Annotated in this window: 54 protein-coding genes and 2 pseudogenes (2 of these 56 only partly in view); 19 read left to right on the plus strand and 37 right to left on the minus strand. The window is 61.9% G+C overall.

The features are described 5' to 3' along the window. From GGI60_RS05935 to GGI60_RS05950, 4 genes are all read right to left on the minus strand, one after another. A protein-coding gene (locus GGI60_RS05935; RefSeq protein WP_064681440.1) for a septal ring lytic transglycosylase RlpA family protein crosses the window boundary here: on the minus strand, positions 1–47 show its 5' portion. It extends 316 nt beyond the left edge of the window; the window shows 47 of its 363 coding nt (coding positions 1–47); its start codon is at positions 45–47; its stop codon lies off the left edge, out of view. 713 nt (positions 48–760) lie between these two features. Next, positions 761–1,630, minus strand: coding sequence for an SDR family oxidoreductase (locus GGI60_RS05940; RefSeq protein ID WP_183914030.1), 870 nt, complete (start codon positions 1,628–1,630; stop codon positions 761–763). Continuing rightward, a complete protein-coding gene (queG, locus tag GGI60_RS05945) occupies positions 1,621–2,781 on the minus strand; it encodes a tRNA epoxyqueuosine(34) reductase QueG (RefSeq protein ID WP_183914032.1) in 1,161 nt (386 codons plus the stop codon). The genes GGI60_RS05940 and queG overlap by 10 nt, the downstream gene beginning before the upstream one ends. Positions 2,782–2,793: 12 nt before the next feature. After that, on the minus strand, positions 2,794–3,486 hold the full coding sequence (locus GGI60_RS05950) for a glutathione S-transferase family protein (protein ID WP_183914034.1): 693 nt from the start codon (positions 3,484–3,486) through the stop codon (positions 2,794–2,796). Positions 3,487–3,722: 236 nt separating this feature from the next. Between GGI60_RS05950 and GGI60_RS05955 the strand changes: the two genes are divergently transcribed. After that, on the plus strand, positions 3,723–4,520 hold the full coding sequence (locus GGI60_RS05955; RefSeq protein ID WP_183914036.1) for an undecaprenyl-diphosphate phosphatase: 798 nt from the start codon (positions 3,723–3,725) through the stop codon (positions 4,518–4,520). A 235-nt stretch (positions 4,521–4,755) separates the two neighbouring features. Here GGI60_RS05955 and GGI60_RS05960 read toward each other — a convergent pair whose 3' ends face one another. The 8 genes from GGI60_RS05960 to dnaN form a co-directional block, all read right to left on the minus strand. Continuing rightward, complete coding sequence (locus GGI60_RS05960) at positions 4,756–4,908, minus strand: hypothetical protein (protein WP_096771293.1); 153 nt, start codon at positions 4,906–4,908, stop codon at positions 4,756–4,758. Positions 4,909–5,190: 282 nt separating this feature from the next. Then, on the minus strand, positions 5,191–6,171 hold the full coding sequence (locus GGI60_RS05965; RefSeq protein WP_183914038.1) for a complex I NDUFA9 subunit family protein: 981 nt from the start codon (positions 6,169–6,171) through the stop codon (positions 5,191–5,193). Positions 6,172–6,282: 111 nt separating this feature from the next. After that, positions 6,283–6,570: a DUF1330 domain-containing protein gene (locus GGI60_RS05970; protein WP_097666992.1), complete on the minus strand. Its 288-nt coding sequence runs from the start codon at positions 6,568–6,570 to the stop codon at positions 6,283–6,285. A gap of 22 nt (positions 6,571–6,592) precedes the next feature. Further along, on the minus strand, positions 6,593–7,300 hold the full coding sequence (gene pyrF, locus GGI60_RS05975) for an orotidine-5'-phosphate decarboxylase (RefSeq protein WP_183914040.1): 708 nt from the start codon (positions 7,298–7,300) through the stop codon (positions 6,593–6,595). A 1-nt stretch (position 7,301) separates the two neighbouring features. Beyond that, entirely contained in the window at positions 7,302–7,889 is a 588-nt protein-coding gene (locus GGI60_RS05980) for a histidine phosphatase family protein (RefSeq protein WP_183914042.1), read from the minus strand. Between the two features lies 1 nt (position 7,890). After that, complete coding sequence (pmtA, locus tag GGI60_RS05985) at positions 7,891–8,490, minus strand: phospholipid N-methyltransferase PmtA (protein WP_183914044.1); 600 nt, start codon at positions 8,488–8,490, stop codon at positions 7,891–7,893. 95 nt (positions 8,491–8,585) lie between these two features. Then, positions 8,586–9,494, minus strand: a complete 909-nt coding sequence (locus GGI60_RS05990; protein ID WP_183914046.1) for a DUF72 domain-containing protein — start codon at positions 9,492–9,494, stop codon at positions 8,586–8,588. Positions 9,495–9,551: 57 nt separating this feature from the next. Further along, a complete protein-coding gene (gene dnaN / locus GGI60_RS05995) occupies positions 9,552–10,670 on the minus strand; it encodes a DNA polymerase III subunit beta (RefSeq protein WP_012482366.1) in 1,119 nt (372 codons plus the stop codon). 260 nt (positions 10,671–10,930) lie between these two features. Here dnaN and rsmI point away from each other — a divergent pair, with 260 nt between their 5' ends. The 5 genes and pseudogenes from rsmI to GGI60_RS06020 all read left to right on the plus strand — a co-directional run. Further along, positions 10,931–11,848, plus strand: a complete 918-nt coding sequence (gene rsmI, locus GGI60_RS06000; RefSeq protein WP_183914048.1) for a 16S rRNA (cytidine(1402)-2'-O)-methyltransferase — start codon at positions 10,931–10,933, stop codon at positions 11,846–11,848. Next, positions 11,838–12,206, plus strand: coding sequence for a YraN family protein (locus GGI60_RS06005; protein WP_097579465.1), 369 nt, complete (start codon positions 11,838–11,840; stop codon positions 12,204–12,206). The genes rsmI and GGI60_RS06005 overlap by 11 nt, the downstream gene beginning before the upstream one ends. Before the next feature lie 116 nt (positions 12,207–12,322). Beyond that, positions 12,323–12,826 carry a cupin domain-containing protein gene (locus tag GGI60_RS06010; protein ID WP_183914050.1) on the plus strand — a complete coding sequence of 168 codons (504 nt, stop codon included), beginning with the start codon at positions 12,323–12,325 and terminating at the stop codon, positions 12,824–12,826. 88 nt (positions 12,827–12,914) lie between these two features. Next, a complete protein-coding gene (gene gshB / locus GGI60_RS06015; protein ID WP_183914051.1) occupies positions 12,915–13,862 on the plus strand; it encodes a glutathione synthase in 948 nt (315 codons plus the stop codon). A gap of 76 nt (positions 13,863–13,938) precedes the next feature. After that, positions 13,939–14,063, plus strand: a pseudogene (locus GGI60_RS06020) (integrase core domain-containing protein); the annotation flags it as partial. A gap of 42 nt (positions 14,064–14,105) precedes the next feature. On the opposite strand, the gene GGI60_RS06025 reads toward GGI60_RS06020, so the two are convergent. Further along, on the minus strand, positions 14,106–17,099 hold the full coding sequence (locus GGI60_RS06025) for an NACHT domain-containing protein (RefSeq protein WP_183914053.1): 2,994 nt from the start codon (positions 17,097–17,099) through the stop codon (positions 14,106–14,108). Positions 17,100–17,447: 348 nt separating this feature from the next. On the opposite strand from GGI60_RS06025, the pseudogene GGI60_RS06030 reads away from it, so the two are divergent. Both GGI60_RS06030 and GGI60_RS06035 read left to right on the plus strand, forming a co-directional pair. Beyond that, positions 17,448–17,657, plus strand: a pseudogene (locus GGI60_RS06030) (glutathione synthase); the annotation flags it as partial. Between the two features lie 171 nt (positions 17,658–17,828). Next, positions 17,829–19,361 (plus strand): YifB family Mg chelatase-like AAA ATPase, encoded by a 1,533-nt coding sequence (locus tag GGI60_RS06035; RefSeq protein ID WP_183914055.1) that lies wholly within the window; start codon positions 17,829–17,831, stop codon positions 19,359–19,361. 137 nt (positions 19,362–19,498) lie between these two features. Here GGI60_RS06035 and cysK read toward each other — a convergent pair whose 3' ends face one another. The 3 genes from cysK to GGI60_RS06050 all read right to left on the minus strand — a co-directional run bounded on the left by cysK (position 19,499) and on the right by GGI60_RS06050 (position 22,226). Then, positions 19,499–20,461 carry a cysteine synthase A gene (gene cysK, locus GGI60_RS06040; RefSeq protein WP_064681423.1) on the minus strand — a complete coding sequence of 321 codons (963 nt, stop codon included), beginning with the start codon at positions 20,459–20,461 and terminating at the stop codon, positions 19,499–19,501. Between the two features lie 131 nt (positions 20,462–20,592). After that, positions 20,593–21,210, minus strand: a complete 618-nt coding sequence (locus GGI60_RS06045) for a LysE family translocator (protein WP_097606805.1) — start codon at positions 21,208–21,210, stop codon at positions 20,593–20,595. Between the two features lie 116 nt (positions 21,211–21,326). Beyond that, positions 21,327–22,226, minus strand: coding sequence for a DMT family transporter (locus GGI60_RS06050; protein ID WP_183914057.1), 900 nt, complete (start codon positions 22,224–22,226; stop codon positions 21,327–21,329). A gap of 111 nt (positions 22,227–22,337) precedes the next feature. On the opposite strand from GGI60_RS06050, the gene GGI60_RS06055 reads away from it, so the two are divergent. Beyond that, entirely contained in the window at positions 22,338–22,802 is a 465-nt protein-coding gene (locus tag GGI60_RS06055) for an Lrp/AsnC family transcriptional regulator (protein ID WP_183914059.1), read from the plus strand. Positions 22,803–22,888: 86 nt separating this feature from the next. Here the strand turns inward: GGI60_RS06055 and GGI60_RS06060 are convergent, their stop codons facing one another. From GGI60_RS06060 to dut, 3 genes are all read right to left on the minus strand, one after another. Then, positions 22,889–23,659 (minus strand): hypothetical protein, encoded by a 771-nt coding sequence (locus tag GGI60_RS06060; protein WP_183914060.1) that lies wholly within the window; start codon positions 23,657–23,659, stop codon positions 22,889–22,891. A gap of 114 nt (positions 23,660–23,773) precedes the next feature. Beyond that, positions 23,774–24,580 carry a hypothetical protein gene (locus tag GGI60_RS06065; RefSeq protein ID WP_246720326.1) on the minus strand — a complete coding sequence of 269 codons (807 nt, stop codon included), beginning with the start codon at positions 24,578–24,580 and terminating at the stop codon, positions 23,774–23,776. 35 nt (positions 24,581–24,615) lie between these two features. Continuing rightward, the gene (gene dut, locus GGI60_RS06070) at positions 24,616–25,086 is read right to left on the minus strand and encodes a dUTP diphosphatase (RefSeq protein WP_183914062.1); all 471 of its coding nucleotides are present in this window, start codon (positions 25,084–25,086) and stop codon (positions 24,616–24,618) included. A 90-nt stretch (positions 25,087–25,176) separates the two neighbouring features. On the opposite strand from dut, the gene GGI60_RS06075 reads away from it, so the two are divergent. Then, positions 25,177–26,760 carry a peptide chain release factor 3 gene (locus GGI60_RS06075; RefSeq protein WP_183914064.1) on the plus strand — a complete coding sequence of 528 codons (1,584 nt, stop codon included), beginning with the start codon at positions 25,177–25,179 and terminating at the stop codon, positions 26,758–26,760. 17 nt (positions 26,761–26,777) lie between these two features. On the opposite strand, the gene GGI60_RS06080 is transcribed toward GGI60_RS06075, so the two are convergent. The 4 genes from GGI60_RS06080 to GGI60_RS06095 form a co-directional block, all read right to left on the minus strand. Beyond that, positions 26,778–27,179: a GFA family protein gene (locus GGI60_RS06080; protein WP_183914066.1), complete on the minus strand. Its 402-nt coding sequence runs from the start codon at positions 27,177–27,179 to the stop codon at positions 26,778–26,780. A 10-nt stretch (positions 27,180–27,189) separates the two neighbouring features. Then, entirely contained in the window at positions 27,190–28,722 is a 1,533-nt protein-coding gene (locus tag GGI60_RS06085) for a S10 family peptidase (protein ID WP_183914068.1), read from the minus strand. Between the two features lie 100 nt (positions 28,723–28,822). Continuing rightward, positions 28,823–30,115: a CynX/NimT family MFS transporter gene (locus tag GGI60_RS06090; RefSeq protein ID WP_183914070.1), complete on the minus strand. Its 1,293-nt coding sequence runs from the start codon at positions 30,113–30,115 to the stop codon at positions 28,823–28,825. Next, positions 30,112–30,789 (minus strand): FadR/GntR family transcriptional regulator, encoded by a 678-nt coding sequence (locus GGI60_RS06095; RefSeq protein ID WP_183914072.1) that lies wholly within the window; start codon positions 30,787–30,789, stop codon positions 30,112–30,114. The genes GGI60_RS06090 and GGI60_RS06095 overlap by 4 nt, the downstream gene beginning before the upstream one ends. A gap of 504 nt (positions 30,790–31,293) precedes the next feature. On the opposite strand from GGI60_RS06095, the gene GGI60_RS06100 reads away from it, so the two are divergent. After that, entirely contained in the window at positions 31,294–32,106 is an 813-nt protein-coding gene (locus GGI60_RS06100) for a class II glutamine amidotransferase (protein ID WP_183914073.1), read from the plus strand. 123 nt (positions 32,107–32,229) lie between these two features. Here GGI60_RS06100 and coaBC read toward each other — a convergent pair whose 3' ends face one another. Both coaBC and GGI60_RS06110 read right to left on the minus strand, forming a co-directional pair. After that, entirely contained in the window at positions 32,230–33,438 is a 1,209-nt protein-coding gene (gene coaBC / locus GGI60_RS06105; RefSeq protein WP_183914074.1) for a bifunctional phosphopantothenoylcysteine decarboxylase/phosphopantothenate--cysteine ligase CoaBC, read from the minus strand. A 122-nt stretch (positions 33,439–33,560) separates the two neighbouring features. Then, a complete protein-coding gene (locus GGI60_RS06110) occupies positions 33,561–34,325 on the minus strand; it encodes an SDR family oxidoreductase (RefSeq protein ID WP_183914075.1) in 765 nt (254 codons plus the stop codon). A gap of 125 nt (positions 34,326–34,450) precedes the next feature. Here GGI60_RS06110 and GGI60_RS06115 point away from each other — a divergent pair, with 125 nt between their 5' ends. Genes GGI60_RS06115 through GGI60_RS06125 form a run of 3 tightly spaced genes read left to right on the plus strand, consistent with a single transcriptional unit; the run spans position 34,451 to position 37,010 of the window. Then, complete coding sequence (locus tag GGI60_RS06115) at positions 34,451–35,362, plus strand: LysR family transcriptional regulator (protein ID WP_183914076.1); 912 nt, start codon at positions 34,451–34,453, stop codon at positions 35,360–35,362. A gap of 26 nt (positions 35,363–35,388) precedes the next feature. Next, on the plus strand, positions 35,389–36,627 hold the full coding sequence (locus tag GGI60_RS06120; RefSeq protein ID WP_183914668.1) for an MFS transporter: 1,239 nt from the start codon (positions 35,389–35,391) through the stop codon (positions 36,625–36,627). After that, complete coding sequence (locus GGI60_RS06125; RefSeq protein ID WP_183914077.1) at positions 36,624–37,010, plus strand: VOC family protein; 387 nt, start codon at positions 36,624–36,626, stop codon at positions 37,008–37,010. The genes GGI60_RS06120 and GGI60_RS06125 overlap by 4 nt, the downstream gene beginning before the upstream one ends. A 30-nt stretch (positions 37,011–37,040) precedes the next feature. Here GGI60_RS06125 and GGI60_RS06130 read toward each other — a convergent pair whose 3' ends face one another. The 8 genes from GGI60_RS06130 to ubiE form a co-directional block, all read right to left on the minus strand. Further along, positions 37,041–38,702 carry a urocanate hydratase gene (locus GGI60_RS06130; protein ID WP_183914078.1) on the minus strand — a complete coding sequence of 554 codons (1,662 nt, stop codon included), beginning with the start codon at positions 38,700–38,702 and terminating at the stop codon, positions 37,041–37,043. A 68-nt stretch (positions 38,703–38,770) separates the two neighbouring features. Next, positions 38,771–39,100 carry a TfoX/Sxy family protein gene (locus GGI60_RS06135; protein ID WP_183914080.1) on the minus strand — a complete coding sequence of 110 codons (330 nt, stop codon included), beginning with the start codon at positions 39,098–39,100 and terminating at the stop codon, positions 38,771–38,773. A gap of 3 nt (positions 39,101–39,103) precedes the next feature. Continuing rightward, positions 39,104–40,201, minus strand: a complete 1,098-nt coding sequence (locus GGI60_RS06140) for a DUF917 domain-containing protein (protein WP_183914082.1) — start codon at positions 40,199–40,201, stop codon at positions 39,104–39,106. After that, positions 40,182–41,462: a Zn-dependent hydrolase gene (locus GGI60_RS06145; RefSeq protein ID WP_183914084.1), complete on the minus strand. Its 1,281-nt coding sequence runs from the start codon at positions 41,460–41,462 to the stop codon at positions 40,182–40,184. The genes GGI60_RS06140 and GGI60_RS06145 overlap by 20 nt, the downstream gene beginning before the upstream one ends. After that, complete coding sequence (locus GGI60_RS06150) at positions 41,459–42,838, minus strand: dihydroorotase family protein (RefSeq protein ID WP_183914086.1); 1,380 nt, start codon at positions 42,836–42,838, stop codon at positions 41,459–41,461. Before GGI60_RS06150 ends, GGI60_RS06145 begins: the two co-directional genes overlap by 4 nt. A gap of 133 nt (positions 42,839–42,971) precedes the next feature. Continuing rightward, positions 42,972–44,549 (minus strand): aromatic amino acid lyase, encoded by a 1,578-nt coding sequence (locus GGI60_RS06155; RefSeq protein WP_183914087.1) that lies wholly within the window; start codon positions 44,547–44,549, stop codon positions 42,972–42,974. A gap of 202 nt (positions 44,550–44,751) precedes the next feature. Then, on the minus strand, positions 44,752–46,326 hold the full coding sequence (ubiB, locus tag GGI60_RS06160) for a 2-polyprenylphenol 6-hydroxylase (protein ID WP_183914089.1): 1,575 nt from the start codon (positions 46,324–46,326) through the stop codon (positions 44,752–44,754). A 48-nt stretch (positions 46,327–46,374) separates the two neighbouring features. Next, complete coding sequence (gene ubiE / locus GGI60_RS06165; RefSeq protein ID WP_183914091.1) at positions 46,375–47,151, minus strand: bifunctional demethylmenaquinone methyltransferase/2-methoxy-6-polyprenyl-1,4-benzoquinol methylase UbiE; 777 nt, start codon at positions 47,149–47,151, stop codon at positions 46,375–46,377. A gap of 150 nt (positions 47,152–47,301) precedes the next feature. Between ubiE and mutM the strand changes: the two genes are divergently transcribed. The 5 genes from mutM (at position 47,302) to GGI60_RS06190 (ending at position 53,094) form a co-directional block, all read left to right on the plus strand. Next, a complete protein-coding gene (gene mutM, locus GGI60_RS06170; protein WP_183914093.1) occupies positions 47,302–48,192 on the plus strand; it encodes a bifunctional DNA-formamidopyrimidine glycosylase/DNA-(apurinic or apyrimidinic site) lyase in 891 nt (296 codons plus the stop codon). Between the two features lie 20 nt (positions 48,193–48,212). Continuing rightward, positions 48,213–48,986, plus strand: coding sequence for an enoyl-CoA hydratase (locus GGI60_RS06175; protein WP_183914095.1), 774 nt, complete (start codon positions 48,213–48,215; stop codon positions 48,984–48,986). Positions 48,987–49,177: 191 nt separating this feature from the next. Beyond that, positions 49,178–49,456 carry a 30S ribosomal protein S20 gene (gene rpsT / locus GGI60_RS06180; RefSeq protein WP_183914097.1) on the plus strand — a complete coding sequence of 93 codons (279 nt, stop codon included), beginning with the start codon at positions 49,178–49,180 and terminating at the stop codon, positions 49,454–49,456. Positions 49,457–50,299: 843 nt separating this feature from the next. Next, positions 50,300–51,850, plus strand: coding sequence for a chromosomal replication initiator protein DnaA (dnaA, locus tag GGI60_RS06185; RefSeq protein ID WP_183914670.1), 1,551 nt, complete (start codon positions 50,300–50,302; stop codon positions 51,848–51,850). Between the two features lie 161 nt (positions 51,851–52,011). Continuing rightward, on the plus strand, positions 52,012–53,094 hold the full coding sequence (locus tag GGI60_RS06190) for a saccharopine dehydrogenase family protein (RefSeq protein WP_183914099.1): 1,083 nt from the start codon (positions 52,012–52,014) through the stop codon (positions 53,092–53,094). A gap of 61 nt (positions 53,095–53,155) precedes the next feature. Here GGI60_RS06190 and hemW read toward each other — a convergent pair whose 3' ends face one another. The 4 genes in view from hemW to rph are tightly spaced (at most 9 nt apart) and all read right to left on the minus strand, a layout consistent with a single transcriptional unit that may run on beyond the window. Beyond that, positions 53,156–54,358, minus strand: a complete 1,203-nt coding sequence (gene hemW, locus GGI60_RS06195; protein ID WP_183914101.1) for a radical SAM family heme chaperone HemW — start codon at positions 54,356–54,358, stop codon at positions 53,156–53,158. A 9-nt stretch (positions 54,359–54,367) separates the two neighbouring features. Further along, positions 54,368–55,012, minus strand: a complete 645-nt coding sequence (gene rdgB, locus GGI60_RS06200; RefSeq protein WP_183914103.1) for an RdgB/HAM1 family non-canonical purine NTP pyrophosphatase — start codon at positions 55,010–55,012, stop codon at positions 54,368–54,370. Continuing rightward, entirely contained in the window at positions 55,013–55,438 is a 426-nt protein-coding gene (locus GGI60_RS06205) for a VOC family protein (RefSeq protein WP_183914105.1), read from the minus strand. Further along, positions 55,435–55,593, minus strand: partial view of a ribonuclease PH gene (gene rph / locus GGI60_RS06210; RefSeq protein ID WP_183914106.1) — the 3' end only. The gene runs 561 nt beyond the window's last position; 159 of the gene's 720 nt are visible here — the last part of the coding sequence; its start codon lies off the right edge, out of view — the gene reads right to left on this strand; its stop codon occupies positions 55,435–55,437. Before rph ends, GGI60_RS06205 begins: the two co-directional genes overlap by 4 nt.

The raw sequence follows: 55,593 nt of genomic DNA on the forward strand, positions 1-55,593 counted from the left end.
GCTGCAATAGTTACGGCAGCGATAATAGAACGACGTATGTTCTTCAAAACAGAGTATCCCTCAACTATTGAACTCACGCCCTTGCAGGCGGCGGGGCTTAAATCTGTTAAAAAGTGGCGAAAAAGTGCCGCTTCAATTCACGGAATGTTGCAGACCGTAATATTTGTGAGGGCATTGATATGATGACGGAAATCGGTGACGGCCGTAATGTGTGGAAAAAACATAATGAAATCAGTTAAAATCCGAATGAATTTTCCGGAGCAGCGGTCGCCGTTCCGCCGTTCACAAAAATCGCGAAAATTTTTTTCTGGCTTTGCCATATTTATTGCCACATTTGGGCAAATTCAAAGGCCGTTAACCATAATATAGGGCGAAATTTTCCCGTCCGCTGACGGAAAGTAGGAATTTCCTACTCCTTTTGGGTGAGCGCACGAGCCGCCGGCGCTAGAGCCTATCCTGGTTAGATTGAAGCATTCTGCCGGAGCAGGTTTTCGTCAGGGCAGAGGCGATTGGCGATGGGCATACCTCATGGTACGTCAGCGCCGATCGCCTCCGATCCTGGCTAGAGATGCCCGGCCCACCAGCCGCACCGCTTCGCCTTGGCGAAGATTTGCCAGGCAAACCTGCGGCAGGGTTGGCTGAAACGGGCCGTCTGTCGACTGGCCGGCTTGGCCGTAGAGCTAGGCTACGACGCGCCGGCCGGTCGACCATCCGACTCCGTTTGAGCCGACAGAATGCTTCAATCTAACCAGGAAAGGCTCTAACCGCGCCAGTGTCCGTCCTGCCACAATTGCGCAAGCGACATCGGATAGGTCGGGAAAGAGAATTCGAAGCCCGCCTTCTTGAGTTTCGCGTTCGAAACGCGCTTGTTCTCACCGTAGAAGGTGCGTGCCATCGGCGTCAGTTCTGCGGTTTCGAAAGCCTGTTCCGGCGGCGGTTCAACGCCCATCAGCCGCGCTGCCTCGACGATCACATCCTGCGGCGGGCCGGGCCGGTCGTCGGTGACATTATAGATGCCATCAAGGCCGCGTGCCGACAGGAAGCGGGTCGCCGCACCGATATCTTCGACGCGGATGCGGTTGAAAACCTGGTCCTTCTTGATCAGGCGCCGCGCCGTGCCCTTGTCCAGATTGCAGAAGGCGTTGCGCCCTGGCCCGTAAATGCCGGAAAGACGCAGCACCGCCGCCGGAACACCGCGCTCCCGGCCCATCGCCAGCCAGCCCTGTTCGGCCTCGAGCCGCTCCCTTGATCGTCCGGAAACGGGCACGCAGGGCGTTTCCTCGCTCACCCACGCGCCCTTGTGATCGCCATAGACGCCGACCGTCGAGAGATAGCCGATCCATTCGAGCCGAGGCAGGAGGCGGGCGCTGTCTTCGCCCAACAGTCGCAGCAGCGGGTCGGCCTTTCCGGGCGCGATCGACTGCACGAGATGGGTGACGCTCTCCAGCGCGCGGCGTAAGTCGTCGTCCATGGTCTCGCCGTCGAACAGGAACGCGTCGATGCCGTTGGCTCGCAGCGCCTCCATCTTGTCGGCCGAGCGCGTGGTGCCGGATAGGCGCACGTTTTCGCCCACGAAGGCCTTTGCGATCGCCGTGCCGGAATAGCCGCAGCCAAAGATCATCACATGCATCGGTCCACTCCTGCCAGCCGCCATTCGGTCAATACGTCGTTGTCGCGCTCATCGACCCTTTGTGCGGCAAAGGCCGAGAATTCGCCAGCCTCCATCAGCCGGGAAAGGGCCCAGACCGCCATGCCGCGCACCACCGGCGAGGGATCGCCGGCGAGAAGGCGGCATTGCGCAATGAGCGCCCGATCGCCGGAATTGCCGGCGGCGATCAGCACGTTGCGGATGAAGCGGTCGCGGCCGATCCGCTTCACCGGCGAACCGCTGAAGAAGGCGCGGAAGGTGGCATCGTCGAGCGTCAGCAGAAAGGCGAGAGGCGGCTCCTTCAGATCTTCCCGGGTCTTGAGCTTCATTTCAGAGGCCGAGATCGCGAACTTGTTCCAGGGACAGGCGGCAAGACAGTCGTCGCAGCCATAGATGCGATTGCCGATCAGCGGCCTGAGATCGGGGTCGATCGGCCCCTTATGCTCGATGGTGAGATAGGAGATGCAGCGCCGCGCGTCGATCTGATAGGGCGCCGGGAAGGCAGCCGTCGGGCAGACGTCGAGGCAGGCGCGGCAGGAGCCGCAATGGTCGGCCTCCGGCGCGTCGACTGCAAGATCGGCCGTGGTGAACATGCTGCCGAGAAACAGCCAGGACCCATGCGTGCGGCTGACGAGATTGGTATGTTTGCCCTGCCAGCCTAGGCCGGCGGCCGCCGCCAGTGGCTTTTCCATGACCGGCGCGGTATCGACGAACACTTTCACGTCGGCGCCGGCCCGCGCCGCAAAACGCGTGGCGATCTCCTTCAGCCGGCCCTTGATGATGTCGTGATAATCGCGGTTGCGGGCATAGACTGAAATCGCCGCCTTGTCCGGCTTGCTGAGGATGCCGCGCGGATCTTCCTCCGGCGTGTAGTTGAGGCCGAAGACGACGATGGACCGCACCTCGCTCCAGAGCGTCAGCGGATCGCCGCGCCGCTCGCGCGTCTCCGCCATCCACTCCATCGTCCCGTGGTGCCCGGCATCGATGAACTGGCCAAGGCGCTCTTTCGCTTCAGGGATGGCGTCCGGCCGGGTGATGCGGCAGAGATCGAAGCCCTTGGCGGCGGATTCCGCCCGGACGAACTCGGTCAAATTGTCGCGGCGGCGGCGCTCTTTGTCATCATTTTCGGGCATGAAAAGCCCTCGTCAGAAATCCAGATCGGCATAGTGCGAAACCGGGGTCAGGCCGCGCACGCGTTCGGTCAGCATCGGCCGGAAGGAGGGGCGCGACTTCAGCCGCTGATACCATTCCTTGACGACAGGGGCGTCGGCCCAGTCGATTTCGCCGAGATAATCGAGGATCGAGATCGAGGCGGCAGCGGCAAGATCGGCATAGCTCATCCGCTCGCCAGCCAGCCACTGACGCGAGCCGGCAAGCCAGGTAAGATAACGCATATGCTGGCGGATATTCGCGCGGGCCGTGCGCAAAATCTTCGAATCCGGTGCTCCGCCACCCTGATCGGCGGTCATCTGCAACTTATAGACACGCTCGCGCGCGAGCGGCTTGGTCACGTCATTTTCCATTTTCTGCATGAACCATTCGGTCAGCCGGCGAATTTCAGCCCGCTGGAATGGGTCCTCTGCGAGCAGCCGCCGGTCGCGCTTCAACACGCCGTGCGTCTCGTCCAGATATTCGGAAATGACGCTCGCGCCGCAGAGCGCGCGCATGCTGTCGTCGACATAGACCGGCAGCGTGCCGGCCGGATTGAGCGCCAGGAAATCTCGGCGCTTTTCCCATGTCTGTTCCTCGATCAGATCCGCCTGATAGCCGTATTCCGCCAGGATCAGCCGGACGAAGCGAGATGCGGATGACATGGGATGATGATAAAGCGTGGGCATCGATACTCGGGCTTTATGATTGCTGTTACAGGACTGTGCGGCAGCTCGTTTATAGCGCCCTAGTCATGACTCATTGGTTGAAGCTATAGGAGCTTGGCCGGGCCAATACAAGCGAATCGGATTTCACGCCATCAGACAAGGGGCAAAGCACGCGTCTTACGCACAAGGATAGAGGCCGCGCCTGATCGGCTCAAGCGCTGTTGAAGTCCGACTGACCTTTAAACCGGAGACAATTTATGGACTATATCAATGCCGCCCTTCTCGGTGTCATCGAGGGGATCACCGAGTTTCTGCCGATCTCGAGCACCGGCCATCTCATCATTGCGGAGCAGTGGCTCGGCCATCGGTCGGACATGTTCAACATCGTCATTCAGGCGGGCGCCATCCTTGCCGTCACGATAATCTATTGGCGTCGCCTGCTGGACCTGGTGCTCGGCTGGCGGGAACCTGCAAATCGAGACTATGCCGCCAAGCTGATAGTCGCCTTCCTCATCACCGCCATTCTGGGCCTCGTCGTCAAGAAGCTGGGGTACGAATTGCCGGAGACCGCGACGCCGATCGCCTGGGCGCTAATCATCGGCGGCATCTGGATGATCTTTGCCGAGTGGGCGGCAGCACGCAGGCCGCCCCATAAGCAGATCACCTGGCTTGTCGCTATCCTGGTCGGCATCGCTCAGATCGTTGCCGGCGTCTTCCCGGGAACGTCACGCTCCGGTGCCACGATTTTCGTCGCCATGCTGGCCGGCACCGGCAATCGCGCCGCAGCGACGGAATTCGCCTTTCTCGTCGGCATCCCGACCATGTATGCGGCGAGCGGCTATGAGTTGCTGAAGACCTTCAAGGACGGCGGTGCGGCAGGCGAAGACTGGACGGCGCTGGCCATCGCCTTCGTTGTTTCCACGATCGTCGCCTTCATCGCCGTCAAATGGCTGCTCGCCTATATCAGGAGCAATCGTTTCACACTGTTTGCTATCTACCGCATCATACTAGGCGTGCTGCTGCTCGGCATGGCCGCCACCGGCCTGATCGGCTGAGCCCTCTCTACCGCATTGCATTCGCGCATCTCCCAGGCGCGAATGCAACCGCCTGCCCGATGTCGCGAACCGAATTGAGGTCGGCAGGCGCAAACCTTCTGCTGGCAATATCTGAGAGAGTCGCGTCCACTGCTTTTCAAGCGGGTAAGACGGGGCGGTCATTGGAAGCGTCCTGATTCAGACGCTCCGGCCGCTGTTTGTCTCTATGAGACCGGCGCCGAGGCCCGGCCGTTCGTCAATGGTTGATCGAAGCCGTCGAGCAAGGATCGACGCCGTAGGCCGGCGAGCAGCCGCCCTTTACCGCCGCGACCGAACCGGACGCAACGAACGAGCCTGCAAGGATAACCAGCGCCGCACACGCAAACAGGAGCGCGATTGACTTGCCCATCGAGTATTGCCTTTCACAGTGATTGCCGCACGCTTTTCGCAGGCGTTGAGTCCTTCGAAGACGCGCGGGGTTTGGTAGTCAGTGGAATGGCAAATAGCAATAAACGTTCCTGCTAAATTTGGCGTTAATTCCACAAAATTTCCGCTGCGTCTTTTATGCAACTGCACTTGATATGACCGGCACAACAACAGTTGAAACTCGCGCCGGCTTTGCTTCCGGCGAATACGCAAAACGCCGTCCGCGCTATGCGCGACCGGCGCTGTGTCGAAGGCAAAAAGTTGTTCAGGCAGCCTTGCCGGAGCCGGTGTATTGGCCGTGCGGACGATACTGCACCAGGTAGGATTCGAGCACCGATGCGGCCATGGTTGGCGCAATGCCGAGACCCTTCAGCGTGCGGCCTTCCGCTTCGGCTTCTGCGGAAACGATGTTGTCGCGCTTGAGCAGACGCACCTGGTCCGGGGTGATCGGCGGCGTCACGAACGGGATCAGCGAGGCGATGCTGCCGATCATCGACGCGATGCCGAAGGGCAGGGACACCAACCGGTTTTTCCGGCACGTCACCTTCAGCATCGTCTCGAGACATTCGCGGAAGCTCAGCACCTCGGGCCCGCCCAGTTCATAGACCTTGCCGGCGGCGACCTTGCCGTCGACGGCGCGGGCGACGGCCTCGGCGACATCCTCGACATAGACCGGTTGGAATTTCGTCTTGCCGCCGCCGACCAGCGGCAGGACCGGCGACATGCGCGCCATATCGGCAAATTTGTTGAAGAAGCTGTCTTCCGGCCCGAAGACGATCGACGGGCGGAAGATCACCGCATCCGGTTTGATGGAAAGGATGGCGGTTTCGGCGCGGCCCTTGGTGCGGCCATAGTCCGAATCGGAATTGGCGTTGGCGCCGATCGCCGAAATATGGGCAAGCGTCGCGCCGGTATTGCGCGCCGCCTCGGCGACCGCGCGGGCGCCGAATTCCTGCACGGCATCGAAGGTGTTGCGGCCGGTCTCCTGCAGAATGCCGACGCAGTTGACGACGTGACTGGCACCGTCGACAGCGCGATCGATCGAGTTGCGATAACGCAGGTTCGCCTGCACTAGGGAAATCTGGCCGACATTGCCGAGCGGCTGCAGGAAGCCGGCGAGATCAGGACGGCGCACGGCAACACGGATGCGATAACCGCGCTTGGCGAGCGCCCGAACCACGTGCCTGCCCACGAAGCCGGACCCTCCGAACACAGTGACGAGCGGGGGCAGGTTGGCAAGGGTCATGGCAGGCTCCTCGAAAGGCTGTGCGGGATGCGGTATCGGCACCCGTCTTAGCCCAATCCCGGCGCGACGGGAAGGCCCATCGCGCCGTGAGTTTTGCGGGTGCGAAGTCGTTCAGACGCCTTCGACGACGACCATTTCCGCATCGGCCGCTTCCTGGCGGATTTTGGCGGCGATCTGGTATTCCGGCGAATTATAGCAGTCGACGGCATGCTGCATTGAGGGGAATTCGATCACGACGTTGCGAGCGCGCGCCTTGCCTTCGAGCTCCGTGATCGCGCCGCCGCGCGCCAGGAAATTGGCGCCGTATTTTTCGAAGGCGGGTTTGGCCGCCGCCACATAATCCTTGTAGCGCTCGGCATCACGAACATCGACGCGGGCGATCCAATATCCCTTGGCCATGGTCTTCTCCCTTTGGTTCTCGTCAGCGGTTTGCCGGCCAGAGCGCGCCGACCATTTCGTTGAGGACGGCGCGGGCGGCCTCTCTGGGATCGGGCGCCTTGACGATCGGACGGGCAACGACGAGGTGGGTCGCCCCCGCCTTCAATGCGTCGAAAGGCGTCATCACCCGCTTCTGGTCGCCATGGTCGCTGCCGGTCGGACGAATTCCGGGGGTTACGACTGCCATGTCAGGGCCGACGATTGCGCGCACTTCGGCCGCCTCCGCCGCCGAACAGACGATGCCGCCCATGCCGGCGGCGCGCGCCTGTTCGGCGCGGCGCAGCACCAGGCTGTGCGGATCCTGGCTGTAGCCGGCCTCGGCAAGATCCTCGGCATCCATCGACGTCAGCACCGTCACCCCGAGCAGGCAGAGGCCGGAGCCGGCCGCAGCCTCCACCGCCGCCCGCATCGCTTTGGGATAAGCATGCAGCGTCAGCATCGACATGCCCATCCTGGCGATGTTTTCGACGCCCGAGGCGACAGTGTTGTCGATGTCGAGCAGCTTCATGTCGAGAAAGATCTTCTTGCCGCTTGCGGCAAGGTCACGGGCGAATTCGAGGCCGCCGGCAAAAACCAGCTGATAGCCGATCTTGTAGAAGAGAATGTCGTCGCCGAGCGTGGAAACCAGTTTTTCCGCGTCGCCGATCGTTGGAACATCCAGGCCGACGATCAATCGCTCGCGTGCGTCCATTTCAACTCACCCCCCGCCAGTCTTCGATGGGTGTCCAGTGGCATGATAAGCGGCGATCCGCAAGGCTGAAAGCATAGAGATTGCCGCCGCCGCCCGGCTGGTCGCGGTCGCGGGAAATCGGTCCGCCGGCCAGATGGCATTTGAGCAGCGTGCCGACGCCGCCATGGCCGACGAAGCCGATCGGCGCTGTCGCATCATGGGCGGCGAGAACGGCGTCGACCGCCTCGACGATGCGGGCCTGCGCGTCGACCGCGCGCTCCCAGCCCCTGAAGCTTTCTTCCGGATGGGCGAAGAACCAGTTGGCCGCTTCTTCGAATTGCGGCGGCGGCAGGAAGCCGGTGGCCGAACGGTCGTTCTCATGCATGCCGTGGACGATCTCGATCGTCAGGTTGGAGGCTTGCGCCAGAATTTCGGCCGTCTCGATCGCCTTGGTCTCGTCGCTGGAGATGATGCGCCGCAATTGCCTCGCCCAGCCGCTCTCGGCGGCCTTTCGGGCACGCGCCGCGCCGACATCGGAAAGCCCCCATTTCGGCACCGGCACATTGGCATCGATTCTGACTTGCGGGTGGGTGATATAGATCCCGAACATCTCAGCCGCGTCTGTAGATCCAGAGCTGCGCCGGCGGAATGTTGCGCATGACGAAGTCGAAATGCTGAATATGGTAGCGATCGGGATTGGCGGCGATCGGCGAGATCGCGCCATAGGAGATCTGCACCACCGGCCGGCCGGCCGGCAGGCGGTCGAGCAGGCTTTCCAGCAGGGCGACGCGCATTGCCATCGGGAAGTTCAAGAGCGGAATGCAGGAGATGACGCAATCAAAGGTCTGGTCGGCAAAGGCGCCAAGCGTCGTCTGGAGATCGAAGGCGTCGCCGTTGATGAAGTGCACGCCGGGATAGGTTCGCAGCAGATGCTGGTGGAAGTCCGTCGAATATTCGATCGCCACCAGATTGTCCGGCTTCACGCCGCGGCCAAGGATCGCTTTGGTGATGGCGCCCGTGCCGGGGCCGAGTTCGAGGACCGGCAGCCCCGAATGCATATCGATGACGCTGGCCATGCGCTTGGCGGTGATCGACGAGGTCGGCACGATCGAGCCCACCGTCTTCGGCCCCTGCATCATGCCGCGGAAGAAGCGGATTTCCTCATCGAATTTCTTCCCGAAATGTTCCTTCACCTTGACCCGTAAACGCATTCTCCACCCATCCGCATGTTGATCGACTGTGTTAATATGCTGCTTGTCGCTCCCGCGACAAGGATTTTCGCAACGAGGACATCGGCATCAACAGCTCATGCCGCCTTTCGGTCGGAACGAGGCATGAGATCGGCAAGCCTTTCGCTGAGGTGAGCGGCGTCGACGGGCGCGCGCAGCTTCTTGTCGGTATTGTCGAAATAGAGATAGACGTCGCGGCCCTTCTTGCGCGACGGCAGGGGCGCAAGCACCCGCGTCGCATTCTCAGGTTCTCCGCCCCGTGCCCAGACGCGGACACGCTCCGCCCACAGATCGAGCGCTTCATCCTCATAGCCGCTGACATAGAGTTGCTCGGAACCATGCAGGCGGCAATAGAGGAAGTCGGCGGTGATGTCCATCAACAGCGGCCATTCCACCGTGTCGGCGCAGACAAGCGCGACGTTGTGACGCCTCAGCATCTCGATGAAGGCTGGCGAGCGGAAGCTGTCATGGCGGATCTCGAAAGCATGGCGGATCGGCTGATCGGCGTCACTTTTAAGCCAGGCGCGCCCTTTGAGACGGCCGTCATGGCGTTTCGCCAGCGCGATCGCGGCATCGCAGTCATGCGGCAGCAGCGACAAGAAGGTTTCGAAAAGCGCAGGGTCGAAGGCCGTGTTCGGCGGAAACTGCCAGAGGATAGGCCCAAGCTTGGGGCCGAGCCGCAGCAGGCCGGAGGCGAAGAAATTGGCAAGCGGCGTCTCGATCTCCCGCAATCGCTTCATATGAGTGATGAAGCGCGAGCCCTTGACGGCGAAGACGAAATCCTCGGGCGTTTCCTCCCGCCAGCGGCCGAAGCTTTCAGGCCGCTGCAATCCGTAGAAGGTGCCGTTGATCTCGATCGAACGGAAGTGCCGGGCGGCGTAGGAAAGCTCGTGCTTCTGCGGCAGACCCTTGGGATAGAATTGACCGCGCCAGGGAGCATAGGTCCAGCCGGATAAGCCGATGCGCACAGTCCCGGTCTTTTTCATGAGGAGATCCTCCCGTTTTGACAGGAGGAAAACAATGGCAGGCGGCCTTCGTTCCCGTCAGACGCGCATCGGCATCAAGACGTAGAGCGCGTCATCACCGGCGGTGTCGCGGATCAGCGTCGGCGAGCCGGCATCGGCTAGCAGGAAGATCGCTTCCTCGCCGGAAAGCTGCGCGGTGATGTCGAGCAGATACTTGGCATTGAAGCCGATTTCCATCGCATCCGTATCGTAGCCGACGGCGACTTCTTCCGTGGCGCTGCCGGAATCGGGATTGTTGACGGTGAGCATCAGCTGTCCCTCGGACAGCGCCAGCTTCACGGCGCGGCCGCGCTCGGAAGAGATGGTCGAGACGCGGTCGACGGCTTGGGCGAAGCTCGTGCAGTCGACGCGCATTTCCTTGTCGTTGCCGGTCGGGATGACGCGCTGATAGTCAGGGAAGGTGCCGTCGATCAGCTTCGAGGTCAGCACGATCGAGCCGATCGTCATGCGGATCTTGGCGTCGGAAACTTCGACCGTGACGATCGCTTCCGGATTGTCGACCAGCTTCTGCAGTTCGCCGACGGTCTTGCGCGGAATGATGATGCCCGGCATGCCCTCGGAACCGGAGGGCGCGTCGACATCGGCGCGGGCCAGCCGGTGGCCGTCAGTCGCGACCGCCCGAAGCTTCAACTCGCCCTTGCTCTCGATCGTGTGGAAGAAGATGCCGTTCAGGTAATACCGTGTCTCCTCCGTCGAGATCGCAAACTGGGTGCGGTCGATCAGCATCTTCAGATCGGTCGCTTTCAGCTTGAAGGAATGGGTGAAGGTGCCGGCGGTCAGATCCGGGAAATCGGATTCCGGCAGGCACTGCAGCGAGAATTTCGAGCGGCCGGACTGCACGGTCATCGAGCCGCCGTCGGTGCTGGTCGCCAGCAGCACTTCCGAGCCGTCGGAAAGCTTGCGCACGATATCGTAGAGAAGATGGGCCGGCACGGTCGTGGCGCCCGCCTGTTCGACGCTCGCCGGCGTCGCCTCGGTTATCTCGAGGTCGAGGTCGGTCGCCTTCATGTCGAGGTTCTGGCCGTCGGCCTTGAGCAGTACGTTGGACAGGATCGGGATCGTATTGCGACGTTCGACCACGCGGTGGACGTGGTTCAGCGATTTCAACAGGTTTGACCGCTCAATAGTAATACGCATGGGATGCTACCGCTTTCGACCGTGACTGTCCGGGCGCATCGAGCACCCGAAGAATGCTGTCCCGGCCTGACACCGGGGGAGTGGACGGGCAAAATGGCAGACTTCAGCATCGCTTTGCAAGAGGCATGGGCGGTGGGAGGCCCGCATTTCAGGTTTTCCGAAGCAATCCTCACAGAAATCCGAACCCTTGCCGAAGCGGTGCGGCTCGCCCATAAAGGCCGATGAACCGGCAAGGCGCCGGCGGGACGAAAGCAAACGGCATGAATGAGGAAACGACAGCGGAAACCGCCAGCCGGAAAAGCTTCCGCCTGCACAATATGGCGGTGCCGGCGCGGCCGCTGGAGCCGGCGCTGTATCTGGTGGCGACCCCGATCGGCAATCTCGGCGACATCACGCTGCGCGCATTGGAAACGCTGGCCGGTGCCGACGTGCTCGCCTGCGAGGATACGCGCGTCACCCGCGTCCTGCTCGATCGCTACGGCATACAGAACCGCCCCTTCGCCTATCACGAACATAATGCCGACGAGGCCGGGCCGCGGCTGCTGCAGGCGCTGGAGGCGGGCCGCTCGGTGGCGCTGGTTTCCGATGCCGGCACGCCGCTCGTCTCCGATCCCGGCTATCGGCTGGCGCAGCAGGCGATTGCGGCGGGCTATCGTGTCGTCCCCATCCCCGGCGCCTCGGCGCCGCTCGCTGCCCTTGTCGGCTCCGGCCTGCCGAACGACGCCTTCCTCTTCGCCGGTTTTCTACCGGCCAAGGACAAGGCCCGCCGAGACCGTCTCGGTGAATTCGCCACCGCCCCCGCGACACTGATCTTCTTTGAATCGCCCCATCGCATCGGCGCCACGCTCCTCGCTGCCGCCGATGTGCTGGGCGCCACGCGGCCGGCCTCCGTCTGCCGCGAGCTGACCAAGACCTATGAGGAGTTCCGCCGCAGCACGCTGGCCGAACTCGCCGCCCATTACCGGGAGGTGGACAACGTCAAGGGCGAGATCGTTCTCGTCGTCGCTCCGCCGCAGCCGGTGGAAACGCCGCAGGCCGATGTCGAGGCCGTGCTTGCCGATCTCGTAAAGTCGATGCCGACCGCAAAGGCCGCCACCGAGGCGGCCCGTATCACCGGCCTGCCGCGCAAGGTGCTCTATCAGCGCCTCTTGGAGATGAAGGGCGCCGATGGGCGATAACGACCTCACCGCCATCAGAAGAAAGGCGCTGCGCCGCGGCCTGATGTCGGAATATGTCGCCGCCGTCTTCCTGATGTTGAAAGGCTATCGCATCCTGGCGCTGCGCCACCGCACCCGGCTCGGCGAGATCGATATCGTCGCCCGCAAGGGCGATCTTGCCGTCTTCGTCGAGGTCAAGGCCCGCCATGGCGAGGCTGCGGCCGTCGACGCCGTTTCCGCCGCCGCGCAGAAGCGGATACGGGCGGCAAGCGATCTCTGGCTCGCCCGCCAGGCCGATCAGGCCCGTCTTTCCCAGCGCTATGATATCGTTGCGGTTACGCCCGGCCGCCTGCCGCGCCACTTTCCGGATGCGTTTTAGCGGTTCCCGGTTCAGCAGGCTTTCGGATCGTTAAAATTTTAGCGCCGGTTTGAACCAGCTTCTTACGACTCTCTGCTATCGCAATCCCTGTTGGGGTAACAATTGGGGGTTGTTTCATGGCCTGGAAGCTGATGCTGGCAAGTGCGGTCGCCATGGCCGCGCGTTCGGTGCCTTATGCCGTGGCGAAGCCGGCCGGCAAATCCTTCGTCGCCCATGCAAGCGACCGGCTGCCGCTGAAATCGACGCCGATCAATCCCGACTGGATCATCAGCGGCAACCCGCAAGCGCGCACCGCCGAACATTCGCGCGGCCATGACGAGGCTTCGCTGACGGCGATCTGGGACTGCACATCAGGCGAATTCCGCTGGTATTTCGGCTGGGACGAGACGGTGATGATCCTAGAAGGCGAGGTCCATATCACCGCCGAGGACGGTACCGAACGAACCCTGCGCGCCGGCGACGTCGCCTTTTTCGCCGGCGGAACCTGGGCAAGCTGGCGGGTCGATAATTATGTCCGCAAGGTCGCCTTCCTGCGCAAGCCCTTCCCGAAGCCCTTGGCGATCGCCTATCGCCTGCGCAACCTGCTGCGCAACAACGGCAACCAGGGCATTGCTGCCTGAACATCGGCGGGGGCCGCAAGCCTTGATTGACCGTTGCGTTTGATACCGGGCCGACCTACATCTGTCCGGCATTCAGCGAGGGACGGAAATGGCCAAGATCACCAATGTAGCGGTCCAGATGGATCATGTCGCCGGCATCAATATCGCAGGTGATTCCACCTTCGCCATGAGCCTGGAAGCCCAGGCGCGCGGCTACCGGCTCTTTCATTACACCCCCGAACGCCTGAGTTTCCGCGACGGCAAGCTCTTTGCCAGCGTCGAGCCGATGCTGCTGCGCGACGTCAAGGGCGATCATTTTGAGCTCGGCGCGCCCGAACGGGTCGATCTCTCCACCATGGATGTCGTGCTGCTGCGCCAGGACCCGCCCTTCGACATGGCCTATATCACCTCGACGCATCTGCTCGAGCGCATCCACCCGAAGACGCTCGTCGTCAACGATCCGGCCTGGGTGCGCAATTCGCCGGAGAAGATATTCGTCACCGAATTCGCCGACCTGATGCCGAAGACGCTGATCACCAAGGACCCGTCGGAAATCCGCCGCTTCCGCGACGAGATGGGCGATATCATCCTGAAGCCGCTCTACGGCAATGGCGGCGCCGGCGTCTTCCATTCCACCCGCGACGACCGCAATCTCTCCTCGCTGCTCGAAATGTTCGGCCAGATGTTCCGCGAACCCTTCATCGCCCAGCAATATCTGCCCGACGTGCGCAAGGGCGACAAGCGCATCATTCTGGTCGACGGCGAGTTCGCCGGCGCGATCAACCGCGTGCCGGCCGAGCATGACAGCCGCTCCAACATGCATGTCGGCGGCCGCGCCGAGGCGACCGAGCTGACGCCGCGCGAAAAGGAAATCTGCGAGCGCATCGGCCCGGCGCTGAGGGAACGCGGCTTCCTGCTCGTCGGCATCGACGTGATCGGCGATTACATGACCGAGATCAACGTCACCTCGCCGACAGGCATCCGCGAGGTCAGGAAGTTCGGCGGCGCCGATATCGCGAGCCTGCTCTGGGATGCGATCGAGCGCAAGCGCGGCTGAGGCTGCGGCTCCAGCCCCACGCCGGCTGTGACCGGGTACAACCCCGGTAAAGCCTACACGGCAAAAGAAACCACCGCTGCAGGACGGCCACACCGCGCTCCGGCAGATCGAAGGATGGATCGAGGATTACAACGAAATCCATCCCCATTGCGCGCTCAAGATGGCCTCCCCTCGAAGTTCATCAGGGCTAGATCAAACTAGCCGACTGTTCGGTGAAACGGGGAGCGCTCCATGGATGTAGGTTCACCCTGAGGCTGGCGCCTCAAACAATGGCCCTGCCAGTCCGGACCTAATTTGTGCGATAGCTCGAGAAAACTTATCGTCAAAAAGCTCAGGTAATGAAGCAAATTGTACGTTCTGTGTTTTCTTGGTCCGCCTAGATCTAAAGACCCGCTCAAAGTGCTCACGGTTTCTATGGCCGTCAGCAAGGACGATGTAAAGAAATGCCGCCCGAGAGATGGTGGTGCGCAACGAAGCGGGCATTCGACGCCCGGAAATATAGGATATGTAGTGCGCGAATTCGTCCAATACGGGAAACTTTATGTTCTCCGCAGATGCAGGGATAACCTCGTCAATAGTACCCTGTTGCCAGCGATCATACATGAGGTCGGATAGCGTCGTTAACGCAAAACGTGCGTCAGCCTGGGAAAGCTCTAAATCATGAAAGCGCGGTCCGCCAATTTTAGACTGGAGTCGAACTGCTTCGTGTATGATCAAGTACCCCAGATGTGACACCTCAAAGGGGATAAGCTCAGAGGACACCGAGAATAGCAGTGCTACCCCATGTATAGAAAATAACTCTCTGAATTTGTCTCCATAAACGTAATAATAAGTGCGAGCTTCGGCAGCATTATCTACTGCTCGGTTAAATTGCTCAGCTTGCCAATCTTGCCTAATTTGTCGAAACGATTGCCAGACTAGGTCAGTGTAAAAGACGTTACGCCTATAAATTCTATGTCCTGAAAAGCGCATTCCCAATATATAAAGAAGATATGTGCGCTCGGCGCTCCCTGGTCCTGCTAGCAATGGCCCCGCGATATCTCGCATTACTTCTTGACTAATCATCCCGCGTTTTTGGGTAGCGGAAAGCACTTCGCTAACTATAGAGCCGACTGTGAGGCTAAAGTTCCCCCCGAGTTGAATACAACGCCGGAATATGTGGTCAATCGCTTGAATAAGTCGTGTTTCTGGTACCAAGAGATAATCGAGCGCCCGTCCAAAAAATGTGAGGAAATTTGCCTCCTCAGACGGAGCGAAATGCTCTTCGGTGCCGATTTTGAGCAGAGTTTCGATCGCTTGAGTGGATTTTGGACCACTACGAAATGTAGCAATCTGCAGGGCAAGGTGGTTGACCACATCCCATTGAGACTTGATGATCTTGTCTAACAAATTGCCGCGTATCAGCCCGGTTACGCTACCGGCTTCCTCTTCAATTCGCTTAGCAAAAAAATACTCTAAGAAAGTACGGTGAGTGAATTTGAAAACGCCTGGGCCAATTTCGCACATCACCCAGGCCCTACCGGTGATAAAATTCACCAAAACCTTAGCAGCGGCAAACGACCGTGCTTTATCTTGATACCAAATGTTGAAGTAAGCTTTGAGACGATCTAATAGCCATTCTTCGTCAACACCATCTTCAGTGTCGGCGCTGCCAAATATTTGGCTCGCAAGATAGCCAAATAGGTCGAGCAGATCGAAATCGTTCGGGAATTCGAATTTGATATCTCGTCTCTGGTCCCATTTTTCGAACATCAGAACCGAGCATTCTTTGTATATCTCCGGTCGACTATTCGGAACTTCGCCCCTCGAATTGAATATGTATACCATTAAACCCAGAAGGAGAGGGTTTTCCCGCAGATCTCGTGCCGTAGCCTCTGTTTGTGCCAGGAAATCTACAGCCTTTTCTTTTGCGATATCTGCTTTTTCGTTGGATATCGCTTTTAACAGTTGTTCCGTGAACTTCCTAACTTCATCAATATTGAATCGGGCCAGTGTAAAGAGCTGGTAATCGTCACCTACGGGAGCGTCGCCGTAACCAACTATTCGTGAGGTTACCAGCGCGGGGCAAGTGGCATAAGCTGACGTAAATTGCTCTATTTGCGATGCCATGGAGCGTCTTGCTCCAACATCCAAAACTTCGTCAAGTCCGTCAAAAAGCAAAACGGCTTGGCCAAATATAAGTAATTGTTGAAGAAGTTTCTTCGCGGTAAATTCATCATTATCGCAATAAACCCGTATCTCGTCGATTAAATAATCGAAAATCTGGTATGAGGGATTTTGCTGCTGTCTTTTCTCAAATGTTCGTAGAATTATTCGAAGCGGCAACTTCATGTCGCGACTATCAAAGCCGCTGTACTTCGGGTTTGCCGCAGCGAGAGTAATTTGTCGAGCTAGATCGAAGCACACAAGCTGCGTAAGCGTCGATTTCCCACCACCCGGATCACCCAAGATGACCGCGCGATTGAAGGAACGTCGGAAATTTAAGTATGCGTAACTGGGTGTCTCATTCGGGGGAGCCTCCCTATGAGGTGCCGGTATTTGCCCCTTATCCGATAGTGGTTGCAGGCGCGCTGCGATAACGAGCTTTTTTACATTGACTTTACGGGTACCTTGAGTGGTTTCCACGTTAATCTGTCGGTTCGCTGCCTCTATTCCCCGAGCGATTTTTTCGCGCAGCTCTTCAAATCGCTCCGACGATATAGGCTCTTGGATTGACGCAGCGTTCCTCAAACATGAAGACAAAGCCGTAATCCTCGTAGCCAGATCCTCGTGTTGCGTTTTTAATGCCTCAAACAGTACCTTCTCTTCGATTGATTGGTCGATACGAATTTTAATTGACGCATCTAACGCTTTGAAGAGTGCTTCACATGCAAAGGGGAGGGGCTCGTGCGTTTTATAGAGGAGTTCAAATGCGGGAAATGCGTCGTCTGGAGTATGTCCGCAAAAGGCGAAATGCTTTAAGGCATCTGGAATTACGCTTCGCTCAACGTCTTGTAGGAAGTTGGCAACGTTGTCAGTAAACTCGCCATGATCGTTGCCCAAAACACGTATGACGTCATTAACAGCGCGATTAGCCTCAGACTTGTCTGGTAGGTCTGCGGTTGAGGGATTTGAGAGTGCGCGGTTTATTGCGCGCCTTCTCCCGGTTATTTCTGTAATGCCCTTGAACGGCCTTTTTAAGCCATCATACACAATTGAACTTAATACACCGACGATGATATCTGTTCCAACCGGCATCAACGAATTCCTGCAGCATCGATAAGTCAGAGAAGTCGCTAGCCAGGGTTGTCGTCAAGAGGTCATACCCTTCGTTTTTCACACAACTAACAGAATTTAAGACCTGAGCCGGATTTACACTAAGATAACCGAACAGTTTCTCGTATTTTTGATCGTCATGGAGCTCTAATTCGCGTAGCTCAACCTGCTGCGATCAATTCAAAACCGGGAGATTGGAGCAGCCGTTTCGTTGCGAATTGTGAAGGTTGAATGGAATAGCGGTTAGTTAATCGCTGAAGCTCACTTAGCGGATAGCATTCTTGACGCTTTGCGGATGAAAGATGCCACCTCTCGTCGATTTAATTCCAGCAGCTGACGCCGCGCGAAAAGGAAATCTGCGAGCGCATCGGCCCGGCATTGCGTGAGCGCGGCTTCCTACTCGTCGGCATCGACGTGATCGGCGATTACATGACCGAGATTAACGTCACCTCGCCGACCGGCATCTGCGAAGTCAGGAAGTTCGGCGTTGCCGATATCGCAGCCCTGCTCTGGGATGCGATCGAGCGCAAGCGCGGCTGAGGCTGCGCTCCAGCCCGACGCCGGCTGTGACCGGGTACAACCCCGGTCACCATTCATATCCGAGAATGTTCCTTGATCGTTCTTGTTTTATTCATGTTCCCGTGCCAGATTGCAACCGCTGGCCCTGAAGGGTTGCGGGCGGTATAAGAGTTTGGGGCAGGGGATGGGCATATGGTTGCGCGTGTCAGTACGGTGGCATTCCAGGGCATAGAAGGCGTGCCGGTCGAGGTCCAGGTCATGATCGCGCCCGGCAAGATCGGCATGCAGATCGTCGGACTGCCCGACAAGGCGGTGGCCGAAAGCCGTGAGCGGGTGCAGGCCGCCCTTCACGCCTCCGGCCTGGCGCTGCCGGCCAAGCGGGTGACCGTCAATCTGGCGCCGGCCGACCTCCCGAAAGAAGGCTCGCATTTCGATCTGCCGATAGCGCTCGCGTTGATGGCGGCACTTGGCGCCATTCCCGCCGATGCGCTGTCGGATTATGTCGTCGTCGGCGAGCTCAATCTCGACGGCACGATTGCCGCCATCGCAGGTGCGCTGCCGGCCGCGATCGGCGCCAATGCGCTCGGCAAGGGGCTGATCTGCCCGGCCGAAAGCGGCGCCGAGGCCGCCTGGGCCGGCGCCTACGTCAATATCCTCGCTCCCCGCAGCCTGATCGCGCTTGCCAATCATTTCCGCGGCACCCAGGTGCTGTCGCGGCCGGAGGCGTCGATCCGCGCCAATGCCGCCAACCTGCCGGATCTTGCCGAGATCAAGGGCCAGGAAAGCGCCAAGCGTGCGCTCGAAGTGGCGGCCGCAGGCGGCCATAATCTGTTGATGGTCGGCCCTCCCGGCTCCGGCAAGTCGATGCTGGCGGCCCGGCTGCCGTCGATCCTGCCGCCGCTTTCGGCCGCCGAACTGCTTGAGGTGTCGATGGTCCATTCCATCGCGGGCCAGCTCACCGGCGGCAAGCTGTCCGATCGCCGGCCCTTCCGCACCCCGCATCATTCCGCCACCATGGCGGCCCTCGTCGGCGGCGGCCTGCGCGCCCGGCCGGGCGAAGCCTCGCTCGCTCATCACGGCGTACTTTTCCTCGACGAATTTCCCGAATTCACGCCGCAGGCGCTCGATGCGCTGCGCCAGCCGCTCGAAGGCGGCGAATGCGTCATTGCCCGGGCCAATCACCGCGTCTCCTATCCGGCGATATTCCAGCTGATCGCCGCAATGAACCCCTGCCGCTGCGGCATGGCCGGCGAGCCCGGCCACACCTGCGCCCGCGGCCCGCGCTGCATGAGCGATTACCAGGCCCGCATCTCCGGCCCGCTGATGGACCGCATCGATATCCGCATCGACGTGCCGGCCGTCTCCGCCGCCGATCTCATCCGCCCGATGGCGGCTGAGGCGAGCGCCGACGTCGCCCGCCGCGTTGCCCGCGCCCGCGAACTCCAGCAGCAGCGCTTCGAGGCCGCCGGCGCCAAGGGCATCGGCACCAATGCCCGCTGCTCCACCGCCATGATCGAAAAACTCGCCGAACCCGACGCCGGCGGCCTGCAGCTCCTGCGCGACGCCGCCGAAAAAATGAAATTCTCCGCTCGCGGCTACCACCGCGTCCTCAAGGTCGCCCGCACGCTCGCCGATCTCGACGGCAAACCGACGGTCGGCCGCCTGCATCTGGCTGAGGCGATTTCCTACAGGATTGCCGGGGAGAGGTTGACGGCGGCGGCGTGAGATATAGGCGAATGGCGAGTAGCGAGTAGCGAATAGTTATGGACTGGCCTGACACCAAACATGCCGCTCCCAATTCCCAATTCCCAATTCCCAATTCCCTATTCGCTATTTCCTATTCGCTATTCACTGTTCGCGCCTCAGCTCCCCAACCCTTCAAACAACGCCGTCGAAAGATAACGCTCCGCAAAGGACGGAATGATCACGACGATGTTCTTGCCGGCATTCTCCGGACGGCTGCCGACCTTGATCGCTGCGGTCAGTGCCGCACCCGAGGAGATGCCGACCGGCACACCTTCCAGCCTTGCGACCAAGCGGGCTTGTTCGAAGGCCTCGTCGTTGGTCACGGTGACGACTTCGTCATAGATGCCGGTGTCGAGGATCTTCGGGGCGAAGCCGGCGCCGATGCCCTGGATTTTGTGCGGGCCGGGATTGCCGCCGGAGAGAATGGGGGAATCGGCGGGCTCGACAGCGATCATCTGGATTTCGGGCTTATGGCTTTTCAGCACCTGGCCGACGCCGGTGATCGTGCCGCCGGTGCCGATCCCGGAGACGACGATGTCGACCGTGCCGTCGGTGTCGTTCCAGATTTCCTCGGCCGTCGTCTTGCGATGGATTTCAGGATTGGCGGGGTTTTCGAACTGCTGCGGAATGATGGCGTCGGGAAGCGATTCCGCCAGCTCTTCGGCCTTGGCGATCGCGCCTTTCATGCCCTTGGCGCCCTCGGTCAGCACCAGCTCGGCGCCGAGCAGCGCCAGCATCTTGCGGCGCTCGACCGACATGGTTTCCGGCATGGTGAGGATCAGCCGGTAGCCCTTGGCGGCAGCGGCAAAGGCGAGCGCGATGCCGGTGTTGCCGGAGGTCGGCTCGATCAGCACGGACTTGCCGGGGGTGATTCTGCCCTGCGCCTCCAGGCTTTCGATCATCGCCACGCCGATGCGGTCCTTGACCGAGGCGATCGGATTGAAGAATTCGAGCTTGCCGATCAGGTTGGCCACCACGCCCTTTTCCCGCGCCAGCTTGTCGAAGCGCACGAGCGGCGTGTTGCCGATGGTCTCGGTGATCGAGGAATAGATGCGGCCGCGGCCGGGCTTGTGCGACATGGGTGCCTCCCTTTGGAAATCGAAAAGGAGAATAGGGGCAAAGGTCGAATGAGGCCAGCCCGCGTTGATGCCGGGAGAGCCGGACGTGAAGAAAAAAAGCTTTGAAAACCGTTTCTTGGCGGATGTTTATTTCAGGCCGCACGCGTGGCGATGAAGGCGGCCGTGCCGGCGAGGATGCCGGCCGCAACCCGGTTCAGCGTCTGCAGGGCGCGCGGCTGTTTCAGCATCGTTCGGGCCCGCGAGGCGAGCAGCATATAGGGCACCAGCACGGCAATCAGCACGACGAAGGTGACGGCAAGCAGCATCGCATAGTCGCTGAGGCTGATATTGCCGATATCGATCAGCGTCGGCGCCAGCGCGACATAGAATAGCATGGTCTTCGGATTGCCGAGCGTCACCAGCAGGCCGGAGAGGAAGGACAGGCCGATATTGCTGGATTTCTTCGCCGCGATGTCCTGCGGCAGCAGCCCCGCCGTCCAGAGTTTCCAGGCGATATAGGCGAGATAGAGGGCACCGGCGATCTTGATGACGAGGAAGACCTCGGTAAAGGTCTGCGCCACGAAGGCAAGGCCGAGAATGACCGCGGTGAGGTAGGTCATGTCGCCGAGCACCAGGCCGAGACCCATGAAGAAGGTCTCGCGGAAATTCGAGCCGAGCGCGCGGGCGACGATGGCGGTAATCCCGGGTCCGGGAATGGCGGCTGCAATGAAAAGCGCTCCGGCATAGGCAAGCAAGGCGGCAAGGCTCATGTGTGGCTCCTCTTTCCCACTGTTCTATATCCGCCAACCCTTCCCATCAATCGGCCGGGGTTGATGGGTCCATCACCAGAAGAAATGCCTGCCGCCGTGTACCTGCCCGCCTTTCGTCAGCCCTGAAGCGCTCGTGGCCGCAGCCAGCGCGGCGTCCAGCCGAGGTTCATGCCGGCCGCGGCAAGCAGGATGATGGCGGCGCCCGCGATCTGCATCGGCTGCAGCGCGTGGCCGAAGGCCAGCCGGTCGACGAGGATCGCGGCGATCGGATAGAGGAAGGACAAGGCCCCGGTCAGATGGGTCGGCAGCCGCTGGATGGCGCCGTAGAGCAGCACATACATCAGCCCGGTATGGATTACGCCAATGGAAACGAGGATTGCCCAGCTTCCGGCATCCTGAGGCGGCTGCGAAAAATCTGTCATTGGCGCCAGCATCAGCATGCCGGTTGCCACCTGGATCAGCGCGATCAGATGCGGCGGCGTGCCTTTCAGCCACTTCGCGGCAAGCGCTGCCAGCGCGTAGAAGAAGGCGGCGCCCAGCGCCATCAGTATGCCGAGGCCGTAGCCATCCGATGTGCCGCTCGCCTGAGGCTTCGCCTCGACGATCGCAGCCATGCCGGCAAAGGCGAGCGTCAGCCAGAAAAGCTTGGCGGCGGTGATCTTCTCGCCGAGAAACAGCGCGCCGAGCACAAGCAGCATGAAGGGTTGGGTGTTGTAGACGGTGGTGGCGATTGAGATCGTCGCATGCGAGTAGGAGGCAAACAGCAGCAGCCAGTTGACGACGATGGCGATGCCGCCGAAGACGGCGATGGCGAAGGTGCGCAGCGTGAGGATGCCTGGCCGCAGCAGCCCGAGGGCGCCGCAGATGACAAGCAGGGTGAGCGCGCCGAACAGGCAGCGCCAGAAAACCACGCCGCTGACCGGCTGGCCCGACATGACGACGAACCAGCCGATCGTCCCCGAGATCAGCATCGCTGCCGTCATTTCCGCCGTGCCTCTTTTGATATCGCCGCTCATGATCGCCTCCGTTTTGCTGAGATGATAATATTGCGGCGACAAGCGAAATTATATAAGGATAAAGATGAAGTTCCTCGCTGCGGCCTAATAATAAAAGGGAAAGAAGCGGTCATGCCTAACGATGCCCAGGCGCTTGATGAGATCGATCAGGCCATTCTCGAAGCGCTGGCCGGCAATGCCCGGATCTCGCTGAAGGAGCTGGCACAGCAGGTGAGGCTCTCCTCGCCGAGCGCTGCCGAGCGTCTGCGCCGGCTGGAGGAGCGCGGCGTCATCAAGGCCTTCACCATCGATCTCGATCCTGCCGCCGTCGGCTATCCCCTGCAGGCCATCGTCCGCGTGCGTCCGCTGCCGGGGCAGTTGCACATCGTCGAGCGCCTCATCCAGGAAATTCCCGAAATCGTCGAATGCGACAAGGTGACCGGCGAGGATTGTTTTATCGCCCGCCTGGTCATCCGCTCGATGGCGGAACTTGACGGCCTCCTGGACAGGGTCGCCGAACGTGCGGAGACCAACACGGCGATGATCAAAGCCTCCCCCGTCAAGCGCCGGCTGCCGCCGCTGTCACGGAAAAGGTAGGTCTTGGCTGAACAGGAGCTCTAGAAATTCGCCATCGAAGGCGGCTCGCGCGGGAACCCGAGGCGGCATCGGCCAATCCGCGGTCCTTAGTTCCCTTCCTTGATAACTCCTCTCAGGCATTTCTCAAGCTGATCCTTTATATCGACGACAGACCGGCACTCACGAATGGCATATGCTGCCGCCATTTCGGCATTGCGTCTGAAGCCGGGAACGTCCCCGGCGCGATATGTTGCTGCAACCCCGCCGAAGGGTCCCTTAATCCCGACCGACTGTAGCAGGACTGTGTATAGGCAGCCTACCGGATTGATATCGCGGTCGATGACGACATTGACAACCGGGTATCCTTTTCGGCGCTCATGGTAGCATTCTAATGTGTCCGGCTTGCTTCGAAGCGTGTCTATATCGTGCACTGCTATCTGGCCCAATTTTGCCAGCTTGAGCGCATCACGATCAACGAACACTTCGACGGTCTGGGCGTTTGACGACTGGTTCTGATCACCGAAAGGGGCATATGGCGCTCCAACTGAGTAATCTATCGACTGGCTGGCGTTGAAATTGAGACGAACGTCTGCGTAAGCCATCAGCCCAAAAAACACGCGGAAAAACTCTAGCTGCAAAGCTTGAATATCGCTCCTCTCCATGCCCTTCACATTGATAATTATGTTCACGTCGATTGGATTGTCGATGTCGAGAATCGGCGCTGTCGATTTCGAAACGGCAAACGCGACGACCTCTTCCAATGACAATGATGAGCGAATCGACTGAAGCTTTGTTGAATCGATCGCAAGCGTCGGTGTCGCAATCAGCGCTGTGGCTAGTCCCGCAATCACGCGCCATGGCGCTTTCCTAAATGACATAAGCGCCTCCAACAAACACCGCTCCCGCCGCTGATCAACCCATTATTAGCTTGAATGTTTGAACTGCTGATCACACGTCGGTCAAGCGCCGCCTGCCGCCGCTGACGGCGTTGGTCAACGCGGTACCGACTTACCATCATCGAGAACTTGTCTCAGGCACTTTTCGAACTGAACTTTTTTGTCGATGAGAGATCGGCATTCGCGAATGGCATATGCTGCCGCCATTTCAGCGTTAATTCTGAAACCGGGAATTCTTCCGGGATTGAAAGTCGCAGCATCTCGGCGAAAAGCATCCGTAACTCCGACCGATTGTAGTAGAACACCATAAAGACAGCCCACCGGATTGATGTCGCGGTCCACGAGCACATTGATAACCGGGTTTCCGATTCCGCTCTCGTGATAGCATGTCGATGTATCCGGCTTGCTTCGGAGCGTGGCTACATCGTGAACTGCTATTTGGCCCAATTTTGCCAGTTCCAGCGCATCACGATCGATGAATGCGTCGAGTGTCTGAGTATTCGGCGGCTGGTTTTGATCACCGAAAGGCACATATGGCACAGCAGACGAGTAATCTATGGATCGACTGGCATTGAGATTGATGCTGATCTCCGCGTAAGCGCTGATCGCAGAGAAAACGCGCAAAAGCTCAATCTGAAAGGATTGAATATCGCTCTTCTCCATGCCTTTCGCATTGAGGACGACGTTCATCTCGATGGTTTTGTCGATGTCGAGAATCGGCACTGTCGATTTCGCCATGGCAAATGCGACGATCTGTTCCGCAGATAAAGATGAGCGAATCGACTGGAGCTTTGTTGAATCGATCGCAAGCGCCGGCGCCGCAATCAGCGCTGCCGCCAGACCCATAACCACGCCCCATGGCGCTCTCTTGAATAGCATAAGCGTCCCCACAACGCTGCTCATCAATCGTTCGGTTGCTTCACTGTTCGAGCCGTCGATCACACGCCGGTGGAGCCGAAGCCGCCGGCGCCGCGCGCGGTTTCGCTCGCCTCGGCGATCTCGGCAATCCGCGCCTGCGTTACCGGCGCGATCACCATCTGGGCGATGCGCATGCCGCGCTCGACGATGAAGGTCTCTTCGCCGAGATTGACGAGCAGCACCTTCACCTCGCCGCGATAGTCGCTGTCGACAGTGCCGGGCGAATTGAGGCAGGTCATGCCGTACTTGAAGGCGAGGCCGGAGCGCGGCCGCACCTGGCCTTCGAAACCCTCGGGGATTTCGAAGATGAAGCCGGTCGGCACCAGCGCCCGTTTGCCGGGCAGAAGCGTCAGCGGCGCATCCGCGTCGACGGCGGCGCGCAGGTCCATGCCGGCCGCTCCCTTGCTTTCATAGGCGGGCAGGTCAAGGCCTTCGCCGTTGGCTAGGCGGATGACGTTCAGCGTCGGGCGCGTGTCGTGATGAATGGTCATAGCCCATTACTTTGCGCCCGCAGCGTCGAGGTCAATTGCAAAGCCGGGCTTTAATCGTTAGATACGCGGCAATTCCACAGGATTCATAGTATGGCCGAAAGTCTCGCCGAGGCGGTCTCCCGCCGCCGCACATTCGCTATTATCGCCCACCCGGACGCGGGCAAGACGACGCTTACCGAAAAGCTGTTGCTTTTCGGCGGCGCCATTCAGCTTGCCGGCGAAGTCAAGGCGAAGAAGGACCGCATGCAGACGCGCTCCGACTGGATGAAGATCGAGCGCGAGCGCGGCATCTCCGTCGTCACCTCGGTGATGACCTTCGAATATAACGACAATGTCTTCAATATCCTCGACACGCCCGGTCACGAGGATTTTGCCGACGACACCTATCGCACCCTGACCGCCGTCGATGCCGCCGTCATGGTCATCGATGCCGCCAAGGGCATCGAGCCGCGCACGCTGAAGCTCTTCGAAGTCTGCCGCATGCGCGATATCCCGATCATCACCTTCATCAACAAGATGGACCGTGAAAGCCGCGATCCCTTCGAGATCCTCGACGAGGTCGAGGAGAAGCTGGCGCTGGATACGGCGCCGATCACCTGGCCGATCGGCCGCTCGAAGACCTTCTGCGGCTCCTATCATCTGGCCAACAGCACCGCCCGCGGTTCCGACACCGAAGTCGAGACGACGCCGGTCAATGGTCCGCGGACGGTCGCCGACAGGCTGCCGGAAAACGAGCGCCAGGCCTTCATCGACGAGACCGAGCTGGCCATCGAGGCCTGCCGCCCCTTCGATCGCGACTCCTTCCTCGAAGGCCATATGACGCCGGTCTTCTTCGGCTCGGCGCTGCGCAATTTCGGCGTTCGCGACCTGATCAACGCGCTCGGCGAGTTCGCGCCGCCGCCGCGCGACCAGGTCGCCGATACCAGGACGGTGCACGCGACCGACGACAAGATGACGGCCTTCGTCTTCAAGATCCAGGCCAATATGGATCCCAACCACCGCGACCGCATCGCCTTTGCGCGGATCTGCTCCGGCAGGCTCGAACGCGGCATGAAGGCGCGGCTTGCCCGCACCGGCAAGCAGCTCGGCCTGACGGCACCGCAATTCTTCTTCGCCTCGCAGCGTCAGCTCGCCGACACCGCCTATGCCGGCGATGTGGTGGGCATCCCCAATCACGGAACGTTGCGCATTGGCGACACGCTGACCGAAGGCGAATCGCTGGTCTTCCAGGGCGTGCCGAACTTCTCGCCGGAAATTCTGCGCCGCGTGCGCCTCGAAGACGCGATGAAGGCGAAGAAGCTCAAGGAAGCCTTGCAGCAGATGGCCGAGGAAGGCGTCGTCCAGCTGTTCTCGCCGGAAGACGGCTCGCCGGCAATCGTCGGCGTCGTCGGCGCCCTGCAGCTCGACGTGCTGAAGGAGCGGCTGATGGCCGAATACGGCCTGCCGGTCTCCTTCGAAATGTCGCGCTTCTCGGTCTGCCGCTGGATATCCGCCGATCAATCGGCCGATCTCGAAAAATTCCTGACTGTCAAACGCGGCGATATCGCCCGCGATCTCGACGGCGATCCCGTCTTCCTCGCCCAGGATGCCTTCTCGCTGCGTTATGAGGCGGAGCGCTATCCGGCAATCAAGATGGTCGCGATCAAGGAGTATCACGCCGCCAAGGCGGCGTGATGGCTTCGGACCCCAGGCTAGCCCTCGCGATCGAACCGCGGCAACGGTCCGATATTGTCCACCCAGGGCAAGGCTGAACGGCACCATATCTGTTTCTTCGGCGCCAGTTCCCGCCGCTGGTCGATGCTGCCGAGACGGATGCCGATCGCGCTGCCTTTTTCATCGGTGCGGTAGAGCGGAGATCCGCAGTTTGCGCAGAAGAACTGCCGGCTGAGGCCGCCGCTCTCGCCATATTTGCTATATTCGCGCGGTTCACCCGATTTCAGCGTGAAGCGTTCCGATCGCACCGGGGCGGTGACGCGATAGGCCGAACCCGTCAGCCGCTGGCAATCGGTGCAATGGCAGATCGAAACCCGCTCCGCGTCGATCTCCGCTTGATAGCGGACCGCGCCGCAATGGCATCCTCCGGTGATATGCATCGGCAAGTCCTCAATCTGCCGGCGAGGCCGCCGGCCGCTTGGCATAAAAGGCCTTGGCATCCGCCGTGAAGGCGGCCCGTTGATCGGCTTTGGTATAGAACATATGCCCGCCGCGATAGAGTTTCAGTCCGACGCGGCCGCCGGCGAGCGACGGCGGCAGGTGGTCGACCACGTAGCGGCTGACGCCGTAAGGCGTCACCAGATCGCTGTAGCCATGGGCGATCAAAAGATGGAATGCCGAGTTCGCGGCAAGTAGCTGTCGGATGTCGTCGGTAGCGCTGACCTGCGCTCGCGATCCGCCGCCGCGCCCACCGCCCCATTCCCAGCGCCGGCTGATATCGCTGTCGAGCAGCGAATAGGTCATCTCGGTTTTGAAGCCGAGCTCGTTGCGGGCATAGTCGGCAAAAGCGCCGCCATAGGCGCGGGTGAAGCCGTCGAGAATGGCATCGTCGCCACGGTCGTAGTCCGATTCCGGATAGGGATCGGGTGCGGCAAAGGAAGCGTCGTAGGGGCTCATTACTTCACCGCTGCCGCCGTCCGAATGTTTGACGAAGGAGTTGCCGAGGAAGCCGCGGTTGCGTGTAACGATATCCTTAGGGATACCCGTCAGTCCAGCAATCCTGCCATAGAAGGCGGCGGCATTAGCGCCGGTCGGCGGCGGCCCGGCGAGCGTCTTCAGATAATCGCCGAGCGCGAAGCTCTCGGCCTCGCGCTGCTTCTCTTCGTCGAAGGCATTGCGCCGGTCGAGTTCGGCTGCTGCCAGCGACGGCAGCTCGAGTGCCGCGCCGAGCGCGAACTGATCGGCATTGAACATCAACTGGCCTTCGAGCAGGGGCGATAGCATCACCGCACCGGCGACGACGATGCCCTGGCTTTCCTGCAGAAGCGACGCGACCTTGGCGGCGCGGAAGCCGCCATAACTTTCGCCGAGCAAATATTTCGGCGAGTTGGAACGGTTGTTGTGCGCGACATAGAGCGCGATCGCCTTGGCGATGCTCTGGGCGTCGGAGTTGACGTTGTAATAGTTGGAAGCGTCGTCGGCCTTGACCGTCCGGCTCCAGCCGGTGCCGATCGGATCGATCAGCACGAGATCGGTGAAATCGAGCCAGCTTTGGGGATTATCGACCAGCTTCGCATTGGCGCCGTCGCGTCCCTGAGGTCCGAAATCGAGCACCTTCGGTCCGACCAGCCCGAGATGCAGGAAGGCGGAAGCCGCCCCCGGCCCGCCATTGAAGGCAAAGGTCAACGGCCGGTCGGCTCCGGCGTCTTTCGCGACATAGGCGGTGTAGAAGATCGCGCCGGTCCGGGCGCCGTCCTGGCCGAAGAGATCGAGCGTGCCGGCGGTGGCGGTATAGGCGATCTTCCGGCCGCCGATCGTCAGTTCGTGTTCGGTGACGGAATCGGCCGGCAGCAGCTTCAGCACGCCGTCGCGCACGCTGCCCTCGACATTCGCCTTCGGTTGACCGCTTTCCTGTGCGGGAGAAAGGGCAGGGACCAGCGACGCTGCAAGCGCGGCCAGCAGAAACAGGGGCTGTATACGCAAAATGTCTCCTCCGGCGGTGCGGAATGCGGGTTGAGATAGCGTAGCATCCGCGGCAGGCGATCGGCATCAAGAGATGGTGATGGGCCAGTGAGCAAGCGGCTCAGGATGCCTTCCCGATCCCACGCACATGTACCTCCAGCGGCCGGCCGGCCTTCCAACCGTTGATCGCGGCCGCGAGCCCGAGCGCGACGAAGAGAAGCGCGCACCAGGAAAAGCTGCCGGTCCAGCCGCGAATGAGGCCGACAATGAGCGGGCCGATGGCGGCAAGGAGATAACCGACGCATTGCGCCATGCCGGAAAGATGGGCGGCGACATCGGGATCGCGCGAGCGCAGCACGATCGTCGTCATCGCCGCCGCGATCAGCCCGCCCTGGCCGATGCCCTGCAGCAAAGCCCAGAGCCAGACCGTCGACAGCGGCGCGAAGAGCAGGCCGAGCAGAGCGACGACGGCGACGCCGCAGAGGCTGGCATTGATCAGCCGCTGATCGCGGCCGCGCACGGCGATATGCGGCACAACAAGGCAGGATGCGGCCTGCACCATCACCGACAGTGAAACGATCACCCCGGCGGTGACGCCGTCCAGCCCGCGTTCGCGCAGGATCGGAACCAGCCAGCCGAAGACGCAATAGGCGAGCGCCGATTGCAGGCCCATGAAGAGCGTCACCTGCCAGGCAAGCCGGTCCCGCCAGAGGCCTTTGACGTCGGTTCCGTTTCGTCTTGCGTAGCCGCTGCTGCGCAGAACGTGCGGCAGCCAGATCAGGCCGACGGCGAGCGCCGGCAGCGCCCAGATGGCGAGCGCACCCGCAAGCGAGCCGCCGAGCGCGTGCTCGAGCGGCAGTGTCAGCCCGGCGGCACTTGCCGCACCTGCGCAGAGCGCCATCGTGTAGAAGCCGGTCATCAGCGCTGTGCGCGTGGCGAAATCCCGTTTGACCAGCCCCGGCAGCAGCACGTTGCCGACGGCAATGCAGGCGCCGGCGAGCGCCGTGCCGATGAAGAGCAGCGGCACAGAGGAAAACCCGCGCAATGCAGTGCCAAGTGCCAGGAGGAGGAGGACGCCGAGCAGCGTACGCTCCGAACCGAAGCGCTGGGCAAGGCGCGGCGCCAGCGGCGAGAAGGCGCCGAGGCAGACGACCGGCAGCGTTGTCAACAGGCTGGCGCCGAGTGCTGTGAGACCAAGTTCCGAGCGGATTTCCGGCAGAAGCGCCGAGGCACTTGAAAAGACCGGCCGCAGGTTGAAGGCGATGAGCACGAGGCTGGCGCCGAGCAGAAATCGATCCGCGGCACCACTCACCGGTGTCGGCTGCGGCGGCGGCAGGCTGCCGGCCTCGGCGTCTATAAGCAGTTCGTCGGCCGGGTCGAGCATGGCGGTGAGATCGTTGGAAGGCGCATTCATGACAGGATCATCCGCTCAAGGGCGGCGAGAACCGGCGCCATGAAGCGGCGCACCGCCGCATCCGCCTTGTCGGGATCGCCGGTTTCGATCGCGTCGACGATATCGGCATGCGCCTGCATATCCGGTTCGGGAATATCGCTCCCCAGCGTAGCCGCGATGGTCTCGGCGATCGAGGCCGAGAAGAAATCGTAGATCTCGACCATCGCCCGGTTGCCCGACGCGGCGATGACAGCCTTATGGAAGGCGAGGTCGCGCTCGATGAAGCCGGCCTTGTCGCCGCCGTCGTAGGTGCCGCGCTCGGCAAGCAGCCGGCGAAGCTCCGTTACCGTCTCCGGCGTCTTGCGGATCGCCGTCAGCCGGGCGGCCTCGACGTCGAGCGCCAGGCGCGCCTCGAACTGGTCTCGCAGGCTGGCGCGCCGCGCCATCGTCAGCGGCCGGCCGGCATCGCTGGTCGAGCGCACATAGGTGCCCGACCCTTGCCGCGTTTCGAGATAGCCCTGGGAGACGAGAACGCGTACGGCCTCGCGCACCGTGCCGCGGCTGACCGACAGCATGGCCGACAGCGAGGCTTCATTCGGCAATTTATCGCCGACCGCCCAGCGTTTGCCGAGAATGTCGCCGCGGATCGCCTCGATTGCCGCATCGGCGAGATTTGTCCTGCTGATCGCCCGCATAGAACACTCATAAAGTCATCGGATGACTTTATGAGTAGTGGACTTTCTCCTTCTCGTCAAAGCAAAATCCGGGCAATAAAAAAGGGCCGCCTCAGCGACCCTTTCCATGAGTTTGGCCTCGAACTGGCCTGGACTGTCAATGCAGCCCCAGGAAGGCGGGTCTTAGAGCGAGGGCTGCCTCGCTTTCATCACCACTTCCATGCCCGTTACGAGGTCCGAAATCTCATTAGACATTGGATCACCTTCCTTTCGTTCTGTTGCTGATAGACCCAAGGTAGGCCGATTCTTTCGAGATGCAAGTAGAAATCCCCGTCTGTGCCCGGCCTCGGCGGATCTGACCGTTCACAAAAAAACACAGAGCTTTGCTGAATTTGAAGGCGCCGGGTGCCACGAAACCGTCATCTTGCGCTTGCAAGCCCGCCGCACGTTAAGCTGTTATTAGCCTTGACGTTCGACAATTTCAGCATTCCCGCCGAAGCGGCGGCGGGTCCCGGAGCAAAAGCCATGTGTCGCTGGGCAGCCTATCGCGGAGACCCTCTCTATCTCGAGGAGCTGGTATCCTCGCCCGCCCATTCGCTGATCGAGCAGTCCCATTGCGCCACACGCGCCAAGACGTCGACCAATGGCGATGGCTTCGGCATCGCCTGGTATGGCGACAGGCCCGAGCCCGGGCGCTACCGCGATATCCTGCCGGCATGGTCGGACTGCAATCTGAAGAGCCTGGCGCGGCAGATCCGTTCGCCGCTCTTTCTCGCCCATGTCCGCGCCGCCACGGGTGGCGGCACGCGCCGCGACAACTGCCACCCCTTCACCCACGACACCTGGTCCTTCATGCATAACGGTCAGATTTCGGGCTTCGAGCGCCTGCGCCGGCCGATGGAGGCGACGCTCGACGACGAATTGTTCAATGTCCGCAGCGGCACGACCGATTCCGAGCTGATGTTCCTGCTGGCGCTGCAGTTCGGCCTGCGCGAGGCGCCGATCACCGCGATGGCTGCTATGGTCGGCTTCGTCGAAGACCTGGCCGAAAACATCATCGGCTCGATACTGCTGCGTTTTACCGCCGCCTTCTCCGACGGCAATACGCTCTATGCGATCCGATATGCCACGGATCGCAAGGCCCCGACGCTTTATGCCTCGCCGGTCGGCGCCGGCTATTGCCTCGTCTCCGAGCCGTTGAACGACGATGTCGATGCCTGGGCGGAAATTCCCGATGGCAGCGCCGTCACCGTCGGCAAAAACGGTATCAACGTCGCCGATTTCTGTCCGGAAAATCGGAGCGTCGCCAAGCTGCAGCCTTTGGCCGTCTCCGCATAATCTTCGTCGAAAATCGAAAGCGATTTTCAAAGCGTCCGCGATCGTTCAGATCAGCTTGTCACCGCTTTAGGTCTTTGTTTTCACGCATGTCTTTGTCGCAAAATCGCTGCACACTTTTGTGAACTATGCGTGGAAATACTCGGCGATCAGCGCCGCCAGTCTTTCGGCAACCTCTTCCTTCGCCAGGTCAGGCCACCGCTCGACGCCGTCGTGGCGGATGAGTCTGACGCTGTTGCGGCTGCCGCCCATGATGCCGGTCGCCGGAGAAACGTCGTTGGCGACGATCAGGTCGGCGCCCTTACGCTCGAGTTTCGCCCTCGCATTGCTCTCCACATCCTGAGTCTCGGCGGCAAAGCCGATCACCAGTCTCGGCCGCATCGTGTGATGGCCGACGGTTTTGAGAATGTCGGGGTTCTCGGTCAACGCCAGCGTCGGAATCGATTCGCCCGGATGTTTCTTCAGCTTCTGGTCGGCTGCCGAGGCGACGCGCCAGTCCGCCACCGCCGCCACCATGACGGCCATATCGGCTGGAAGCGCCGCCAGCACGGCATCACGCATTTCCTCCGCCCGCTCGACATGCACGGTGTGGACGCCGACGGGGTCGGCGATCGCCACCGGCCCGGAGACGAGCGTCACTTCAGCTCCGAGCTTGGCAAGGGCAGCGGCGATCGCATGGCCCTGCCGGCCGGAAGAGCGGTTGGCGATGTAGCGCACCGGATCGATCGGCTCATGCGTCGGTCCTGACGTGACGATCGCATTGCGTCCTTTCAGCGGTTTTTCCCCGTCATCGAGCATGGTTTCGGCGGCCGCGACGATGTCAAGCGGCTCCGCCATCCGGCCGAGCCCGGCCTCGTGGCTTTCCGCCATCTCGCCGGCCATCGGCCCGACGAAGCGGACGCCATCGTCCCTCAGCCTTGCCGCATTGCGCCGGGTGGCCGGATGTGCCCACATTCTGGGGTTCATCGCCGGAGCCGTAAGCACCGGCCTCGCCGTTGCCAGGAGCACCGTCGAGGCGAGATCGTCGGCAAGCCCGTTCGCCATCTTCGCCATCAGGTCGGCACTGGCGGGCGCAATCAGCACAAGATCGCAGTCGCGCGCCAGCCTGATATGCCCGACATCCTGTTCATCCTGCCGTGAAAACAGATCGGTGAAGACATGATCCGCGGCCAGTGCGCCGACGGCGAGTGGCGTGACGAATTCCTGCGCCCCCTTGGTCATGATCGGGCGCACGCTTGCGCCGCGCTCGCGCAGCCGGCGGATGAGATCCAGGCTCTTATAGGCGGCGATGCCGCCTGAGATGATGAGGAGGATACGTTTGCCGCTAAGAGCCATGGCTTTCTACCCGTCGCCTTGTTTCCGGCCTCGACCCTAAGCCTTTGGCGCAGAACATGCAATCGCGCGAACGGGCTGGAGAGGGATCGCCAGCCCGCCGGCCGATATCATGCCGCGCCGTCTCAGCTGCGCGTGATCGAAATGCCGCCGTCGACCAGCGAAGCCGTGCCGGTGACGAAGCTCGCATCGTCGGAGGCGAGGTAGAGAACCGAGCGGGCGACTTCGTCCGGCGTCGCGACACGCTTCAGCGCGTGCATATTGGTGACGGCAGCCTGCTTGTCGGCCGTATCGTTCATGTCGCGGTACATGTCGGTATCGACGGCGCCCGGCAGCACGGCGTTGACGCGCACGCCCTGTTGTCCGAATTCGGCCGCGAGCGCCTGCGTCAGCCCGATCAGCCCGGATTTGCTGGCGGCATAGGCGGCAACGCCGGGAAAGGCGAAGCTGTAGCCGACGAAGGTCGAGGTGAAGATCACCGAACCGCCGCCATTTTCCGCCATCGCACCGATCTGATGTTTGGCGGCGAGGAAGGATGCGGTGAGATTGACCGCCAGCGCCTCGCTGAAACCTGCTTCCGATACACCGGTGCTCGGACCGGCCTCGCCGATGATGCCGGCATTGTTGAAGGCGATGTCGAGCTTGCCGTAATTGGTGACCGCGGCCGCGACCAGCGCCTTGTGGTAGTCTTCCGACCGGACGTCGCCGGCAACAGCCACGGCGTCGCCGCCCTCGGCCTTGATCTCCGCCACCAGGCTGTCGAGTTCGCGCTCTCGGCGGGCGCCGACGACGACCTTGGCGCCTTCGGCGGCAAAGAGCTTGGCCGTGACGCGGCCGATGCCGGAGCTTGCGCCGGTGACGATTGCGACCTTGTTGTTCAGGCGGTTCATGGTTCCATCTCCTATGTTGAAACGGGGCGGCCCCTGCCAACCCTTCCGTTGAATGGAAGATGGCATTTTCCCTTCGTTCGGATTAGTCTCCAGATCGGGGAATTCGAATTCGGAAAGATCGAACAATGATCAGGATCGAAGGCATTGCGGCTTTCGTTGCCGTTGTCGAGGCCGGCTCGGTCAGCGAGGCGGCCCGGCGGCTGCGGCTCTCAAAATCCGTCGTCAGCGAAAGGCTGGCAGAACTCGAAAAGGCGCTTGGCGGCACGCTGCTGCACCGAACGACGCGCAAACTCGCTCTGACCGAGGACGGTGCGGTCTTCCTGGAACGGGCCGGGCGCATCGTGCGCGAGATCGATGAAGCCGCCGCCGACATGGCTGAGCGGCGCGGCACGTTGTCCGGGCCGATCCGCATTGCTGCACCCGTCACCTTCGGCCGCATGCATCTCGGTCCTGCGCTTTATCCCTTTCTCGCCGAACATCCCGACATCCACCTGACGCTGGATATCGACGACCGCCGTGTCGATGCTGCGTCGGACGGCTATGACGCCATCATCCGCAATGGCCCGCTCGCCGACAGCAGGCTGGTCGCCTGGAAGCTTGCGCCGAGCCGCCGCCTTCTCTGCGCGTCGCCGGATTATCTCGCCCGCCAGGGAATGCCGACCTCGCTCGCCGACTTGGACAGCCATCGCGGTATCTTCTACACCAATCGCGGTGTCGCCGACTGGCGCTTCCAGACGCCCGCGGGTGCGATCCTCATCCGCGCAAAACCGGCGCTCGGCATCAACAACGGCGATATGCTCCGCGACGCCGCGATCGCCGGCCTTGGCATTGCGCTGCTGCCCACCTTCATTGCCGGCCCGGCCATCCGCGAGGGCCTGCTTGCCGAAATCGATGTCGGTCACAGACCGGAGGCCGAATTCATCTACATGGCCCATCCCGCCGGCCGGAACCCCTCGGCCAAGCTGCGCGCCATCGCCGATCATCTGAAGACGAGTTTTGGCGATCCGCCCTATTGGGATATGGCGGATAATCCATGAATTCGAAGGTTCGTCAGGATGAAGATATGCCGCTCTCAGCGCACGTCGTTAAGACTGTGCCCACAGGAGAAAAGCACTATTTGACGCGCGGCACCGGCGCTTATCGCCGCGCCAGCCTGGCCCTTTTCCTCTCCGGCTTTTCCACCTTCTCGCTGCTTTATTGCGTGCAGCCGCTGCTGCCGATCTTTTCGCAGGAATTCTCCGTCAGCCCGGCGGAAAGCTCGCTGGCGCTGTCGTTCTCCACCGGATTCCTCGCACTCGCCATTGTCTGTGCCGCCGCCGTCTCGGAAGGCCTTGGCCGCCGCAGCCTGATGTCGATATCGCTGGTCGGCGCGGCCTTGTTGACGGTGGCCACGGCTTTCGCGCCGAACTGGGAACTGTTGCTCGTCATTCGTGCCCTGCAGGGCTTCGTTCTCGGCGGCGTGCCCGCCGTCGCCATGGCCTACCTCGCCGAGGAAATCGATCCGCGCGGACTCGGCGCCACCATGGGCCTTTATGTCGGCGGAACGGCCTTCGGCGGCATGTCCGGCCGCGTGCTGACCGGCATCTTCGCCGAATATCTCAGCTGGCGGCCGGCGCTGTTCCTCATCGGCGCCATCGGCCTTGCCGCGGCGCTCGGCTTCATCGCCCTGCTGCCGCGGTCGAGGAATTTCGTCCGCCGGCCGGGCTTTGACCCGCGTTTCCATGCGAAGGCCTGGCTTGGCCATCTCAAAAATCCGGCGCTGCCCTTCGTCTTCGCCATCGCCTTCCTGGCGATGGGCTCCTTCGTGACGATCTACAATTATGCCGGCTTCCGTCTCGTGGCGCCGCCCTATAGTCTCAACCAGACCGAACTCGGCCTGATCTTCACCGTCTATCTCTTTGGCATCGGCGCCGCGTCGATCGGCGGCCTCATCGGAGATCGGATCGGGCACTTCTCTGTGCTGCTCTTCGGCCTGGCGCTGACGGCCGCCGGCAGCGCCCTGACGCTCTTCGCCGCGCTGCCATCGATCATTCTCGGCATTATTGTGCTGACGGCCGGCTTCTTCATGAGCCATTCCATTGCCAGCGGCCTCGTCGGCAGGCTGGCGCATGGCACCAAGGGCCACGCCGCGTCGCTCTATATGCTGGCCTATTACGTCGGCTCCAGCCTCATGGGGTCGGCGGGTGGCTGGTTCTTCGCAATCGACGGCTGGGCCGCCGTCGTCGCCTTCACCCTTGTCATGCTGACGCTCGCCTTTATCTCCGCCTGTGCCGCGCAGCGTCTTGCAAGGGAAAAAACATGATCCGCATCGACCGTCTCGATCATCTCGTGCTGACCGTCGCCGATATCACAGCCACCTGCGATTTCTATTCCCAGATCCTCGGCATGTCGGTCGAAACCTTCGCGGAGGGCCGCACGGCACTGAAATTCGGCGGCCAGAAGATCAATCTGCATCAGGCCGGCCACGAATTCGAACCCAAGGCCAGACATCCAATCCCCGGCTCCGGCGATCTCTGTTTCATCACCGAAACGCCGATTGTCGACGTCATCGCCCATCTGCGGGCATCGGGCATTGTGATTGAGGAAGGTCCGGTCGAACGCACCGGCGCCACCGGACGGTTGCGTTCTGTTTATTTCCGAGATCCTGACAGCAATCTCATCGAGGTTTCGAATCTGATCGACTGACGCTCGATAGGCCGATACCGGCTTGCGGGTTCAATCCAGACGGATATAGGGCACGTCCTTCTTCACCACCTCATCCAGCGCCTCTTCGTAGCCCGCGTCAGCATACCGCATGACCCCCAAGGCGGTGTCGTTGGTCAGCGCGTGGTCGAGCCGCTCGTCGGCGGCTTCGGTGCCGTCGGCGATGACGGTGACGCCGCAGCTCGTCATGTAGCCGGCATAGCCGCCGCCGCCGGAATGGACGACGACGAGATCGGCCATCGACGAGCATAGCATCATCGCGTCGATCAGCGGCCAGTCGGCGATCGCGTCGGAACCGTCCCTCATCCGCTCGGTCATGATATTGGGATGCGCCATGGCGGCGGCATCGAGATGGTCGCGGGAAAATGCGACGGGGCCTTTCAGTTCGCCGCCTGCGACCAGCGCATTGACGCGCCGCGCCAGCATCGTGCGTTCGCCGTGGCCGAGCCAGGCGATGCGCGCTGGCAGCCCCTCGAAGGGAACGTGCTCGCGGGCCAGCCGGATCCAGTTCGTGATGATTTTGTTGTCGGGAAACATCTCGAGCAGCAGATCGTCGATGCGGGCTATATCGCTCTCCTCGCCCGACAGCGCCATCCAGCGGAAGGGGCCGATCGCCCGGGCAAAGAGCGGCCTGAGATAGGCCTCGGTGAAGATCGGAATGTCGAAGGCATTGGTGACACCGCCATCTTTCGCCTGGGTGCGGATCAGGTTGCCGTTGTCGAAGACCTCGGAGCCGCGTTTCTGGAAGTCCAGCATCGCAGTCACATGCTCGACGATCGAGGCGCGGCTTGCCGCCATCAACTGCCCCTGGCCATCGTCGCGCAGTTCTCTCACCTGATCGAGGCTCATGCCCTTCGGCACATAGCCGTAGACGAGATCGTGCGCCGAGGTCTGGTCGGTGACGATGTCGGGCACGATGCCGCGCCTTGCGATTTCGGGATAGACCTCCGCCGCATTGCCGACGAGGCCAACGGAGAGCGCCCGCCTGTCCTTCACCGCCGCATCGATCATCTCAAGGGCGGTATCGAGATCGGGCGCGACCTCCTGGAGATAACCGATCTGCTGGCGCTTGCGGGCGCGCTCCGGATCGATGTCGACGCAGAGGATCGCAGCCCCTGCCATGCGGCCGGCGAGCGGCTGCGCCCCGCCCATGCCGCCGAGGCCGGCCGTCAGCACGAAGCGGCCGGCGAGATCGCCGCCGAAGCGCCGCTCGGCGATGCGCATAAAGATCTCGTAGGTTCCCTGGATGACACCCTGGCTGCCGATATATTGCCAGGCGCCCGCCGTCAGTCCGCCCCAGCAGATCAGTCCCTTGCGCTGCAGCTCGTAGAACACCTCGGCCTTTGCCCATTGCCCGACGATATTGCAGTTCGCCATGATGACGAGTGGCGCCTTGGCATGCGTCTTCACCAGCCCGATCGGCTTGCCGGACTGGATCAGCAGCGTCTGATCCTCCTCCATCTCGGTCAGCGCTTTGACGATGCCCTTGTGCGCTGTCCAGCTGCGAGCCGCCTTGCCGAGTGCGGCATAGACGATCAGGTTTTCGGGATCCTCGCCGACGGACAACACATTTTCGAGCAGCCGCAGCAACGCTTCCTGTCGCCAGCCCTTGGCGCGCAGCTCCGGCCCGCCGGGAATCGGAAATTTTGGATGACGCGGATTGGCCTTCGACATCACGGGTTCCTCGCTTGGCTTTCTGCTTTTCCCTTCTCCCCGCCGGGGAGAAGGGGATAGCTAATTGGTCACTTGCCTGGCAGCGATTCCACATAGGCAAGCGCCGCATCGAGCAGGCGCCGTCTCAGGGCATCGTCGCCGTAAGCCTCTGCAGAGGCGCGCAGCCAGCCGTGCATGACTCGCTCGCCCATCAGCATCCGGATTACGCCCGGCAGCGCCAACGCCCAATCATCATTGCCCTTGCCGAGACGGATCAGCATGCCGTCACCGCGCGCGCCGCAGAGAAGATTGCCGTTCAGCAGGAAGGCCCGGCCGCCGAACATCGATTTTTCGGTCAGCCCCGGCCGATCGCCAAGTTCGTCGCGCAGCAGTTCTTCAAGGCCGGGATCGCGCGTCATGGCTCAGGCCTTCGTTTCCAGTGCATAGCGGGCGATCTCGATCCCCATCGCCCTTTCGACGACGGGATAAACGGTGGGATCGCGCACACTTGCCGACAGCGGGATGATATCCTTTGGCACATGCAGGATGAAGACCTGCATGCCTTCCCTAAGTTGGCCGACGCTGAGCGGCTCGCCCTCCGGTGACAGGGTGGTGATCACCGCGGGGAAGGTTGCAAGCCGCCCGACATCGGCATCGTCAACGGCCATATATTCGTTCATCACGTGCAGCGTCACCGATTTTACGCCCGAACCGATGATGATCGTGCCGATGTCGAAGGCTTCCCTGGTGTAGACGACGTCTTTTCGAGAGATGACCCCTTCGGCGAGGATGTGTCCGCCCGTCGTCTTGCAGATCGCGTCAATGACGGCGGGTCCGCCGCGTTTCTCCGCCGCGATGATCGCTTCTCCAAGGGACAGCGCCATCGAAATGCCGCCGAGCGCCGCATGGCTGCGGACATAGGAAGCGCGCAGCGGGTTGCGGCAGCTGGCGATGAAGCCGCCGGATTGATCGGCGGCGGCGCGCAGCACCGGCGAGATTTTCGCCGTCGCCCCCTTCACCACCAGTTCGATATAGCGGTTTTCGGCCCGATTGCCGCCGACGGCGGTCTGGATCATCGGCTCGGGGGAGCCGGCCATGCCGATCGAGCCCATGTCGCCGGTCGGATGGGCGCGGATATCGCCGACGGCATCGACCACCTTGGTGCCGAGGATCGCCGAGGGCAGCCAGCCATTCAGGGTCGAGGACTTGCCGTTCTGGCCGATGATCAGCCCGGAAAGCTTTTCGCCCAGCGCCTCCTGCAAGAGTTGCACGGCCTTGACGTAATCGATGCCCTGCATTTCCCAGGGCGTCGTGGAGGCCGGCGCGCCAATGGCCGCGGCCGTCGCGATCCAGTCATCGTCTCGCAGTTCGTCGACCGAGACCAGCTCCGGTTTGCCGGCATTGACGGCCGCCAGCCCGAGCATCCGCCCATGATCGGCCCAGCCGCCGCCGCCGGCGGCATAGACGGAGCCGCCCTTGACGGCCGCTTCGACGTCCTTCTCAACCAGTATGCGTCCCATTGGCCTTCTCCCGCTTCGAATCCGTGTCCATCTCGCGCACCGCCTCGAACAGCACGGCGGCGCCGAGCGCGATGTCGTCATTGTCGGCCCACTCATCGGCGCAATGGCTGCGGCCCGCCCGGCAGGGCACGAAGATCATGGCCGCCGGCGCCACCTTGGCGATCCAGGCCGTGTCATGTCCGGCGCCCGAGGCCATGCGCCGATGTTTCGCGCCGACGCGCTCGCAGGCGGCCTCGAGCGTCGAAAGCAGCCCGGCATCGCCCGGTGTCGGCAGATTGTCGGACACCCGGTCCGGCGCTTCGATCCTCACGCCATAGGCGGTCGCCAGCTTTTCGACATGGCCGTCGAGCCAGCGGCAGAAGGCCTCCATGTCGGCGCGGATTTCGGCGCGCCCGTCGATCAGCAGCACGACCTTCGACGGCACGACATTGGCGGCATTCGGCTCGATCCTGAATTCGCCGACCGTCGCCGCAAAATGCCCCGGCGTTCTGGCAAGTTCGGCGGCGGCGTTGCGGATGTCGAGCACCAGCTGCGATGCCGCCACCAGTGCATCCGCCCGCCGGTCCATCGGCGTCGTGCCGGCATGGTCGGCTCGCCCCTCGACGGCAATTTCGACGCGGGTGATGCCGGCGATCGCGGTGACGATGCCGATATCCTTCCTTTCGGCTTCGAGCACCGGCCCCTGCTCGATGTGCAGCTCGAGAAAGCCCGCAATATCCGGCCTCTTCTGCTGCGCCAGGACACCAGGCTCGCCGCCCATCTGGGCAATGCCCCCGGCAAGATCGAGATCGCCGCTGACGCGCGAAAGCCAGGCCTCCGGCAGTTGCCCGGTCATGGCGCGGCTGCCGATGCAGGACACTCCGAAGATGCTGACTTCTTCGGCGAGGAAATCGACGATCTCCAGATCGTGGTCGAGCTCGATCGTCTGGTCGCAGAGCGCCCGCGCCACCTCAAGCGCCGCGATCACCCCGGCAATGCCGTCGAAGCGGCCGCCGTCCGGCACCGTGTCGGAATGCGAACCGAGCATGATCGTGCCGAGCCATGGTTTGCGGCCGGTGCGCCGGCCGATCAGATTGCCGGCCGCGTCGATCCGCGTTTCCAGTCCGGCCGCCTTCATCCGCGCTTCGAGATAGCTCCGGCCTTCGCGAAAGAGCGGCGAGAAGGCCCGCCGCGTCCAGGGATGCCCCGGCTCGGTGATCGCGGCCAGCGCCTCGATATCCTCAGCGATCCTTTTGGCATTGACGGGAAGATTGCGGCTCATGCACCGGCTCCCGCAATGACGTGGCGCGGCGGTGGCCGGACGAACCGGCCGGTGCCCGGTTTGGCCAGCACCCTGCCGCCCTCGGCGATCTTTTCGCCACGCAGGTAGGTTGTCGCCACCGTCCAGGGCAGGGCCACGCCGTTATAGGGGCTCCAGTCAACGACATTGTTGCCGCTTGCCGATGCATCATAGATGCTTTCCCGCGGTTCCAGCACGGCAATATCGGCATCCTTGCCCGGCGTCAGCGCGCCCTTGATATGGTCGAGCCGGAAGTGCTTCGCCGGATTCTCCGCCATCAGCCTGGCCGCCCAAGTCAGCGGAATGCCGCGCTCGACGGCGCCTTTGACGAAAAGCGGCACCATCACCTCGAGGCCCGGCACGCCGGATGCGTTGGCGAGCATGTCGGGATTGGTCTTGCGGTTCTCCGACCAGCTGACGTGATCGGTCGAAACCAGCCAGACATCGCCGTCGGCCACCTTCCGCCAGAGCTTCTCCACCTCTGCGCGCGGCCGCAGCGGCGGGTTGATCTTCGCTTTGCCGCCGAGGCGCTTCACGTCGTTCTCTTCGTCGAGCGTCAGATAATGGATGCAGCATTCGACGGTCGCCGCAAAGCCGTCATGCCGATAGGCGCGGGCGATATCGTAGCCGCGCCCGAGCGAGCAATGCACCACATGCGCCGGGCAGCCGGTGGCTGCACCCGTCTCGAAGATCGTGTGCATCGCCAGGAGTTCGGTGATCGGGGGCCGCGACAGGCCGTGCGCCCGCCAGTCGGTGATGCCGCGTGCCTTCACCTGCTCGATATAGCTGCGCACCGCCTCGTCGTCTTCATTGTGCACGCCTGATGTCAGCCCCGTCGGCGCGATGGCGGCAAAGCAGGCGTCGAGCAGGGCCGGCGGGATGCGCGGAAAGCGCTTGGGGTCGGTGCCGAATGTCGAGAATTTGAAAGCCGCAACGCCCGCCTCGACCATCTCGCCGATCCGCGCAGTGCCTTCTTCCGGATCGACGGTGCCGTAAAGCGCGAAGTCGACACGCGCCTGTTGGCCGGCATGGTCGACCTTGCGTTTGACTGCCGCCGCCGAGCAGACGAGATCGCCTTCGTCATAGGGCATGTCGACGATCGTCGTGACGCCGCCGGCCGCTGCCGACCGCGTCGACCAGACGAAGTCCTCCTGGTTCTTCTGGGAAAGCGAATGCACTTGGGCGTCGATCGCGCCAGGCAGGATCAGCGCTCTGCCGAGCAGATGTCGTTCGCGCGCTGCAGGCGGCACGCCGAGTCCGACCTCGGCGATCTTGCCGTCGCGGGCGGCGACATAGCCCTCTTCGAGAATGCGGTCCGGCAGCACCACCGTGCCCTGCAGAACGAGATCGAAGTCCATGCCGTTCCTCCTAACTGAAGTCAGACCGTCGCCGGCTGGGGCAGGGTGCCAGGCGCGAGCGTCTTTCGCACGGCATTCGTGCGCCGAGTGGTTAATGTAGAACAGGATCCCAATTTTCAGGCCCTGGCTGACATCATCCTGTTCGGCTGGCCAGCCGCTCCTCGATGGGCTCCGGCGAGCCGAGCGCGAAGAAATCATCGAAGGAGGCAATCGGCACCTGCTCGGTCAGTTTTGCCAGAAAGTCGTCCGATCCGAGCTCTTCCTCGATCGCCTCCACCTCGGCCGAAAGTGGCCGGTCGACCGTATAAAAAGCCGCGTGTTTGCGCACGACCTGATAAAGCATGCCGGCGACGCCCTTCGGTTCGTCTCCGAGAATGTCGATTGCCTGGGCCGACAGCAGTGCCTCGAGTGCCGCAAGCCGCTTCAGCGCCTGCATCTGCCGCTCGAAGCGCTCGATGACGAGCGGCAGGAAGGCCGCCTCGTCCTCCAGGCCGGCCGCAACGACGAGCGACTGGGCCGAAACGGGACCGGACATCGACAGGACGCGCGAGAAGATCTCGCCGGCAAGCTTGATGATCGGCCCGAAGCCGGTGGCGATCCGACCCGCCGGCACCAGGTTGACCGGCAAGTCGCGCCGCTGGCCATTGCCGAGAATGACGCAGCGGTTGAAGGCGTTTCGCGCCGCATGCGCCATGCAGAGGGCGGCCGATTCGAGCAGAATGGTCACATCGAGCGGCAGCGATCCGCCCGAGGTCATCACCCTGCCTTCGACCACCACGGGATTGTCGTCCGAGCGGCCAGTGGCGGCAAGGATCTTGTGGCCGGTCGACAGCAGGTTTTCGATGACGGCGCCGAACACCTGGGCGATCATGCGCAGGCTGAGCGGATCTTGCACATGCGTTGCAACAGGCCAGTTCCACTCGTCCGACGCATTGCAGAGCCAGGCGCCGATCAGCGCCTCGCGCGCCGTGCCGACATGTCGGACGGCCTTCCAGGGATCGCGGGAGGCGCCGAGCGCGCCGGCCGCCATCATCGCCGTCGCCAGCAGGACACGGATCGAGGCCGCCGCATTGCGTGTCGTTTCGGCGGCCGCGGCAAAGCTCACCGCATTGACGCTGAGCGAGGCGAGGCTGTCGCGCGGCGCCATCCGCACCGGCTCCAGCCCTGCCGCGCGGAAGGCGTCGGCTGCCTGCATCCGCTTGCCGCGATAGACCGCTTCGCCGACGCCGGTCAGCACTGCGCCGATCTGCCCCATCAGGCCGATATCGGCGCAGCCGATCGAGCCGGTGCGGCGCACGACCGGAATGAGATCGGCCTCCAGCATCGTGATATAGGCCTCGATCAGCTCCGGCGTGCAGCCGACCTGGCCGGTCAGCGCCGTATTGACGCGGATCGCCATGGCGTTGCGCACGACGTTGCAGGAAAACGGCGTGCCGGTGCCGAAATGATGGGCGCGCACCAGGCCGAGATTGAAGGTGTCGAGTTCGTCGGCCGACCACTCCACATCCTTCATGGCGCCGACACCGGTGGTCGAGCCGTAGACCGGCATTCCGGAAGCGATCGCATCCTCGACGATCTCGCGGGCGATGGCGATGCGCGCCATGCCGGTTGGCGAAGCAGAAATCGCCACCTTGCCCGCACCGATGGTCACCATCTCGGCAAAACCGAGCGGCCGTCCGGAAAGTTCGATGCCAGGGCGTTCGTGCTGCATGTGCCAGATCTCCTAGAACAGGATGATTTTAGGCCGGTCCGGCCGAAAATCTGAATCCTGTTCTAAATTAAAGAGCCAGAGCATGATGTCGCCCGAAAACCGCTCACACTTTTCGGCATCATGCTCTAACGGTGAGACTAAGCGAGCCCTCCGTTACATGGGATATCCTAAATGCCGAACACAGCATGTTATCCGGAGGCGGTCAGCTCAGCATCCAGGCAATATAGAGAAGCGTCAATGCGATGACCCACAGTGCGATCCTGGCCGAGCGGTTGTGCCGTGCTTCCGCCTTGCCGATCGCCTCGGCTGTCTCCTCGTCGAAACGCAGGCCGTGCTCGCTCATATGCAGAAGCTGATGGTGGAATTTTTCGGTCTTTGCCGCAATTTCCGGCACGGCTTCGGCAAGCTTGACCGCCGCCTTCAGCCCGTCCTTGAGATCGGTGGCGATCCGCTTCGGCCCGAGATTGTTGCGAATCCAGTCGCCGACGACCGGCTCGGAGGCCTTCCACATGTTGAAGCGCGGGTTGAGCATGCGTGACACGCCTTCGACCACGACCATGGTCTTCTGCAGCATCACCAGTTCCGGCCGTGTCGCCATGTCGAAGAGTTCAGTTACTTCGAAAAGCAGCGTCAAGAGCTTGCCCATCGAGATCGTCTCGGCCGGCTGTCCATGGATCGGCTCGCCGATCGCCCGGATTGCCTGGGCAAAGCTCTCGACATTGTGGTGGCCGGGCACATAGCCCGCCTCGAAATGCACTTCGGCGACGCGGATGTAATCGCGGGTGATGAAGCCGTAGAGGATTTCGGCGAGGAACCGCCGTTCCTTCTTGCCGAGCCGCCCGACGATGCCCATGTCGACGGCGACGATCATCCCACCGGCATCGACGAAGAGATTGCCCGGATGCATGTCGGCATGGAAGAAGCCGTCGCGCAGCGTATGACGCAGGAACGACTGGATCAGCGTGTCGGCGAGCAGGTTGAGATCGTGACCGGCCGCGCGCAGCCCCTCGACGTCGGACATTCTCGTGCCGTCGATCCACTCCATGGTGATGACGTCGCGGCCCGTGCGCTCCCAGTCGACCTTCGGTACGCGGAAGCCGGGATCGCTGTCGGTGTTTTCGGCGATTTCCGAAAGCGCTGCCGCCTCCAGGCGAAGATCCATCTCCACCTTCGTCGTCTGTTCGAGCGTCTTCGTCACCTCGACCGGCCGCAACCGCCGGCTGGACGGCATGAAACGCTCCTGCATATGGGCGACGAGGTACATGGCCTCGATGTCGTGGGCAAAACGCTGGCGCACGCCGGGTCGCACGATCTTGACGGCGACCTTCTTGCGGCCCTGCGATGTCTCGATTTCGGCCGGGTGCACCTGGGCGATCGAGGCTGCGGCGATCGGCTCGCCGAAGCTTGCATAGAGTTCGCCGATCGGCCGCCCGAGCGAACCTTCGATATTTGCCTTTGCGGCAGCCGAGGGAAAGAAGGCCATGCGATCCTGCAGCTGCGACAGGTCGTTGGCGAATTCGACGCCGACGACATCCGGCCGCGTCGCCAGGAACTGCCCGATCTTCACATAGGAGGGACCAAGCCGCTCGACGGCCTGCGCCAGTCGGTCGCTGCGCTTCTGATGTTTTGCCTTGCTTCGCTCGAAAATCGTGACGAAGGATTTGGCGAGCGCGACCGAAGGCGGCAGGCCTTCGGAAGGAAGCGCCGAGACGACGCCCTCACGCACCAGCACCCAGCCAACGCGCCAAAGGCGGAAATAGGCTCCGAAAGTGCTCATGCAGAAATGCCCCGGCGACGGAGGTTCGTCTCGTTTTTCTTCATCCCCTCAGAGCTTCCAGCCGGAATGCAGTGCGGCGATGCCGCCGGTATAATTGGTGTAGCTGACGCGCGAAAAGCCGGCCTGGCGGATCATCGCCGCGAAATTCTCCTGGTTTGGAAACTTGCGGATCGATTCCACCAGATACTGGTAGGGTTCGGCATCGCCGGTGATCGCCTTGCCGAATTGCGGAATGGCGTTGAACGACCAGGCGTCATAGATCTTGTCGAGCAGCGGCATGTCGACTTCGGAAAATTCCAGGACCAGCAGCCGGCCGCCGCGCTTCAGCACGCGATAGGCCTCAGCCAGCGCGACATCGATCCGCGGCACGTTGCGGATGCCGAAGGCGATCGTATAGGCGTCGAAGCTGGCGGGCTCGAAGGGCAGTTCCTCGGCATTGGCTTCGACGAAGGTCAGATTGCCGGAAAGCTTCTTCTTTTCCGCCCGCTCGGCGCCAACGCCGAGCATCGAGCCGTTGATGTCGAGCACGGTCGCATGCGCCTGCCGGCCCGAAGCCTCGACGATGCGGAAGGCGATGTCGCCGGTGCCGCCGGCAACGTCGAGCACCTTGTAGCCCGGTTCCTTGCGCGGATTGAGCGCGGCGATCATCGCATCCTTCCAGACCCTGTGCATGCCCATCGACATGACGTCGTTCATGATGTCGTAGCGTTTGGCGACTTTGTGGAACACCTGGTTGACCAGGCCCTGCTTTTCGCCGCCGGGCACTTCGCGAAAGCCGTAGGAGGTCTCCATGCCGCCATCGGCGGAAGTGCGGCTTTCTGACATCAGGCTGCTCCATTCCTTCAAGATTCGGGCATGGCGGCCATAGCGAAAGACCGCGCGCGACGTTATCACTGGGCCGCGCTCTCGGCGGCTCACTGGCGCTATAGCGCACATCGTCCTCGGTTGAAACACGTTCGATATAGATGGGTTAAGATGCCGGAATTACCAGAAGTCGAAACGGTCAAACGCGGGCTGGCGCCGGCGATGAAGGGGGCTCGCGTCACGAGGCTGGAGCTGCGCCGCAGGGATCTGCGCTTCCCCTTTCCCGATGCCTTGGCGGACAGGGTTTCCGGCCGCACCATTATTGGGCTTGGCCGCCGCGCCAAATATCTGCTGGTCGATCTCGACGACGGCAATACGCTGATTTCCCATCTCGGCATGTCCGGTTCCTTCCGCATCGAGGAGGGTGCGACCTCGGCGATGCCGGGCGAATTCCACCATGCGCGCACCAAGGACGAGAAGCACGATCACGTGGTCTTTCATCTCGATGGCTCGGGCGGCCCGTGCCGCGTCGTCTATAACGACCCGCGCCGTTTCGGCTTCATGGATATGGTAAGACGTGCCGAGCTTGCCGCCCATCCTTTCTTCCGCGATCTCGGCCCGGAGCCGACGGGAAACGATCTCGGCGCCGACTATCTCGCCGACCGTTTCCGCGATAAGGCGCAGCCCTTGAAGAGCGCGCTTCTCGACCAGAAGAATATTGCCGGTCTCGGCAATATATATGTCTGCGAGGCGCTGTGGCGTTCGCATCTTTCGCCGATTCGCGCCGCCGGCACGCTGGTGACGCCGGGCGGCAAGCCGAAGGAAAGGCTCGGCCTGCTCGTCGCCTCGATCCGCGACGTCATCGCCGATGCGATCGCCGCCGGCGGATCGTCGCTGCGCGACCATATCCAGACGGACGGATCGCTCGGCTATTTCCAGCATTCCTTCTCCGTCTATGATCGCGAAGGTCAGGCTTGCGGCACGCCCGGCTGCGGCGGTACGGTCGCCCGTATCGTCCAGGCCGGTCGCTCCACCTTCTATTGCGCCGCCTGCCAGAAATAAGAGAGAACCGGGAGACCAGCATGGCTTACGAGACCCTGATCGTCGAAACCCGAGGCAATGTCGCCCTGGTCACGCTGAACCGCCCGCAGGCGCTGAATGCGTTGAATTCCACCGTCCTGAAGGAGTTGAAGGCGGCCTACGCCGCCTTCCATGCCGACGAGGCGATCGGCGCCATCGTCATTACCGGCTCCGAACGCGCCTTTGCCGCCGGCGCCGATATCAAGGAGATGCAGTCGCTCCAGTTCGCCGACATCTATAAGAGTGATTTCATCAGCGGCTGGGACGACATCGCCAAGGCGCGCAAGCCGGTGATCGCCGCCGTCAGCGGCTTTGCCCTCGGCGGCGGCTGCGAGCTTGCCATGATGTGCGATTTCATCATCGCCTCGGAGACGGCAAAGTTCGGCCAGCCGGAAATCACCCTCGGCGTCATCCCCGGCATGGGCGGCTCGCAGCGACTGACGCGCGCCGTCGGTAAGGCGAAGGCGATGGATCTTGTCCTGACCGGCCGGATGATGGATGCGGCGGAAGCCGAACGATCGGGACTCGTTTCGCGTGTGGTGGCGCCCGAGCGTCTTCTCGATGAGGCTCTTGCCGCAGCCGAAAAGATCGCCTCCCTTTCGCAGCCCTCGGTGATGATGGCCAAGGAGGCGGTCAACCGTGCCTTTGAGACGACGCTGGAGGAAGGGCTTCGCTTCGAGCGCCGCCTGTTTCACAGCCTCTTTGCCACCGATGATCAGAAAGAAGGCATGGCGGCCTTTGTCGAGAAGCGCAAACCTGCCTTTAATCACCGTTGAACGCTTTTCGGCGCTTGCCGCCGGAAAGCTTGAAAATCCGCGTTGACGTGGGCCGGCTTTAGGGTTATATGCCCGCCCACGGTTCGGAAAGCCGCTCTGGTTTTCCGCGATTGCTCCCGTATTGCTGGATTTTGTGGCCGCAGGGCCCGCGGTAATGGCGGAGTTTGTTCGAATTCTTGAGAGAGGCATCCATGGCCAATACAACTTCGGCGAAAAAAGCGACCCGCAAGATCGCCCGCCGTACCGACGTCAATAAGGCTCGTCGCTCGCGCGTTCGCACTTTCGTTCGCCAGGTCGAAGAGGCTATCGCATCCGGTGACGCCGATAAGGCGAAGGCCGCTTTCCTGGCCGTTCAGCCGGAGCTTGCCCGCGCCGCCAGCAAGGGCGTGCTGCACTCCAACACGGCATCGCGCAAGGTCTCTCGACTGGCCGCTCGTGTGAAGGCTCTTTCGGTCACCGCGACCGCGTAATATTCCGTTAACGAGCTCCTCGTTATGATTAGCCCGGTAATTTTACCGGGCTTTTTCGATTCCGCTGGTTGGCGTCTTCATGGTTAATCGCACGACGGTTTCGTGTCAACGCCATGACAGGAAAAGTCTTTAAAAAACAATGACTTGCGCAAGGATGCTTTCGCGCTGCGCGACTCTCGCCTGCGCTCCGGCGACCCCGGGGGAGTCAAGAGGATTTTTATTTTTTTTCTTTCTTTGCGTGTCAAAATAGCCCGAACGGGGAATCTCCTTGATTCAAAAGCGATTCTTTTTTGACGCTGGTGTGACGCCCGAAAAGGGCGGACGGAGTCAATGGCCGCATCTTAATTTTGCGTAAAATTCATCGTTGATCTTGCCATTTGATCCTGCCTAAATGGCTTCCAACAAAGGGCGCGGACATCACCTGCATAGGCTCGGTCTTAACTGCCACGTCGGCAGGGCGATAAGTTTGTGCCATTTGTTACGGAGCCTTGCGCTTCCGTTTTTTCAAGCACTTGACGGATTTGGGCCGTAACGTGGCTGTTACGGGGCAGGGATGTTTTGTGCCTACGGCAGCCACACGTTTAACGTGCATCTGCGGGATAGGGGATAGTAATATTTGCGTTCGGGCTGGTCGGCCGAAAACGAGGATCGACCGCCAGCCTGGCACGGAAAGCCGATGAAGGTTGCCGCATGAAGGCGGTACCTGCACCGGTGTTCTGCGCAATGTTTGAGTGAACCGGCAGGCGAGTGGCTTCATGAGGATGCCGCCAGCCCGTCAAAGGCGGGGAATGCTCGGGCGGCTGTTTTAGCGGAGGCCGCCCGGTGGAATTGAAAGGCGGCATTATGCAGATGAATACGATGACGGCAGGCGGGCACGACAACGGGGATGCGGCACCGCAGGCGTTCGGCTCCATTCGCCTGGAAATGGGGGAAGCAAAGGCGGAAATGAAGCAGAGCATTTTGTTCGAGCGCGTCAGCGCGCGCTTGAAGGCCCAGGTCGGCCCAGATGTCTATGCCAGCTGGTTTGCCAGGTTGAAGCTGCATTCGGTATCGAAGAGCGTCGTTCGCCTGTCGGTTCCCACGACCTTCCTGAAGTCGTGGATCAACAATCGTTATCTCGATCTCATCACCGGTCTGTTCCAGGCCGAAGATCCGGAAATCTTGAAGATCGAAATCCTGGTGCGCACGGCGACGCGCAGCGGCATAAAGGCCGCCGACGAGGTGGTCCAGCCCGAGCCGGCTGCCCCCGCGCAGATGCGCCGTCCTGCAAGCGCCCAGCCGGCCGGCCAGGCCGTCCAGCAGGCGGTTTCGACTGTTGCCGCCGCAAGGCCGGCAAGCTTTGGTGCGCCGCTCTTCGGTTCGCCGCTCGATAGCCGTTTCACCTTCGAAACCTTCGTGGAAGGCAGCTCCAACCGCGTCGCGCTTGCGGCTGCCAAGACAATTGCTGAAGCCGGTTCCGGCGCCGTGCGCTTCAATCCGCTCTTCGTCCATTCGACGGTCGGGCTCGGCAAGACCCACCTGCTGCAGGCGATCGCCAATGCGGCGGTGCAGAACCCGCGGGCTCTGCGCGTCGTCTATCTGACGGCGGAATATTTCATGTGGCGCTTCGCCACCGCCATTCGCGACAACGACGCGCTGACGCTGAAGGATTCGCTGCGCAACATCGACCTCTTGATCATCGACGACATGCAGTTCCTGCAGGGCAAGATGATCCAGCACGAATTCTGCCATCTCCTCAACATGCTGCTCGACAGCGCCAAGCAGGTGGTCGTCGCCGCCGACCGCGCCCCCTGGGAGCTGGAATCGCTCGATCCACGCGTCCGCTCGCGCCTGCAGGGCGGTGTGGCGATCGAACTCGACGCGCCGGATTACGAAATGCGTCTCGAAATCCTCAAGCGGCGCCTTGCGGCCGCCCGCCTGGAGGATCCGTCGCTGGAAATTCCGACCGACCTGCTCCAGCACGTCGCCCGCAACATCACGGCCAGCGGCCGCGAACTCGAAGGCGCTTTCAACCAGTTGATCTTCCGCCGCTCCTTCGAGCCGAACCTGTCGATCGAGCGCGTCGACGAACTGCTCGCCCATCTGGTCGGCTCCGGCGAGCCGCGCCGTGTGCGCATCGAGGATATCCAGCGCATCGTCGCCAGGCACTACAATGTCTCGCGCCAGGAACTGGTCTCCAATCGCCGCACCCGCGTCATCGTCAAGCCGCGCCAGATCGCCATGTATCTGTCGAAGACGCTGACACCGCGCTCCTTCCCCGAGATCGGCCGCCGTTTCGGCGGGCGTGATCACACGACCGTGCTGCACGCCGTGCGCAAGATCGAAGAGCTGATATCCGGAGACACCAAACTTTCGCACGAAATCGAGCTGCTGAAGCGGCTGATCAACGAATAATTGGTGGATTTTCGAGGAAATTCGACGGCCGGGAGCGATTCCGGCCGTTTTCCTTTATAAGCTTTTTATTCTATACCTCCGGCCATCGCGTGCACGTCCGATTGGAGCGACGCGCATGGGACAAAACGAAAGCGCCGAAGCGGGCGCGTGGGAGGATATGCATGAGTTTTAAAAACGTTGCCGTTCTCGGCCTGGGCAAGGTCGGACGGCTGGCGGCGACGCTGTTGCATGAAGGCGGCTTCGAGGTCATCGGCGTCGATACGCAATTGCCGCTGGGTGATTTGCCCTTCAAGTGCCGCGCCGGTGATATTTCCGACGCTGAGGTGATTGGCGAACTGCTCTCCACCGTCGAGGCGGTGCTCTCCTGCCTTCCCTACCATCTGAACATCGAGTTGGCCCGCGCCGCCCATCTTGCCGGCATTCATTATTTCGATCTGACCGAAGACGTTCCCACCACCAATTTCATCATCGAACTGTCGAAGACGGCCCGCGGCCTGATGGCGCCGCAATGCGGCCTGGCGCCGGGTTTCGTTGGCATCGTCGGCGCAAGCCTTGCCGACGGCTTCGAGCGCTGCCGCTCGATCCGCATGCGCGTCGGTGCCCTGCCGCAGCATCCCACAGGCCTTCTCGGTTATGCCTTCAACTGGTCGCCGGAGGGCGTCGTCAACGAATATCTGAACGATTGCGAGGTTATCGAGGGCGGCGTGCGCAAGCTGGTCTCGCCGATGGAATGGCATGAGACCGTCTATGTCGGCGGCGTCAAGCTCGAGGCCTTCACCACCTCGGGCGGTCTCGGCACCATGTGCGACACCATGCTCGGCAGGATCGACAATCTCGACTACAAGACCATGCGTTATCCCGGCCATATGGAGCTGATGAACTTCTTCTTCCATGAGCTTCTGATGCGCGACAAGCGCGCACTCGCCGGCGAGATCCTGACCAATGCCAAGCCGCCCGTCGAAGACGACGTCGTCTATGTCCATGTCGCGGCCGAGGGCACGGAGAATGGCGGCCTGCGCCGCAAGGAATTCGTGCGCGCCTATTATCCTATCGAGATTGCCGGCGCCCGCCGCACGGCGATCGCCTGGACGACATCGGCCTCCGTCGTCGCCGTCATCGAGATGGTCCGTGACGGGCTGCTGCCGGCGACCGGCTTCCTGCACCAGGAGCATATCCCGCTGGAGATGTTCCTGAAGACGCCGACCGGCAGCCTGTTCAAGGCGGGCGCCACCAGCCACGGCTGAACATCACTTCCGGCGCGGAGCGATATCGCTGCCGCGCCGGAACCAACTCGTGCAGGGAAAGTCAGCAGGCGAGGTCGGCGACAACGGAATCGAGGATCAGCATGCCGGACGGCGTGCAGCGCAGGCGCGAATTGCCGATCCGCTCGACGAACTTGTGTTCGAGCAGAAACTCTTCCCGCTTCGGATCGAGCTCGCGCCCGGAAAGCTCTTGCCAGCGGGCGAGGTCGACACCTTCCCTGAGCCGCAGCCCCATCAGCAGCAATTCGTCGGACTGTTCCTCGAAGCCCAACCGCTCCTCGTCTAGAATGCCGTGGCCGTCGCGCTCGACCATCTCGAGCCAGGCTTCCGGCTTGCGCTCGGTCGCCGTCGCGATTTTTTCGCGGCCGCGCGTCAGCCGGCCGTGCGCGCCCGGCCCGATGCCGGCATAATCGCCGTAACGCCAGTAGGTCAGATTGTGCCGGCTTTCCGCACCCGGCCGGGCGTGGTTGGAGACCTCATAGGCGGGCATGCCCTCACACTCGGTGATCTCCTGCGTCGCCTCATAGAGCACGGCCGATTGCTCGCCATCCGGCACGATCAGCTTGCCTGATTTGTGCAGGCCGTAGAAGGGCGTGCCTTCCTCAATGGTCAGCTGATAGAGCGACAGATGGTCGACCGCGTAGGAGATCGCCTGCCTCAGCTCGCTTTCCCATTCCGCGACTGTCTGGTCCGGCCGGGCATAGATGAGATCGAAGGACATGCGCGGAAAAATCTCGCGCGCGAGCCGGATCGCTTTCAGCGCGTCGGCGACATCATGCAGCCGGCCGAGGAATTTCAGATCCCGGTCGTTCAGCGCCTGTACGCCGAGCGAGACGCGGTTGACGCCGGCCGCGCGGTAGCCGCGGAAGCGCTCCGCCTCGACGCTCGAAGGATTGGCCTCCATGGTGATCTCGATACCGTCAGGCACGTGCCAGTGCCGAGCAATGCCGTCGAGAATGGCGGCAACCGTTTCCGGATGCATCAGCGAGGGCGTGCCGCCGCCGAGGAAGATGCTCGTCACCGTCTTCGGCCCGCTCATCGCCCGCACCGCTGCCGTCTCCTTCAGGAAGGCGGCGGTAAAGCGCGCCTGATCCACCGGCTGGTGGCGCACATGGCTGTTGAAGTCGCAATAGGGACACTTCGCCGCGCAGAAGGGCCAATGGACATAGACGCCGAAGCCGGGATCGCCGGTATCGGGCAGCAGCGCTGCATCGCGCGGGGAGCCTGGCGTATCGAAATTGTCCACGTGGTGACCTTACGCCTCCAGGCAGGTTTCGACGAAGAGTTTGAAGGCGCGCGCCCGGTGCGACAGCGCCTGCGGCTTGCCGATGTTCCAGCCGTGTTTTTCCTCGCCGCTCATCTCGCCGAAGGTAACGCCGTAACCCTCCGGCTGGAAGATCGGATCGTAGCCGAAGCCCTGCGTGCCGCGCGGCGGCCAGACGACATCGCCTTCCACTTCGCCGCGGAAGAGTTCGGTATGCCCGTCCGGCCAGGCGAGGCACAGCACGCTGACGAAACGCGCGGTGCGCTGTTCAGGCGTCGTGGCGCCCGCATCCTGCAGCGCCTTTTCCACCTTCGCCATCGCCATGTCGAAATCGCGCGTGCCGTCGGCTCTTTCCGCCCAATTGGCGGTGTAGACGCCGGGATCGCCGCCGAGCGCGTCGACCACCAGCCCGGAATCGTCCGACAGCGCCGGCATGCCGGCGGCATAGGCGGAGGCAACCGCCTTGATCGTCGCATTCTCCTCGAAGCTGGTGCCGGTTTCGTCGGGCTCGACGAAATTCAGCTCGGCGGCCGATTTGGCGGTGAAGCCGAGCGGCCCGATCAGTTCCTGGATCTCGCGGATCTTGCCGGCATTGTGGCTGGCGACGACGATGGTCTTCGTTTCAAGCTTGCGCATTCAGATATCCTGTTCGATGCCCCAGATTTTCGCCTCCGCGCATTCCAAGCTGTTGCCTGCCGGATCGCGGAAATAGATCGAGCGGCCGCCGTTCGGCCAATGCACCTCGGACTCGATCGCCACACCTGCCGCTTTCAGCCGTTCGGCCATCGCATCGATATTGCGGCCGGAAACCCGGAAGCAGGCATGGCCCTCGCCGTTCGTGCCGTGCGGCGGCACCTGCAACGCATCGGGCGCCGGCGGCTTTACCGTTTCCTCGGGATTGAAGATCAGCAGCACGCTGGGGCCGCAACGGAAGAAGACATGCCGGTTGGCCGCACGGGTGATCTTTTCAAGTCCGAGAACGTCTTCGTAGAAGACCTCGGCCTCATCGAGATCCCGCGCATAGAGCGCCGTTTCCAGCATGCCTTCCAGCATGGGGTTCATCCCGCAATCGCCTGTTTTTGTAGGGCGACGAGTTCGCCGATGCCGTTCTTGGCAAGACCCATCAGCGAGGTGAATTCCTCTTCGGTAAAGGGCGTGCCTTCTGCCGTACCCTGGATTTCGACGATGCCGCCGGCGCCGGTCATGACGAAATTGGC

This window comes from Rhizobium lentis (assembly GCF_014200175.1).
Taxonomy (GTDB): Bacteria; Pseudomonadota; Alphaproteobacteria; order Rhizobiales; family Rhizobiaceae; genus Rhizobium; species Rhizobium mulingense.

Excerpts from the sequence above, each read along its gene's own strand:
- GGI60_RS06100 (WP_183914073.1), top strand. The coding sequence starts at position 31,294 with ATGTGTCGCTGGGCAGCCTATCGCGGAGACCCTCTCTATCTCGAGGAG.
- GGI60_RS06065 (WP_246720326.1), bottom strand. The coding sequence starts at position 24,580 with ATGAGCAGCGTTGTGGGGACGCTTATGCTATTCAAGAGAGCGCCATGG.
- GGI60_RS06145 (WP_183914084.1), bottom strand. The coding sequence starts at position 41,462 with ATGAGCCGCAATCTTCCCGTCAATGCCAAAAGGATCGCTGAGGATATC.
- GGI60_RS06080 (WP_183914066.1), bottom strand. The coding sequence starts at position 27,179 with ATGCATATCACCGGAGGATGCCATTGCGGCGCGGTCCGCTATCAAGCG.
- GGI60_RS06205 (WP_183914105.1), bottom strand. The coding sequence starts at position 55,438 with ATGAACCCCATGCTGGAAGGCATGCTGGAAACGGCGCTCTATGCGCGG.
- GGI60_RS06035 (WP_183914055.1), top strand. The coding sequence starts at position 17,829 with ATGGTTGCGCGTGTCAGTACGGTGGCATTCCAGGGCATAGAAGGCGTG.
- ubiB (WP_183914089.1), bottom strand. The coding sequence starts at position 46,326 with ATGAGCACTTTCGGAGCCTATTTCCGCCTTTGGCGCGTTGGCTGGGTG.
- GGI60_RS06130 (WP_183914078.1), bottom strand. The coding sequence starts at position 38,702 with ATGTCGAAGGCCAATCCGCGTCATCCAAAATTTCCGATTCCCGGCGGG.
- GGI60_RS06110 (WP_183914075.1), bottom strand. The coding sequence starts at position 34,325 with ATGAACCGCCTGAACAACAAGGTCGCAATCGTCACCGGCGCAAGCTCC.
- rsmI (WP_183914048.1), top strand. The coding sequence starts at position 10,931 with ATGAATGAGGAAACGACAGCGGAAACCGCCAGCCGGAAAAGCTTCCGC.
- GGI60_RS06190 (WP_183914099.1), top strand. The coding sequence starts at position 52,012 with ATGAGTTTTAAAAACGTTGCCGTTCTCGGCCTGGGCAAGGTCGGACGG.
- GGI60_RS05960 (WP_096771293.1), bottom strand. The coding sequence starts at position 4,908 with ATGGGCAAGTCAATCGCGCTCCTGTTTGCGTGTGCGGCGCTGGTTATC.
- GGI60_RS06025 (WP_183914053.1), bottom strand. The coding sequence starts at position 17,099 with ATGCCGGTTGGAACAGATATCATCGTCGGTGTATTAAGTTCAATTGTG.
- GGI60_RS06175 (WP_183914095.1), top strand. The coding sequence starts at position 48,213 with ATGGCTTACGAGACCCTGATCGTCGAAACCCGAGGCAATGTCGCCCTG.
- GGI60_RS05980 (WP_183914042.1), bottom strand. The coding sequence starts at position 7,889 with ATGTTCGGGATCTATATCACCCACCCGCAAGTCAGAATCGATGCCAAT.
- GGI60_RS05990 (WP_183914046.1), bottom strand. The coding sequence starts at position 9,494 with ATGAAAAAGACCGGGACTGTGCGCATCGGCTTATCCGGCTGGACCTAT.
- GGI60_RS05970 (WP_097666992.1), bottom strand. The coding sequence starts at position 6,570 with ATGGCCAAGGGATATTGGATCGCCCGCGTCGATGTTCGTGATGCCGAG.
- GGI60_RS06010 (WP_183914050.1), top strand. The coding sequence starts at position 12,323 with ATGGCCTGGAAGCTGATGCTGGCAAGTGCGGTCGCCATGGCCGCGCGT.
- GGI60_RS06120 (WP_183914668.1), top strand. The coding sequence starts at position 35,389 with ATGCCGCTCTCAGCGCACGTCGTTAAGACTGTGCCCACAGGAGAAAAG.
- GGI60_RS06005 (WP_097579465.1), top strand. The coding sequence starts at position 11,838 with ATGGGCGATAACGACCTCACCGCCATCAGAAGAAAGGCGCTGCGCCGC.
- dnaN (WP_012482366.1), bottom strand. The coding sequence starts at position 10,670 with ATGCGTATTACTATTGAGCGGTCAAACCTGTTGAAATCGCTGAACCAC.
- GGI60_RS06045 (WP_097606805.1), bottom strand. The coding sequence starts at position 21,210 with ATGAGCCTTGCCGCCTTGCTTGCCTATGCCGGAGCGCTTTTCATTGCA.
- GGI60_RS06060 (WP_183914060.1), bottom strand. The coding sequence starts at position 23,659 with ATGTCATTTAGGAAAGCGCCATGGCGCGTGATTGCGGGACTAGCCACA.
- ubiE (WP_183914091.1), bottom strand. The coding sequence starts at position 47,151 with ATGTCAGAAAGCCGCACTTCCGCCGATGGCGGCATGGAGACCTCCTAC.
- rdgB (WP_183914103.1), bottom strand. The coding sequence starts at position 55,012 with ATGCGCAAGCTTGAAACGAAGACCATCGTCGTCGCCAGCCACAATGCC.
- pyrF (WP_183914040.1), bottom strand. The coding sequence starts at position 7,300 with ATGGACGCACGCGAGCGATTGATCGTCGGCCTGGATGTTCCAACGATC.
- GGI60_RS05955 (WP_183914036.1), top strand. The coding sequence starts at position 3,723 with ATGGACTATATCAATGCCGCCCTTCTCGGTGTCATCGAGGGGATCACC.
- rpsT (WP_183914097.1), top strand. The coding sequence starts at position 49,178 with ATGGCCAATACAACTTCGGCGAAAAAAGCGACCCGCAAGATCGCCCGC.
- GGI60_RS06050 (WP_183914057.1), bottom strand. The coding sequence starts at position 22,226 with ATGAGCGGCGATATCAAAAGAGGCACGGCGGAAATGACGGCAGCGATG.
- mutM (WP_183914093.1), top strand. The coding sequence starts at position 47,302 with ATGCCGGAATTACCAGAAGTCGAAACGGTCAAACGCGGGCTGGCGCCG.
- GGI60_RS06095 (WP_183914072.1), bottom strand. The coding sequence starts at position 30,789 with ATGCGGGCGATCAGCAGGACAAATCTCGCCGATGCGGCAATCGAGGCG.
- GGI60_RS06125 (WP_183914077.1), top strand. The coding sequence starts at position 36,624 with ATGATCCGCATCGACCGTCTCGATCATCTCGTGCTGACCGTCGCCGAT.
- cysK (WP_064681423.1), bottom strand. The coding sequence starts at position 20,461 with ATGTCGCACAAGCCCGGCCGCGGCCGCATCTATTCCTCGATCACCGAG.
- GGI60_RS05950 (WP_183914034.1), bottom strand. The coding sequence starts at position 3,486 with ATGCCCACGCTTTATCATCATCCCATGTCATCCGCATCTCGCTTCGTC.
- gshB (WP_183914051.1), top strand. The coding sequence starts at position 12,915 with ATGGCCAAGATCACCAATGTAGCGGTCCAGATGGATCATGTCGCCGGC.
- pmtA (WP_183914044.1), bottom strand. The coding sequence starts at position 8,490 with ATGCGTTTACGGGTCAAGGTGAAGGAACATTTCGGGAAGAAATTCGAT.
- GGI60_RS06115 (WP_183914076.1), top strand. The coding sequence starts at position 34,451 with ATGATCAGGATCGAAGGCATTGCGGCTTTCGTTGCCGTTGTCGAGGCC.
- GGI60_RS06090 (WP_183914070.1), bottom strand. The coding sequence starts at position 30,115 with ATGAATGCGCCTTCCAACGATCTCACCGCCATGCTCGACCCGGCCGAC.
- GGI60_RS06135 (WP_183914080.1), bottom strand. The coding sequence starts at position 39,100 with ATGACGCGCGATCCCGGCCTTGAAGAACTGCTGCGCGACGAACTTGGC.
- GGI60_RS05965 (WP_183914038.1), bottom strand. The coding sequence starts at position 6,171 with ATGACCCTTGCCAACCTGCCCCCGCTCGTCACTGTGTTCGGAGGGTCC.
- dnaA (WP_183914670.1), top strand. The coding sequence starts at position 50,300 with ATGCAGATGAATACGATGACGGCAGGCGGGCACGACAACGGGGATGCG.
- GGI60_RS06150 (WP_183914086.1), bottom strand. The coding sequence starts at position 42,838 with ATGGACTTCGATCTCGTTCTGCAGGGCACGGTGGTGCTGCCGGACCGC.
- dut (WP_183914062.1), bottom strand. The coding sequence starts at position 25,086 with ATGACCATTCATCACGACACGCGCCCGACGCTGAACGTCATCCGCCTA.
- GGI60_RS05940 (WP_183914030.1), bottom strand. The coding sequence starts at position 1,630 with ATGCATGTGATGATCTTTGGCTGCGGCTATTCCGGCACGGCGATCGCA.
- GGI60_RS06155 (WP_183914087.1), bottom strand. The coding sequence starts at position 44,549 with ATGCAGCACGAACGCCCTGGCATCGAACTTTCCGGACGGCCGCTCGGT.
- queG (WP_183914032.1), bottom strand. The coding sequence starts at position 2,781 with ATGCCCGAAAATGATGACAAAGAGCGCCGCCGCCGCGACAATTTGACC.
- GGI60_RS06075 (WP_183914064.1), top strand. The coding sequence starts at position 25,177 with ATGGCCGAAAGTCTCGCCGAGGCGGTCTCCCGCCGCCGCACATTCGCT.
- coaBC (WP_183914074.1), bottom strand. The coding sequence starts at position 33,438 with ATGGCTCTTAGCGGCAAACGTATCCTCCTCATCATCTCAGGCGGCATC.
- GGI60_RS06140 (WP_183914082.1), bottom strand. The coding sequence starts at position 40,201 with ATGGGACGCATACTGGTTGAGAAGGACGTCGAAGCGGCCGTCAAGGGC.
- GGI60_RS06055 (WP_183914059.1), top strand. The coding sequence starts at position 22,338 with ATGCCTAACGATGCCCAGGCGCTTGATGAGATCGATCAGGCCATTCTC.